Here is a 53621-nt window from a genome sequence, read left to right on the forward strand (position 1 = left end):
TAAATAATCATTAATTAAAAAATAGTAGTGAATTGCCAACACTTGAGATCCCAACCAGAACCAGCCACAGCCACAGCTGCATGATAATTATCAGCAGGGGTAAACTCTACAATACTCCAGTCTGCGGATGTGAGTAATTTAGCCTGTTGTGTAGGTGTGAGAGATATTTCCACTTGTTCTAATTGAGAAATTCCATCACCTGTGGCTTTTAAATAAGCTTCCTTACAAGTCCAATAGCGGAAAAATACTGCTTGTTGTTGATCAGCAGGAAGCGATCGCACCAAATCATATTCTCTCGGTAAAAAGAACCTTTCAGCCAGAGCTTCCAAATCAGATACAGATCTCACATACTCTAAATCAATCCCAATTTTGCGTGTGTAATTCACTGCACACAAAGCCAAATCCTGAGAATGTGACAAGTTAAACAATAAACCACTAGTGGCTAAAGTATCAGCCAACAGCGGTTTACCACGAGGTTCATAATCAAATCGTACTTGTTGCGGCTCGATATTTAAGTAACGGCTTAATATACTTCTCAAGCTACCGCGGCCTGCAATAAAACGTTGACGATGTTCTAGAAAACGGAATCGGTTAGCACGAGCTAGTTCATCACTAGATAAAGTTGCAGCCAGAAAATCTAGCTGTGAGTCGGGTACATCCAAGTCAATTCGCCAGAGATGAACTTCATTTGGCAATAAAGTTACATTGCTTGATGTTGGTAGCCATAGAGAATTCAGACTAGTCATTTGAGTTATACATAGCCACAAGGTTTTTCAACTAAACTCCTTGTTATGACTTGAATTGTTCATCTACCGGAATTTTATAACCATTAGCCAAGCGATTAGTCATATTTGCCGTGCCAATAATTGCCATTAGTTCCCCAAACATCTCATCGTTCATCCCTTTAGCACGGGCGGCAGCAGTATGGGAAGATATACAATAATCACAATTATTTGTCACGCTCACAGCAATATAAATCAACTCCCGTACTAGCGGATCAAGTTCACCAGGGCTAGTCATCACTTCTTTGAGTGTTTGCCAAGTGCGTTGCAAAGTCGGCGGATGATTAGCTAAAGCTTTCCAAAAATTATTAATGTAGTCTGTTTGGCGTGTTGCCCGGATATCATCATAGACTGCTCGTACTTCGTCGCTGGCTTCTGCGTATTCAATTAGCTTGGTCATAATAATTTAACTATTTTCAGTTTTGTCCGTATGCCAATTTTTTGATTTGGCATTTTGGCACACTCATATTAAAACGAATAGGTATTCTATGGAAGTGGGATATTTTTAGGTGAAAAGTACTAAATTAAATTATCCCTCGGCAAGCTACCGAGGGATTTTTATTTAAAGACAGCAATTTTTTCCAAGGTTCTACAAAAAACTATTTCAAATAACTGCTGACCTTAGCAGAGCGCTTTTTATAACTGAGTATGCACAGTAAAGGTGTCAGTAATATTATGGCAGCCAGCGTTGATGGTTCATCCACTCTTACTGGAGGTGTGGTTGGAGGTGTAGTTGGCGTTGGTGTTGGAGTAACTGGAACTGCTGGAACAGGGGGAACTGTGACTGCGGAGGAAGAACCACCATCTCCACCTAGTAGGAATAACAGAAATAAAAGTGCAGGACTGAGATATAAAGGATTAAAAGCACTGCCAGCTAAAGTGCCAACGTCTAGAGCAATGGCAGTATCCGCATCTAAGAGGAATGACTCTGGCTCTAATAAAGCTATGTTGGGGCTGAGTTCTTCGCCAACTATGGGTATACCTTCGATATTATCTAGCTCTTTGGGTGTGTCAAGTGGCACACGTCCATAGTCGCCATCTGCGGTAGATGCTGATGAATATGGAAAGGAAACTATTCTTAAGACGCTCTCTTGCAATTCCTGATCATTTCCTGCCTTCAACGCATTTAACCCACGAGAGAGGTTATTCAAATAAAACTGCGTCATGTCAGGTGGCAAATCTAAAGCACGGATCTGCTGTTCCAGATTCGGAATTTTAGATACCTCAACTAATAGTTCGCGTCCAAAAGAATATTTAAAATCTAATAACCCTTGTCGAGGACTCAGAGAGTTATCGCCTCTAGAGATTGGCGACCAAGCAAAGTTTTTAGTAACTGCTCCTAAACCAGCAACTGGACTACGGCTTACAGACTGACCCAAAACGTATTGATAACCATCCACAACTGATGGAGATTGCTTTTTCCAAAACGAGGCAAAAGGAATTTCTGGAAGTCTTTCATTGTTGCCGTAAAAAGCAGCGAAATTCTGGTAGTTTTGCTGTCCCCCAGCGGCTCGAATTACTAAATCGTAGTAACTAGGGCCACCATTCACTGCTAATAATTGTTGCAGAATTGTTCCAGTTTTATTACAGCCAGTACCACTACCCACAATACATCCGGGAATGACGAGCGCATCACTTAAATTACGGTTTTCCAGCTGATACTGGAGATACTCTCGCTCCAGTCCTCTTTGGATTTTACGCTGCCCTACATTTAGCTGTGCGTTAGCAGACTGGCAAACAGATACTAATACTGCCAAAGACGTTAACGAAATCCCTATGCTTTTGACAGTTAATTTTAACAAGATACATCTCCTGGTCAATAAACGAAATACTACTCACACGCAATTAAACAATCAGCATTATTTTTGATTAGGTTTGATATTCTCCCTCAAAGAGGTTGTTCTACCATTCTTGGTTGAGTTGGAATTGACTTTATCAGGTATTTGAATGTTGAGGGTAATTGCTGTACCTTTGAGTTTTCCGGTACTAGTATCTTCACTTGTACCAAGGGTGTGGTAGAGAACTAAAGCACGGTTGGGTTGGTCAAAGAGAAACCCACGTCGGGAAGCGGCGATTTTTCCTTCTTTGACTAGAGATATAAAGGATTCTAAATATCTACGTATACTTTGGCGATTTTCTTGATCGCCATCTAGATGATGCTCTATGAGCTTCATGAAAAAGTCTAGGGTGCGGTTGTCTTGACCTTCAATCAAGGTACCACCGTCTAAAAAAGAACTACCAATTAGCTTGCCATTTTGCTCTTGAACTTTAAATAAGGTGTAATAACGTCCTTCTTTTTTCGGGTCGTTGACATAACATACCCAGGAACCATCTTTGCTCTGAGTAAACCCTTCTTGGGCAAGGTATGAAAATAAAGAGTTACTCGTTTTGGCTTGTGGTGGTGGTAATAAATCTTCAACAGGATCTAAAGAGCAAATCCGCTGTGTTGTTGCTTGGGGAATAGTAGGAGTCTCTTGTGCATAGGCGGATAGCGAATTATTTTTTAAAGTTGTCGCACTAGATATTGCAGTAAACGCAAGTAATTGCAACGTAAATGACCTAGATAAACATGGAATTATTTTCATTTTTTTACCTTTTATTTTTGCCGTGCTGTAAATAATAGGGATTTTTAATAGATATAGGTTGAGATCTTAAATCATAGAGCTAAAGTAAGTTTTATTTATTTGAAGTTTTAGCGGTTTCTACGGGCTTCACTTGTAGCAATTGATAAGATTTCATGAAGCTGTATAAGGGTGGCATTTTTTCTAGGTGCTGTCTTTGCAGAACTTAACTAATTTTTGATAAATGTATAAATTATCTTCACTTACAATTTACTTTCAATAAGTTCTACTGACAAAAAACGTGTAAAACCTTTACTTACAGAAAAATAAACTGATATCTGAGCAATAATTTTTGAGATTTTACTTTCTTGGGCTTTTTTAATTGGAGAATATGGTTATTGATGTCACTTATGTCTGTGATTTTATTCAACAAAAAGTTTTAATAGTTACAACTTAACGTTTTTTATTGCCAATTAATTGTCATAATAATTACATGTATTCATATGTAATATATCAAACTCATGTTTTTGTTTTCCCTGGTAAGTAAGAATTCTAGATGTTTGAGGTATGCTAACCTTGTGTAATTTTTTAGTCATACTTTTATTTAAGTATTCAAAAATTATGTCCTATTATTTAACAAAAAATTCTACCATTAGGTAGAGGGCATTTATGCCTAATTGTAAGCAACTTTAAAAAATTGAACACTGGAACTGGAAGTTTAGAGGCTTTTTTCTCTAAATATTAGGAAAATATTAAGATCAATAAGTATATACTTATTTTTTTTACAAAAAAATACATAATAATGCTATCGTATGTATCTTTTCTGTTCAGTACATCTAGGCAGCAGAGAACGACTAAACCAACAATAAAATAAGGATGAAGTATCAAAGTACTTCATCCTTGCTGATTGCCTAAGTTGTTAATACTAGATTGAGTAATATACCGGAAAAGACTTGGCATCTTTGGGTTTTACGTAAACCCGTTGTTGTGGTTCTAATTCCAATTCGTTGAAGCGATCGCGTGTGAGATGGGCTGTTACCACTTGTCCATCATCTAACGTTAATTCTACCTGGATTTCCCAACCTAGATGGATCAGGCGGCTGACTTTGGCCGATGCCGTTGCACCATTGGCTTGCTTTTCAATAATCACATCCTGGGGACGCAAAAATACTTCTGGGTGTGGTGCGTCAAATCCGGCGCTTTGGAAAATTCTAGAAGAGCTAGGCAAGACATTCACCGGGCCGATAAAACTCATGACAAATGCTGAGGCGGGATTGTCGTAAATATCTGCTGGTGTGCCGACTTGTTCGACGCGTCCTTTATTCATCACGACAACTTCATCAGAAACTTCCATTGCTTCTTCTTGGTCGTGGGTGACAAAAACAGTGGTAACATGAACTTCATCATGGAGGCGGCGTAACCATGCTCGTAAATCTTTACGGACTTTAGCATCTAATGCCCCAAAAGGTTCATCTAATAATAATACTTCTGGTTCTACAGCCAACGCCCTAGCTAATGCTACTCGTTGCCGTTGACCACCTGACAATTGTGAAGGATAGCGATCGCCTAGTCCCCCCAACTGTACTAATTCTAATAACTGTTCTACCCGGCCTTTAACTTTTTTGTCTGGTGCTTTGCGAATTTCCAAACCAAAAGCGATGTTTTGCCGCACAGTCATGTGCTTAAACAAAGCATAGTGCTGAAATACAAACCCAATATTTCGCTCTTGCACACTTTGATAGGTAGAATCCTTACCTGTAAGCAAGATTCTGCCACTATCTGGCATTTCTAACCCGGCAATTAGCCTGAGTAAAGTAGATTTACCAGATCCTGATGGCCCTAGTAACGCTACTAGTGAACCACTCTTAACAGTTAGATCAACCTGATCAACCGCTTTGAAACTTCCGAAGTTTTTGGATACACTCTCAACTACTATACCCACCGCCGCTATACCTCTGCTATTAAAACTACGGCATATTGCTAGGTTTACCGTGTTATATTTATAGCATATACAGATTTTTTACTCAAATACTTGTGAGCTAAATTTAAATTTCAATGATTAAAATTAATCGGTGTTTTAGACAAATAATTTGAGGCTAATTTCCAGCCAAAATATTTAGTTTATTAGCTACCACAACTACCACAATCAAGAAAGCTACAATCAGCACCACTACAATCTACAACACTGCAATCTAGAGCGTGACAATGGGAGAAATCACAATCGGGTAAGACATTGACCAAATCAGCACAATCGCAACTTAAATCTGCACAATCTATGCAGTTAGTGCCATCACCATTACTACAAATTGTATTTGAAGATTGCTGATTATTGCTTCTATTTTCTGTTTTTGGTGGCTGTATATTTGCTTCATCTTCTGATTCTGTGGGTTCGGAATTATGTGATTGCAAGCGCAAAATCAAGTTAGCTTGTTTGCAAGCTTGAAATCGTGCGCGTGACTTGATGAACGCTATGCTTAAACCTTCTTGAGCAATCACGCGCTTGATGTATTGGGAACATGATTCGCTTCCATATAAAATTCTATGGGCGCAAACAAAGCCTTTATGCGGGGAAATATGCTTTTGGTATCCAGCAATAGCAGTAACGCTAACTTTTCTACTGAGAGAGTCTAGTAAGGAAATCTGCATAAATTGGTCGTAAAGACTAGGAGCGAGGGAAAAGATGAAGTAAGTATTCCCAATCCCTGCACCTAATTTCATACTTCATCACTTCAGACTTTAATTTTGTATCGGAATATTAAGGAATATTGCATTTCTGTCAAAACTCAGGGGTAGAGCGGCAAATCAGCCAAAAGACCGTGGTACGATGCTTTCGGTAAATGTCAAGATTGGGAGAAGACCTTTGACACTACGGGTTGCTGTTGTGGGGTCAGGCCCTGCTGGTTCATCTGCCGCCGAAACACTGGCTGCATCTGGGATTGAAACCTACCTGTTTGAGCGCAAGCTAGACAATGCCAAGCCCTGTGGGGGAGCTATCCCCCTATGTATGGTGGGTGAATTTGACCTACCACCAGAGATTATTGATCGCCGGGTGCGGAAGATGAAAATGATTTCGCCTTCCAATCGTGAGGTTGATATTAATCTGGTAAATGAAGAAGAATATATAGGAATGTGCCGCCGCGAAGTTTTAGATGGCTTTTTGCGGAATCGCGCGGCAAAATTAGGTGCAAATTTAATTAACGCCACTGTTCATAAAGTCGATATACCCACAAACAATACCGACCCTTATACAATTCATTACGTTGACCATGCTGATGGCAGCGTGCAGGGTGTTGGTAAAACCCTAAAAGTAGATTTAATTATTGGGGCGGATGGGGCAAATTCTCGCATTGCCAAAGAAATGGATGCTGGGGATTATAATTATGCGATCGCATTTCAAGAGCGCATTCGCTTACCCGAAGACAAAATGGCGTTCTACAACGACTTAGCCGAAATGTATGTCGGCGATGACGTTTCCACCGACTTTTATGCTTGGGTATTCCCTAAATATGACCACGTAGCCGTCGGTACTGGCACAATGCACGTCAATAAAGCCAGTATCAAACAGTTACAAGCTGGTATTCGCGCCCGTGCTGCCAAGAAACTAGAAGGCGGTAAAATCATCAAAGTTGAAGCGCACCCAATTCCCGAACATCCCCGTCCCCGTCGCGTCGTTGGTCGCATCGCCCTAGTCGGAGATGCTGCTGGCTACGTTACCAAATCTTCTGGTGAAGGGATTTACTTTGCGGCTAAATCTGGGCGGATGTGTGCTGAAACCATTGTGGAAACTTCCAACAACGGTAGCCGCATTCCTACAGAAAATGACCTCAAACTATACATCAAACGTTGGGATAAGAAGTACGGACTCACCTACAAAGTGCTAGACATTTTGCAGACCGTGTTCTATCGTTCTGACGCTACCCGTGAAGCATTCGTTGAAATGTGTGGTGACATGGATGTGCAGAAGCTGACATTCGATAGCTATCTGTACAAAACAGTTGTCCCCGCCAACCCCATTACCCAACTGAAAATTACTGCCAAAACCATTGGTAGTTTAATTCGCGGTAATGCCCTCGCTCCCTAAGAGCAGCAATAATTAATCAATCCAGCAGAGGAGATGGGGAGCAGATAGTTTCATAATTTATTTGCTTCTCTTCTCCTCTGTAATTTTGGCATTAAAAAAAAGACTACAGAATTAGCGGCATTTGCAAACGATTCGTCACTCAAAAAGAAGTCCTTCGCCTCATTCAGAAAGTTCGTATAATACCCCATGTCCGGTCAAAATTGGTTAGGACTTATGCAGACTCTACAATTTCTTACCGTTCTTCTCTACGACACGCTGCGCGAAGGCGACTTGGCGGTTGTATAAATTAAGCTTTTTCGTGATTTTTGCGTAAATCTCGTTGAGCGAGAAGTAGAAGTTTAATTAGTCGCCATTTGCTCTTTTTCTGTACCTAAAGGTCGCACTCATTGGAATCTGAATCTGTAGGTTGATGCTATTAAAGTACAATTTATCCTTACCAAGAGTAGATTCTACCAAAGCTTATTTTTAATAATCTAAACTGCAATTATTTAATAACTTATTTTAGGTATTACAAATCTATTAATTAAGATACAAGAGTATGGACTTCAAAGATTTACTAAAAGATTTACCAACTATCTTTAAAAGTATTAAAGATGTATTCATTAATGATATTTTTAACCAAAACCCACCTAGTTGGTTTGATCCATTATTTACCTTTGTCTCAATTTTTACAATTTTGCTAGTGTTCGTATGGGGAGGACTTTTTGTTATTAGTAAGATTATAGAAATATGGAAAGAGCAATTTATACCTTTATATTACAATCAAGAGCAGAAAAAACGCCGCCTCAAAAGACAAAGGTTTGCTGATTACATAGAGCATGAGATTCGACAGTTAAACAGCCGAGAGGAGTGGAAAGATTATCGCTTTACTGAGTTGGAAGCTGAGGTTGAAGCTGAAGGAAAGCAAGTAGGATTTTTCATACTGCCATTTTTTCCATCAACTAAAAGGGGACTACGCCGCGAAAAGTCTCTTTCTAGAGCCATTGAGTTAAGTAGTGAAAGACTCATCTTAGTAGAAGGTGAACCAGGTTCAGGCAAGAGTGTTGCTCTCCGACACGTTGCTGAGAAATTAGCTCAACGTTCGATGAAAGATAAAAATATAAAAAGTGTTATTCCTTTATATATCAATTTAAAAAAACTTGAACGTTCCTCCAAAGTAGAAATTAACAGAGATTTGATAGAATCTTTTGTAAAACAAGAGTTAAATCGAGTTAATGATCGTGATATTGAGCAATTTTTAGACGAAGAATTTCAAAAAGGTATTCAGGAAGGAACTTGGTTATTTCTATTTGATTCTTTTGATGAATTGCCTGAAGTATTAAGCTCGGTTGATGCAGATATAACGATCAGAAATTATTCTGAAGCGATTGACGACTTTTTGAGTGGATTTAATCAATGTCGAGGAATTATTGCTTCGCGTCAATTTCGTGGCCCTAATAGTCCACCAAGGAAATTTTGCTGGGTAATACCCTCTAATTGATAAACTAGTCAAAAAAGGGGTTGAGCATGGCGAAAAAGTATATTGTAGATTTAAGAGAAGAGGAAGTTTTACAATTGCAAGCAATCCTGAAAAAAGGAAAGCACAAAGCAAGAACTATCACCCGTGCAAACATTCTTTTAATGGCATCTGAGGGAGAAACGGACACGGCGATCGCTGCCGCAGTTCGAGTTCATGTTGCCACGGTGGAAAGGACAAGAGAAAAGTTTGTGATTGGCGGATTGGAGTTTGCTTTAAAGGATGGGGAACATCCACCAAAAACCAAAAAATTAGATGAAAAACAAGAAGCATTTCTGATTGCGACTGCTTGTTCTAATCCACCAGAAGGAAGAGTGCGTTGGACAATGCAATTATTAGCAGATCATTTAGTAAAAGTTGGTATTATAGATTCAATTTCCGACGAAACAATACGCCAAACGCTAAAAAAAATGAAATTAAACCGTGGTTAAAAGAACAGTGGTGTATTCCCGAAGTTAACGCAGAGTATGTGTTCAGAATGGAAGATGTTTTGGATTTGTATAATGAGCCGTATGATCCAAAAAAACCTACACTATGTCTGGATGAACGCCCATATCAATTAGTAGAAGAAGTAAGACTTCCTTTGCCACCAGAACCAGATCAGCCTGAACGTTATGATTATGAGTATAAACGCAACGGTGTTGTGAATCTATTTGCCTTTTTTGAACCTTTAGCTGGGTGGCGACATATTGAAGTCACACAACGTCGTACAAAAGCGGATTTTGCAAAACAGTTAAAAGATTTAGTAGATATTTATTACCCCCAGGCTGATGTGATTCGTTTAGTTGTTGATAACCTAAATATTCATACTCCCAGTGCATTATATGAAGTTTTCTCTCCACAGGAAGCACGCCGTATTATTCAAAAGTTAGAGTTTCACTATACTCCCAAACACGCTTCTTGGCTGAATCAAGTAGAAATTGAATTATCCGTTTTATCTCGCCAATGTTTGGAACGGCGTATTCCCAATGTAGAAATATTATCTTCTGAAATTGCTGCTTGGGAATCACAGCGTAATCAACAAAAAGCCAGTGTTTATTGGGGTTTTAAAACCAAGGATGCACGTAAAAAAATGCAGCGTTTATATCCAAGCATTTAACCCAGCAAAATTGCCTTGGTGGACTACTAAACATTTGGGTTGGCCTCGGTTTCGCATTTTACCGCTAGAAAGTCGCCGTTGGGAACTGATTCGCAAAGCCGAACTTGAACCAAGGATAGAGAAAGAATTAAGCGGACGACTCAGAATTGCGCCTCAAGAAATTCAGGATATGTCAAAGAATCCGATGTTTTTAGGTATCTTATGCGAGGATATGCGAGATGGAAGTCCTTTTCCCGAAAATACCCATAGTGTATTTGAAAATTATTTAGAAAAGAGACTTACCCGCGACACGGATCGTTTGCAAAGGCGTTTTAAGCTTACGCCTACTGAGGTAAGAACAGCAGCAGAAAAAGTTGCTTTTTGTATGTCTATAGATCCTAGTTTAGGACTTAGCCCCAGTCGTGAAGGAATTCGGGGGGCAATGAGTCGGCTTGGTTTTAAGTTAAAGGGAAATTTAGATCAATATCTTAATGCCTTAGAATATCTCAAACTGGCACGTTCTGAAGCTGAAATAGTAGCAGGTGACTCCCAATTTTTTACTTTTGCTCACCGTCGGTTTCAAGAATACTTTGCTACCTGTATCGTTCTGAGCGATCTGAATCGGATTAGTCCTAGACAGTTACTAACTGATGGTCGCTGGCGAGAAACAGCAGTTGTGATTTTTCAGACTCAGCCCCCCCAAGTTCTTGCCCCCATTTTGGCAGAGGCAAGATATTTACTTGATGAAATAAGTAGCAATACACCTGGATTAATTAATGATCCAGTCGGCTATGTCAATCATCAAGCAGTCAATAAAAATCTCTCAGTACCTAAATCTTTTCCTTGGACTCCAGGTCTACTCCCTCTACTAGCACTTTTACAAGATGGATTTATCAGTCGAATTAAGGAGTTACCTGACGATATTCAAGTGCAAGCAGCGCGTTTCCTATTAACAGCCAGTAGTAAAGGAACTCTTGCCGATCAGAAATGGAGTTTGGAAGTAGCAGGAATTACACCCCAACCTGTTTTACTTTGGTTGCTCCGTCATGGCTTTGCTAGTGAAAGCCAATGGTTAAGAGAAGTTGCCTATCGACAAACCGCCAGACTTAGCCAGATTCCTGATGATATTGGGGCAAGTATTCGCGAAGCACTTGTAAGTTTATTTGCTCGTAATCGTTTGCATAAGGAATTTTTTGCTACTCATGCACATCTATCTCGACTCGATCAATCCTCGCAGTACATAAACACGTTAAGGCTTTTGCAGTGGATTTCGCGTATTGATATTATTCTACACATCGGAGTATTTATTTGTCTAATTGCATTATTAATATCTTGGAAATTTGATGACTTTTATTTGAATGCTATTTTTACTGCTTCTATTTTCTTAATATCTCATTTTACATTGCAAGAACTTCCCTCTTCGATTCCTTCTTCATGGGGTAGGACATTATATTTTCAACAAAGTTATACTAAAAGGTATTATAGTGTTGATTCTTCACTTAGTTTTTCACTATGTATTCGTTTGATATTTTTTCCATTGCTTTGGTCTTATTTTGCTATATTAGCAGCTTATACAGGGCAATTTAATGAGCCATTATGGTGGTTTTTCTTAATTTTATTTCCCCTGTTGTATTTGATTACTAATTTTAAAAAACTTCTAGGTTTTATTTCCAATAATATTTGCAAATATGGCTTTTCTTATTTTATATTGTTACTTTTGATTTTATTTATTTATAAAAACAAGGAAATAATATTTATTCCTTTAATATTAATTACTTACTCAATTTTTGTTTTTTGTTTTTCTATTTTTGTTTTGTTTATAGGGATAAAATCTTCTATTTTATGGATGCAAGACTGGATTAAATGGCAGAAGTGGTTAAAAATGCGCCCATCTCCCATGTCAGCACAAGAACTACTAAATTTAATTACGCTATACCACCACACAGAATTTGGTAGAAAGTTAGTTATGATAATCCGTGAAAGAAATTCTCTAATTCCAACAGAAGATTCAGAACAGTTGATCAATGAATTAGCTCTTACTTTAGAAAAATCGCTCTTTCTTTACAAGCGAAAAGAAAAGATAAAACAAAGACAACGGCGGATTTTTCAAAAAAAACCACTTTATGCAGTCAAACTCTTATTGATACAATTCAAATTATTGAGGCAATCCCCACAAAATCGGACTAAGGAAAGACTCAATAATAATTTAGGTTCTCAGTTTTTTAATGTTTGGCTACAGCAATACACTCTTAAAAACAAATTACGACTGGTAAATCTGGGTAGTGAATTCCTTGATGAGATTTATATTCTTTTAGAACAAGTACGCGCTAGACAACAGAAATTTTGATATTTTAGGTAACCTAAACTTCTCACTAATGACCAATTTGGGTTAAATATAAAGTAATTACAGGATGTGTCAGAATTATTTATTCTTACTTATAAAAAGGATATACATGAATCATCGATAATAAGCAAAATTTCAGCCTGTTGCCTGTTCCCGATTCCTTGTTCCCTTTTAAAATTCAGATGATTGACACTCTCTAAAAATTTCTTCAAGAGAATGCCAATATTTTGAATGAGTACAGCGCTGTTTTTACTCGTGGCGGTATAAGCGCTGTACTACTAACAAAATCCTATTTCGTCTACCAAGCACTGCCCTCCACTAAAGGATGCCTACTGGAGGGTAGATTTTTGTAGCGTCATGTAGGCGAAAGTAGAGTTTTCCTTGGTAAAACCACTAAACCTCATTCCCCACAACATGACACACAACATGAAGGATTAAGTAAATTTAGGGTGGAGGTCAAGGAATATAGCGGGTTACTCAACAGCTGATGCAGAAGCCCCCTCAGCTGATGGAGGGACACTGGGTAATTCTAGACAATATCCTGCACCGTATACCGTCTTGATGTAGCGAGGGTGGCGGGGATCTGGTTCGAGTTTAGTTCTTAAATGGCGAATATGGACTCGGATAGTCTCAATGTCATCATCAGGATCGTAACCCCAAACTTCCCGCAGAATTTCGCTAGGAGAAACTGTCTGTCCGTGGCGTTGCAGCAAACAGTGCAGTAACTCAAATTCCAAGTGAGTAAGTTTCACAGTTTCACCGAACCATATTGCCTCAAACCTTTCGGGAACGAGGGTTAATGGCCCATAGTTGAGAATTTCACTGTGCTTGGCGGCTTGGGGAATGCGGTCAGTTCGGCGCAATAAAGCCCGCACCCGCGCCAGCATTTCTTCTACTTCAAAAGGCTTGGTGAGATAGTCGTCTGCGCCAGCGTTGAAGCCTTCCACTTTATCTTGAGTTTGACTTAAGGCAGTCAACATCAAGACGGGAATTTCCGCCGTTCGTTCGTCCCGACGTAGGCGTTGGCAAACTGTAAATCCATCTACTCTCGGCAGCATTAAATCAAGCATGATCAGGTCTGGTTGTAGCTGGAGAGCTAACGCTTGACCTTTGATACCATCTTCAGCTTGACTGACATCATAGCCAGCCATTTCTAAATTGACGGCAACAAGCTCGGAAATTGCTGGGTCATCGTCTATGACTAGAATCCTCGGCATTCTTAAAAAAATTATTGCTACTTATTAAGGAAAAATAAGAATCTTTGGTCGATACAAAGATTTCTGTCTTGATTATAAAAAAGATTTTAAATCTAACATAAATATTAAAACTAAATGATGAAAAATCAAAACTTAAGATACACGAAATTGAAAAAATAATGTGTTATCCGCCCTACAATCCAGCTAAGTTCTTGCAAAATGGTGTAGCTATGACTGTTTACACCGCTTTTTGGGGAAAACGTTACTGGGAAAGCACCTCTTGTGATCCAGAGCCGCCCTATCATAAAACAATATTTCTAGGTGGGCAAGGTGTGCCTATTTTTAGCTGGGTGGCAATTCCCGAAAATGCCCACGGTACGATTATTGCAACTTATGGAATTACAGGCGAGTTAGAGCAGGAATGGTCGTTGAGGTTACTAGGACGCAAAGCTTACGCTCAAGGCTATGCCGTAGTTTTGTTTGATTGGCGCGCCCACGGTAAAACAGCCCAATTGTCACCTACTTTAACCTCTGATGGGTTGTACGAGGGTGAAGATTTTGTGCGTTTAGCGGCGGCGGCGGCGGCGATGGGATGTCCTAGTAAGTTTTGGTTTATGGGGTTTTCTTTAGGGGGACAGTTAGCGCTTTGGGGTTTAAAAGCAGCTGCGGAGTTAACGCAAGACGATGAAAATCTCGGTATCAAATACAGCGACATTGGTGGTGGCGCAGTTATTTGTCCAAGTTTGGATTCGTTGCGATCGCTCACCTATCTCACAAAAGACCGATTTGGTAGACTAATCGAAGCTAGTATTGTCCGTGAACTCAAAAAACTCGCTTGGCGAATTCATGATACTCATCCGGGAACTATTGACCCTCAAGCCATAGAACGGACAAATACCATCTGGGATTTTGACCACGAACTGGTAATAGAGAGACTAGGTTTTCCTAGTGTTGAAGCATACTACAAAGCCAGTAGCGCTCTCCAATTGTTACCAAAACTTACTAAACCAACCTTGATTGTCTACGCTGCGGATGATCCTTTATTTCATCCAGATATCATCCCTGAATTAGAAGCCGCCTGTAACCAAAATTCTGCCATAGATTTGCTACTTACCCGTTATGGAGGTCATGTCGGCTATTTAAGTAGCAAAGATTGTCAGTATCAAGCCCAAGACCCTGACCCTTGGTGGGCTTGGAATCGGATTTTACAATGGCTAGAACAGCAACGTACTGACCTTGTTTAACCGCCTTGCCATTATATTTCTTCTAGTTTAAAGTGCGATCGCCCGGAAAACTCAAATGGTAAAGTTCTGAAGCTCTCTTTAATAGAGAGCTTCAGGCTGTTTAGTTAGGAAATACCTGGGGAATGAAAGGTAAAATATTGGTCAATTACGGTTTTAATCAAGCTTGCATCAACTATTCAGCTTGCTGTTTAGATGGATGCTTGCTTTTTCTTGAAGAATCGGCTCAAAGAACCTGCTACTAACAAGCCTAAAATTGTACTTGGTTCAGGAACTGCTGTTGCTGTTAACTGACCACCAACATCTAACCGACAGTTGGGGAATGTACTACAGACCTCTGCTGACAAATCATCCTTCAAAAATATCGTAGCGTTTGGCAATCCTTGCTCAGGATTAACGTAAGTATAAAAAGATAGCCCTGTAACTTCCGTGGCAAAATCAATTCCTAAGTCAAAGCCGTTGGATGTATCAAAGTTACCTGTTTGTAGAACAGTACGAGAAACGGTATCAAAATTAAAATTAAAACTGCTGTTGGGATTGGGAAAATCGTAGTCAAAACTTTGCAGCAAACTTCCTGTGGGGTCGAAAAAGGCAATAGTGAAATCACTTAGCTCATTTCTGGTGACAACGCCTCCTAAGAAACTGTCGTCAAATGAGAAGTTACCTCTAGCTGAATAACCTTGTCCTCCCAGCCAAGATAAATCATAAGAAGCCGCGTCCGCTTGGGGAATGTTGATTACAGTAGCTAAAGAAGTGACAGCCGCCACAGCTAAGGTAGCTTTAAATTGGGTAAAAAATCTGTTCATTTTACTTAGTTAATGAGTGCAATATTAGGTAGATAAAAGCCAAACGAAACTTTAACTAGACTGGTTTGTATCTAGTTATTGTGTTCATAATTGAGGTTGTTTGCTGCTTAGTAATTACCTAAAACATTCTGGAAAAATTTTATCATTAGATTTAATTTCATCTAGATATTGAATAATTAATTATTTAAAAATAAGCAAAAGATTTTAATGTTTCATAAAAACGATATTTTTTAGATTATTTAAACTAATTTTAACCTTGACTTAACTATATTTTGTACCGCTACAAATAAGTGAATTTATGGCGATCACTATTCTCTAACCCTCTTAAGAGATAAGCATATATATTAACTTAGTGTTTAATCAATTAAATATTTACAACTGTTGTTTTATTTGTATTATCTTCTGCTAAAGCACTATTTGATTTAAAATTTTGCCAATTTCTGCATAGATATTTTGTAAAATTTTTTTGCTGCTATCGATGCTTTTTAAGAGCGCTATTAGCAGCATTTATAAATGTATTATGTCGACTTTTTATAACTCTGTTTTAAATAAAGCATTACCTAAGCTTAATCTATTTCCCATAACTTCTTCCAAGCATTTCCATTTGTAATCAAATGCAATTATCAAGACGTAAATTCTTTACATTAGCTGGGGCAAGTGCCGCTGGTACATTATTAGCCTCGCCTTTAGAAGCTCTTTATGCTAGACAAGCCAATGGTCAACCTATTTTTGGCACAGGTTATGGTGCGTTGGTTCCTGATCCTAATGGCTTGTTAGATTTACCACCTGGATTTCAATATCGAACTTTTTCTCGTACAGGCGAACTCATGACCGATGGTACTTTAGTGCCAGGCGCTCATGATGGGATGGCTGCTTTTCCAGGCCCCAGAAACACAGTTATTTTGGTTCGTAACCACGAACTAAGCCTCACTTCTAGTTCCCGCACCCAAGGCCCAAAACCCTACGATAATAAGGCCGCAGGTGGTACAACAACATTAGTTGTTGGTGCTAATCGCCAACTAATCAAGGACTTTGTTTCTTTGAGTGGCACCATTCGTAACTGTGCAGGTGGCCCAACTCCTTGGGGTTCTTGGATTAGCTGTGAAGAAGATACCACTAGACCTTCTGCTACTGGTGCAATACAGTATCACGGCTATAACTTTGAAGTTCCAGCTAGTGCGACCTCTGCGGTCACTCCAGAGCCTTTAGTTGCAATGGGAAGATTTAACCATGAGGCTGTAGCAGTAGACCCAAGAACTGGCATAGTCTATGAAACTGAAGATAGAGGAGATAGCCTGTTCTATCGTTTTATTCCCAAAGTACGCGGCAATTTAAAAGCAGGTGGTACTCTGCAAGCGTTGAAAATCGTCAATCAACCGAGAGTAAACACCTCTAACAGCGGTTTTATTCGGGGTCAAAAATTGGGTGTGGAATGGGTGACTATTCCCAACCCCAACCCACTAGATGGAGACACTGTACGATTGCAAGGTCGTGATTTAGGCGCAGCTACCTTTGCCCGTGGAGAAGGTATCTGGTATGGTAACGGAGAATTTTATTTTTGTTGTACAAGTGGTGGTGCTGCACAAGCTGGTCAAGTTTGGCGTTACATCCCCACACAAGAGACTATTGAATTGTTTGTCGAGTCTCAATCCAGAGATGTACTCGATATGCCAGATAACATCACGGTGGCACCTTTTGGCGATCTCATTCTCTGCGAAGATGGAGATGGCGACAACTTCTTAAGAGGTGTGACTCCCAACGGAGAAATTTATAATTTTGCCCGTAATGCCTTGAATGATAGTGAATTTGCAGGTGCTTGCTTCTCACCAGATGGTAGAACCTTGTTTGTGAACATTCAAACACCTGGGATTACTTTGGCTATTTGGGGGCCTTGGGCAAGAGCTTAGATGACAGAAACATTCCCGATATGAGATAGTCGGGGAATATTGACTGGAATAGTGTAAAAATGATAAACCGGGTTTTTCATGGCTCATCAGCCGAGATTTGATTACTCAAATCTGGAAAAAACCCGGTTTATATCTATTGTGCTTAAGTACGGGTTAGAGAAAATCTAACCACACAGACGCAGAGGCCACGGAAGAATGAGAAGTGAAGAGGGGTTTTGCGTAAGTCCGAGAAATTTCAGCATTAAATCTTCATAAACTTAAAGACTCTACGTTGGCTACAAGATTTCTTTGATCCTGATTCATTTAACGGCAAAACTTGACAGCCAGACTAATCTTCAGTGACTTCTGGTGTCTCTTGTTGCAGTATTGCATGGCAATATTGAATTAAGGTAGTGAGGCGATCGCTTATGGTTTGAAGTCTTGCTTGTGCTGTTGCAGTTTGCCGAGCGCCTTGCAAAAAGGTGACATCAATTTCTAATAAACGCAATTGTTTACTAATTTCCGTCCGAAAAGACTGCTCTTTTGAGTCTGCTGTTGCTAAAGGTACAATCTCTTGTTGAAATAACTGCTGCAAATCAGCAACACGCTGTCGCAGTTGACTTTTGTCAAGTTGCACAGCCGAGATATCAGAACGTAATTGCACTAATAAATTTGCTAGTGCTTGATATTTCTCACAATTTAAAGACATCTAGTGCCATTTAAGATAGTATTAATGACAAGAAATTTTTCTTCTACAGTATATCTTCTTGAACCATTACTACTATCACAAGCCTCAAATCCCCCTTTGAGGCTTTATTAGCCATCTATGGTTTGTCCAGCTTATGCTTGTTGAAAGCTAAAATGGATGACTACCACAGGCAATTGAGTCATCATCCTCACACTGCATTTACTACCCCCCATGAGGGAAACAGGATCATCACCAGATTGATGCTGTTAATTTCGTCCATCTCTACTATCCTCCGATCACCTCTTGTATGAGCGGCATAGCTATTAGTACTTCAATTGACGTTACACTTCCAGAATGGCTCAACAAATGTTTGCGAGAGTCATCACCAAGAAGTGGCGAAGCAGAAGAAAGAAGGCAGAATGATGCTTCGTTAATTTGTCGAGCATTTACCTTTGCCTACCAACTCCATCATGGACAATTTCGCAAATCTGGAGAACCATATATTTGTCATCCCGTCGCCGTAGCAGGTTTGCTACGTGATTTAGGGGGTAGTCCTGCTATGATAGCAGCTGGATTTCTTCATGATGTAGTTGAAGATACAGATGTCACAATTGAAGAAATCGAAGAGCTATTTGGCTCAGAAGTACGGCAGCTAGTCGAAGGTGTAACTAAGCTTTCTAAGATTAATTTTAAAAGTAAAACCGAAAGCCAAGCCGAAAATTTCCGTCGGATGTTTTTGGCGATGGCTCAAGATATCAGAGTTATTGTCGTTAAGTTAGCAGATCGTTTGCATAATATGCGAACTCTGCAATACATGTCAGAAGACAGTCGTCGTCGCAGCGCCCAAGAAACACGAGATATCTTTGCACCTTTAGCCAACCGTTTAGGTATTTGGCATATTAAGTGGGAATTAGAAGATTTAGCATTTAAATATCTCGAACCGGAAGCTTTTCGCCAAATGCAGCAGCATGTTTCAGAAAAACGCACGGCGCGAGAAGAGAAATTAGCTAAAGCTACAGCAATTTTGCGAGAACGTTTGCCACATGCTGGAATACACTGCTTAGATATTAGCGGTCGTCCCAAGCATTTGTATAGCATTTATCAAAAAATGCAGCGACAGCAAAAGGAATTTCATGAAATTTATGATTTAGCCGCGCTGCGAATTATTGTCCAAACGAATGAAGAATGCTATCGTGCTTTAGCTGTTGTTCATGATGCTTTTCGTCCGATTCCTGGTAGATTTAAGGACTATATAGGATTACCTAAGCCCAACCGTTATCAATCTTTGCATACTGGGGTAATTGGTCTGACTGGTCGTCCTTTAGAAATCCAAATTCGTACCCTGGAAATGCACCATATCGCGGAATATGGGATTGCAGCCCATTGGAAATATAAAGAAACGGGTGGTTCTAATAGTCCGTTCACAGCATCTGATGAAAAGTTTACGTGGTTACGCCAGCTATTAGAATGGCAAAGTGACCTGAAAGATGCTCAAGAATATTTAGATAGCGTCAAAGATAACTTGTTTGAAGACGATGTTTATGTCTTCACTCCCAAGGGCGATGTTGTATCTTTAAATCCTGGTTCTACCAGTATAGATTTTGCCTATCGCATTCATACAGAAGTTGGCAATCATTGTTCCGGCGCAAGGGTGAATGGGCGCATAGTACCTTTATCAACAAGGTTGCAAAATGGCGATATTGTGGAAATTCTTACCCAAAAGAATAGCCATCCCAGTTTAGACTGGTTGAATTTTGTCAGGACTTCTACGGCAAAATATCGGATTAAACAATGGTATAAGCGATCGCGCCGCGAAGAAAATGTCACCCGTGGACGAGACTTGTTAGAAAAAGAACTCGGTAAAACTGGGTTTGAGAGTTTGCTAAAATCAGACTCTATGCAGACTGTTGCGGAAAAGTGCAACTATCACAGCGTAGAAGATTTACTCGCAGGTTTGGGTTATGGCGAAATTACCTTGAATTTGGTACTCAACCGCTGGCGAGAAGTTGTCAAGGCACAGCAACCTGCCACAATGGTGATACCGCCATTTGTCCCTAAAGAATCATCAGCAACAGCCAAAGCTTTGCGAGAATTACCTCACAGTAGCTCCCGTGCCAGTGATTCGCCAATCGTAGGGGTGGAAGGTTTAGTGTATCATCTGGCTGGGTGTTGTACACCGATTCCTGGTGAATCAATTATTGGCGTAGTAACACGAGGACGAGGAATTTCTATCCATCGCCAAGGGTGTCATAATCTGGATAATGTGGAGTGCGATCGCCTAATACCAGTAAAATGGAACTCCGCTGTAGAAACTAGGGCGCGTCCCCACACTTACCCTGTTAATATCCAAATTGAAGCTCTTGACCGTGTTGGCGTTTTAAAAGATGTTTTATCGCGGTTAAGCGACCAAGGAATTAACGTCCGCCATGCACAAGTCAAAACAGCTATTGGACAACCAGCTTTAATGGATTTAGGTATAGATATACGCGATCGCTCCCAACTAGAACAAGTGTTTGTCCAAATTAAAAAAATGAGCGATATTGTCAATATTCGCCGTGTTGGTCAAAATGAGGAGTAGGGAGTTATTTTAGGTGACAGGTGACAGGGTATAAAATATTTACTCAGCACTCAGTACTTTCCTGTAAAAACTTTCTAGCCCAGTAACACAAGCCTGGTCATCAAATAGTAGATGATGATTCTGACTCATTTTTTCGGCTATGTTGTTTCGCCAAGTAGAGTCTAGACCTAGTTTGACGGCGATATCAATATATTCTGCGGCATTTTGCGCGATGGTGCCGGTTACTCCCAGCATTTTAAGAAAGCTATCGGAGTGACGACCACGCATAAATTCTCCTGGACAAGTGACAACCGGAAGATTACAAGCGATCGCTTCTAAGGTAGTATTACCACCAGACCATGTAAAAGTATCCAGATAAACATCTGCAAGTAAGTTAATCATCAAATAGTCTAAACGTTCTGGGATACTCAAAAATACACAGTAATCTTCACTATTCAAATTAATCGCAGTAAAGGCGCGTTGTAGTCGTGGCTGGAGTAAAGTTCCCCGCAAAAATACAAATTTCGCTTGCGGAACACGACGCGCAATTTCCGCCAAAATAAAATCATATTGTGGTAAATATTTAAACGGTGCTTGGCAACATAAATAAATTACCGCATCATCTGGAAGTTGAAAATCTGAGCGAGTTTTGATAATTGGAGGAATATAAGGTTTGGGGTAAGATACACCAATATTTGGTAAGCGAATTAGTTTCTCAGAATAATGTGCTTGTGCATTTTCTGTTTCCATTAACTCGCTAGATAAAAAATAATCAATTGTTGGTAAACCAGTTGTAACAGGATGTCCCCAAGCGACACATTGTACAGGTGCAAGCCGCAGTCCAGCAATTTGCATAGTTTGCGGATTCATGCCAATTTCAGGAAACACTAAAATATGTAAATTATCAGCAATTATTTGTTCACAAACACCTGACAAATTATGAGGAATATGGTGAAAAACATCGCTATATTCTTGAAATTGTTCTGTTACTGGATCTGGTTCATTTCCTGTATAGTAACAGTAAATTTCAAAGAGTTGATGATTACAGTAGCGCAGCCAACCAGTTAACCATAATGTACCGCTATAAGAATGTAAGAAATGGGAAACATAGCCAATGCGAATTTTTTGCTGTGGCTGGAGATTTGGTATGGATAAAGGCGCAACCCACTGGGGATAATTTGCAGCCATAATTTTATGGACTAATTGTCCATATTGACTTTGCAAATCTCGATCATTTTGTGCTTGATAAGATAGATAAAAGTTTGTCAGCCGACCTATACCAGCTAAGGCATTATTTTTTGATTCTGGAGTATTTAGGCTGGTTTGTGCAATTAAATCTTGTAATCCTTGGATATAGCGCTGGCGATAAAAATTTATTTCATTTTCATGATCATAAATACTGGGAACTGTTAAATATTTCAAGAGTTTAAAAGTATAGTCATCAGGGATCCATTTACAAGCATTCTCAGCACTAGCAATTGCTTCTTTGGTTCGACCATTACGACGCAGATCAATAATTAGCGAAAAATGTAAGCTACCTTCAGTAGGGTATAATGCGATCGCCTGATTCAGGGTTGCATAATACGCCTCTGTTTGCTGGGAACTTCTATAGCAATGAATCAAATTACCATAAATTTCTAAACTATAGATTTGAAATTCTAGCAGTTTTTGATATTGTGCGATCGCAGCTTGCCATTGTCCTTCTTGGCATAACTTATTAGCCAAATTATAAATAAGTTGAACTATCGATATATTACAGAATTCATCTATTGTATATTTTGGAATATTATCGGCTGGCGAATAACTTAAATCTTCCCTATTACCATCATTTAAAATAATTTGGGCAGATATCATCTCCCAACATTCAGCATCTAAACTGTCAATTATAGAAATTTCACATCCTGTACTACTTGTATCAGAATCATCTGACATCAAAAGATTCATCAATACGCCAGATAATACTAAATTAGCGATATCTTCAGTAACATTACTACTATCTATAATTAAATTTATCCTGTTACTGTCAGGATGATGATTCACCGTTTGAATCACCTTTTCTAAATTTAGACAAAGAGACTCTTCTGGCTGTGACCAATCAGGAAAGATAATTATATTTATATTACTTGTATTCAGGTTATCTAAATCATTGATGGATTCTTTTTCTGTACTAATCAATATAAATCCTCCGATTTTTAAATATTATACAAACAGATTTTGAGAATAAACATGAAACTTAAGTATGTATTAAAGCAATGGGTAACGCACCACTAAATAAGATGCGTTACGGCCAATTATCATTTTTTAAAACTGCCAAATTTTTGCATATCCGAAACACATTTTACTTAACTCTGTAAAACACAGAGTTGATTAATCAAGCTTTCTAGTTCGCAAGGTGGTAGTGATTCTATAGATAATTCTGCTAAAACCGCTTTATCTTCATGTTCCAAAATAATTCGGCTGTTGAGACGGGGTAATAAAGCTTGCCACTGAATATATGCTAAACTACCAACCAAAGAAATTTCTAGTCCCTCACTGATGTCCAAATCTTCTTCCATCAGCAGATTCATTGTAATTCCAGAGAGTAACAGTTCTGCATCCTCAGCAGAGATGTTACTTGTGTTGATTAGTAGAGTGGTTTTTTGGCTATCAGGATAAGTTGCGATCGCTTTAATTACAGATTCTAACTCTAAACCAACCACATCTTCTGATTGCGACCAATCAGGAAAAACAACTAGATTAATTTCCTTAAGATTTAAAGATAGCAGACTAGCATTAATCAAAGCAGTACTGACTATATTTGCCATCTTTGACCAAGAAAAGTTTTGTGCTTGTACTAAACCAGCCTCAATTAATGCTTGACGAATACTAGGTTTCTGCACATCACATAAAGCATTTGCTAGTCCATTTATATCATCATCATTCACATATATTACCGCCTCGCCTCCAACTTCAGGAATGGAAGCCTTTGGACAAGTAATCACGGGACACCCACAAGCCATTGCTTCAACAATTGGCATTCCAAAACCTTCATATTTAGAAGGATAAACCAAAGCCAATGCACCAGAATAAGCCGTTGCTAACTCTTCATCACTCAGCTGCAACATATAAACATTACTACCTGAAGTACAATCTCTAAACTCAGGTGCTAATATCCCACCACTACCTGTACAAATAATATCAAATCCATAACTACTAGCGAGTTGCGAAAATGCTTGAAAGAATAACATACTATTCTTATAACCATTTCCTGTACCAATTAAAATAAAGTAAGGTTTTGTAATGCCATATTTAGCTTTAAATACATTAACTTTCTCAAGTTTACTTGGCGAAAAAGTACTACTTACTCCACAATGAGCCACAGCAATAGACTCTACAGGTATCTCAGGGAAACAGTTTGATAAATCATGCGCTGTATGCTCTGAAATTGCTATGTAAGCCGATGCGTGCTGGATACCTTGATGTTTTACCTGCCACATAGGATTATCCATATTCCATCCCATCACTTCTGGAATCATGTCATAAGCCATGAATACAGAAGGTGTGGTTAATGGAGTGGTGTAGTAAGAAGAAATAAATAAATCTGCGCCTTCATCATCACAGATTTGTTGAAGCATCTGTTTATCAGCTTCAGTGTTGTTATAGTCATAATTGACAATATCTAAATACCTAACTCCAAAAATTTTAGGTGCAGTACCGCCACGATCAAGGACAACAATATGATTAGCAAATCCATTGGTTGCCCATTCTTCTAATAATGACTTCCAGACACGCGCAATCCCAGTTTGGTAGAGTTGAAAAAATATGCCATCAACAACAATTTTCGGAACCCTTTGTTTAAAGGTATCTAACTTTTCAAACCATACACCTGTGTAATCAATTGTGTGTAAATTAAATATCGCCTTTTTTTGATGTTCAAACTCATGTATTGCTTTCTTACAACCTTCCCAATGGCCATAGTCATCTATCTGAATTCTGCCATGAGGAACAATACTCTCATAGAGATTATTAAAAATGTCCATTGTTGATTCATACCAATCTCCATCAGCATGTAGAAAAGCAATACTGCCTATCTTGGACTTATACTGAGGTAATGTTTCTGCAAATAAACCTTTTACGGGTACAACAATATCCTGGACATTTAAACGTTGACAGATAGATTCTAAGTATTCTGCTATTGGAGCTTTTAAAGTACCAACACCATAGCCTGTCAGGTTTGCAGGTGTTCCATTACAGGAGTCAAATTCAGTCGGTTCTGGCATTCCTTCAAAAGTGTCGCAAGCATATAGCAATCTTGAGGATAAACTGTAGCGTTGGATAATAACTGCTAAAAGTGCTGCTGCTCCTCCTTTATAACTTCCGCACTCCACAAAATTGCCAGGGATATTTTCTAAACAAACTTGCTTTGCTAGAGAGTAAAGTGAATATAGCCGAGCTTCGCTCAGGAGAGTATATGGTCTGATAACATCTAAAATCTCCTGAAACTCGTTTATTGATGGAGTCTCAGATGTTCCACTGACAGAATAATGTTGTAAATGCTTTGGTAAATTCCAATTAACTTTTGGATCAGGCTGATGTTGCACTGGTTCAACGTTTCCACGCCAAGCTACCCCCATAATTTGCATAGTTTGGTAGACCATTGTGTTCCACCCTTTCTGCTTGAAGTAGTCTAAGCCTTGGGCTACATCAGGAGAGTTTAAATCATGAAATAGAATCAATGCGTCAGGTTCTGCTAATTGTTCGCAGGCGATCGCATCATTGAGTGGCCCTGGTGCTTCATGATCACCGTCAATGAATATCAAAGACCACTTACGTTGTAATTGCTGGGCTAACTCATCTACTTTTTGTGGGCTGTAACCAGCCACAAGATTTACTGAATCAAAAATACCAGCAGCTTGTAAAGAATTTCTTACACTGTCATGAATATCTTGTCTTTCTAATAGAGGATCTACTACATCTAATTCAACGCCTGCTAAAGCTAAATGACAAGCAGACCAACCAAGCCAACAGCCAATTTCTAAAGCTCTTTTACCCTTAAACTGAAGTGCTGTATTGTAGACAATATGTGCCTCATCTCGACTGAGAAATCCAATACTTGGTTGTCTCTGATCTACATACCAATTATGGGGAATCTCATTACGTAAATAAGGCCATTTACAAGTGCTTGGATCACCCACAATCATATTAGGGAAAAATTGGCTCGGTTGGATAATTTTTAAACCTGGTGAAACATAATCTCCATCAGGTAATAATGCTCTTTCAACTACTGCCATCGTTTGTTCTAGCATCCGTTCTTCTCTAAACATCTCTTCTGCTCTTGCCTTGCACGCTTGACCAATTGAGTAGCGTAACTGGTAATTAACTACCCAGTCTTCAAGAATGCTGACTAATTCACTAACTGTGGCTTGTGGATCAACTTTAGGGTCAGTCAGCAGTTTACCCGTCTCACCCAATTCTTCAGGAATACCACTCACGGCTGAAGCAATGACTGGTAATCCTTTAGCCATCGCTTCCATAACACATAAAGGCATTCCTTCTAATACAGAAGGGAAAACAAAAATATCAGCAGTGTTCAGCCAATCTGAAACGTCAGATCGCTGTCCTAAAAAAATAACTTTATTGCTTATTCCTAGTTGCTCAACTTCTTCTTTCAAGCTGATTTCAAGTTGTGGTTCAAAAATTCCAGCACCTATCCAAATAAAGTAAAGATTATTCCATATTGTGCTGTTGATTAGACGTTTAATTACCTCTAATTGAAACTGATAACCTTTTCGTGTTTCTATGCGAGCAGCAGTGAAGCAAACTACTGCATCTGAAGGAATATTTAGTGATTGTCGTAAAGTTTTACGTAAATCTAAATCACAATCAGTGAAATATTGTGGAGGTCGTCCGTAATAAATAACTTCACCTAATTTTTTAGGTAGCTTAAACAGTTGGTGTAATAAATTTAAATTCTCAAATGAAACTGCAATTACTGACTTAGCTTTATTATAGTGATGAGATAAGTGTTCTAAATAAATTGAGAACTGCTCTGCTAAGTGAGGTTCAACAAGACCTTCAATAATAATGAAAGGTATACCAAGTTGAATAGCAATGTGTTTAATATTTAAATTAGCAAAAGGATTGGTATTACTACAAATAATTAAATCAGGCTGATTACCTGATGTTGCTAAAATTTGAGATAAATTTTGAATAACTTCTTGAGTTAAGCAAATATGCTCAATCCCTAGATGTTTTTGCTGGCTGATTACACTATCATTTACTGTAAAAGGTTGTAGACAAGTAACTCGATAACCTAATTTGGCTAATTTACATAAAAGTGCGTGATTGTATTGTGCAACTCCACCAACTCCCGGATCTTCTGTAGATAATAATATATGTTGATTCATATTTGTTAATTTACTGTTATGGGTTACGTTCAACCAATATTTTTTTTTTTGATAGTAGTCAAATAAGCCTTAGCGATCGCTCTTAATTTGCTGCTTTTTGACATCTTCTAGAACAACTTTATAGTCTTGTCTGTCAGGATGCAGTTGCACTAACTTTTCCATCAGCGCGATCGCACCTTTGGTATCCTTTAAATGCAGTCGAGCTATAGCTAGTTTTTCTAAAGCAACTTGGTTGTTTGGTTCCCTTTCCAAAACTAGTTCATAACCCCGTGCTTGTTGCTGTAAAGAAGACTCAAGAGATACATTCTTTGTTGGAGGTTGCTGATGTGTTTGTTGTACCCCAGTAATCACCCCAAATACCGTAGAACCCACGAAAGATACTAAGCCTACTATCGTTAAAATCCTTTTCTTCTGCTCAATTTTCTTTTGTCGGGAAATAATATAATCATCCCCAGAATTAGACATGTATTAATAGTTGCTGTCAGAAATACTGAGGTGCCAGCAAGCCTCCAGTTATGAGAGTACCCAGCACCTTCAAGAAACTATCATCTAGATTGTAAAGTTTTTATAATTCTTCAGTGGCATACTCAAGCAATGAAATATCTAGCTAGGCTGCTGTTTAATCTCTATGAGAAAATTAATTATTTATAAATTTTTGTAATAAACATATCTACTGTTAGATGTTTGCGATATCTTTGATTACGTATAAAGATACGCGGTAAACTCTCCTTCGCCGTGTCTTCAAAACCTCAAACCAGCCGAAATCCTTGTTTTTCAAACAATTACTCACATACTGATGGCTGAGGTAGATAAAATTCTGTAACTTTAACTTGTGTTATCAGTGCAACTGTCAAGATGGCTCATTTTTTCGTTACGCATACACGATGACGTGTAAGGAAACTTCTCAGTTTTGTGGTGGTAATTACCGTACAAAACCGAATTTTCCCAAAAATAAGCAGTGTTTGTTATGGTATAGTTAGAAAGTTAAGACTAGCTTTACCAATTCCAACGCTCTACGCATCGATAACAATTGCCAAGCGGAAAGCAGTTTTGATTAAGCATTTACCCAAACGAAATCTGAATTCAATCTAGGTTATGACTCAGCAAGTAATTCACCCAATGGTGAAATTGCAGCGTAACGTGCAATCACTCGTAGAATCCAATATCATCAAACCAACTGATAGCATTTGGAAAATTGCCTTTCTCTATGGCAATGACTGGCAGCACTGGAAACAGGAACTGTTAGACTTTGGCTTCAGTATGCAAGACCCAATCAGTGAACTGCTATCAGTAGAAGCATGGGATGAAGAATAGGGAGTAAGCAAGGGAGACAAGGGGGAAATAATTATTTATTCCTCCCAACTCCCCAATTCCAACTCCCCAACCTATACCTTGCAAGCGGCTAATGCAGTAGTTAATTCCCTGGCAGTTTGATAGCGATCGCGTGGCAATGGCTCTGTAACACATTCAATCACCTCTCTGATTTGGGGTGTAATCGTGGGAGAGTTTGCCACATCAAACCGGAAATTTCGTCCTTTTTGGCGGAAAAATTTAAAAGGATTTTCCCCAGTCAGCAGAAAAATTAGTGTTGGCCCAATGGCATATAAATCTGATTGAATCAGAGGTTGTCCCCGTTCTTGTTCGGGAGCGCAATAGCCTTCTGCACCAATTCGAGTGCCTGGTGTCGTGCCAATTTCTTTAACAGCACCAAAATCTAGCACCACTATATGATTATTGGCATTTCGCACCATCAGGTTAGCGGGTTTGATGTCACGATGAATTAGTGGTGGTTCTTGGCTATGCAAATAGTCTAAAATTTCGCAGGTTTGAATCATCCAGGCGATCGCTTGGCCGGGTGTTACAGGCCCAGTCATCTGAACACGTTTTTCCAAATCTTGCCCATGAACTAATTCCATAGCCAAGTATTTTTTCCCACCTTCCACAAAAAAGTCGTAATACTTGGGGATACCTGGATGATTTAGTGATTTCAGCGTATGAGCTTCCCGCTCAAATAATTCTTGAGCTTTAGCAATTTTCGCCATATCAGCGTTCATTTGCTTTAAGACCAAAAGTTGCGGATTTCCAGTCATCCAACCTTTTGTATCCCAAGCTAAATAAGTGGTACCCATACCACCTTGTCCTAATGTTCGCAACACCTGATACTGACGAATCGTCTGTTGCACGACTAGTGGTTGACCACAATGGATGCAAAACAAATTTTGTGAAGAATTACCTTCATGGGTACAAGTGTAAGCGGCTCTGGCAGGGTCATGACTTAAAGACACTGATGCAGCTAATTGTTCTTCTGCTGTACTACTTTCGGGTAATATTTCTTGAATTTGAAATTGCAGTATTGGCCCTCCCTGTGCCAGTTGCAGAACTGCATTATTAGGTAGTGGACTTTGAATTACTAAAATGCCATTGAGGAAAGTACCATTTGTACCTTGGCTATATATCTGCCAAGATTCATCATTGTTATCAGCACTGATTTGCCTGAGTTCTAGATGATGTCGGGAAACCAAACTATCGGATAAAACCACATGATTATCCGCCGCTCGACCAATGCGAATCACGGCGGAGTTATCAAAGCACCACTGTTTCAGAGGTGTTTTGTTTTGTGGTTCTAACAGTGTCACAATAACCACAATAAAACCTGCATAAAAAATAGAGAGTAGCAATTAATAAGTTAAAAATTAAAAGGAAAAAGACTTTTAACTTTTACCTTTTTACTTTTGACTTTCCATGTTTGGGCGAACTTTTGCCCGTACAAGTATTGCAGTAATGTTGTCATGACCATTTTTTTGGTTTGCCAAATCAATTAATTCATTAACACCCCGTTCTAGGTTAGCGCCAGAACTTAGCAAAGGAAGTAAATGAGTATTCCAATGGGTTTCTAGTAAATCATTATCTGATAAACCGTCAGAAGCGAGAATTAGCAAACTATCTTCATTAATGTCAAAAAATTCAACATCGGGGTAGATAGCGCTTTCGTCACGCGGCCCCAGAGCTTGCGTTAATTGATAAGCATCTGGACGTGCATAAGCTATGCTGGGTTCTACTCCCCGTGCAATTTCTCGCTGTCCAACTTCATGGTCTACGGTGATTTGTTCTAGCCCTCGTTTGCGAGTTAAGCGGTAGAGTCGGCTATCTCCCACATGAGCAACTACTACTTCGGTATCCTGAATCAAGAGGATGACTAAAGTAGTACCCATACGCCCAACTCCCGAACGGGCATCTTGTTGATTTAACTGATAAATTGCTTCATTCGCCAAATAAACTGCCTCGCGCATATTTTCTTCAGTTGGGCGCTGATCAGTTGTCCAAAGTTCTTGGAAGTATTGCCTCACTGTGTTAACAGCCAATTCACTAGCTATTTCACCACCAGCATGGCCACCCATTCCATCGCAGAGGATATACAAACCACGGGCTTGGAAGACTCGGTTCTTGGGAAATTCTAGCTTTTCAACTTTCGTGTCAATCCCAAAGTAGTCTTCGTTGTGCTGACGCTGACGACCTACGTCTGTGCGTCCAACATCTTCTAGACTGCTTAATTGCATTGATAGCACAATGGTGGGTAAATCATCGCTTTTGCCAGCACTGTCTTCATCTCGTTCATTTTCTAACTGGATGATGGTGGGTGCCGTTGGATGTTGGTTGGCGGTTGGCGAAAAACTGGGAATTGGCGATGCTTCTAGTTCTGTGGCGATCGCTTCTAGACGCGATCGCAACTGGGCAATCATTTGAATTTTCCCTAATTTTAAATCCTCAAAAATCTGCAATACAGCACCAAATTGCGTACGTTGAGACTGCCTAAATAGCTCCTGCCAAATCTCACCCAACACTTTTACACTAAAAGGCTGTTCTGTCAGCGATAATGTCTCATCTTCAGTTTCGGCATTTACTTGTGCCTCAACCTCCCCATACAATCTTGCTAACGCTAGTGTTTGGTCTTCATCCAATCGCAGATTCGACAATTCCAGCAGACTTTGACGACATTTCATTGGTTCTAATAATGCCCAAAGCTGGGTCATTTGATAAAACCAATGTAAAATTTGTAACGAACTCGTGGTCTCTTCTTTCCAGAGTTCAATTAACCTTGGCCAATCAGAACGGTCTTCAATTAGCAAAATCTGGGTGTTACCTTCTTGCCAAGCATCGTGAATTACTGGTATTTCTGCTTGCCCTTTTGATTGTAATTGTACATAAGCTTTAGCTAACCGAGGAATTTTAATTTCTCTACCTGCGGATGTTAACAATCCTGTGTCTTGATTTTCTAATATTGCTTCAATAGGTGATATTTGATACGGTTGACAATCCAAAACTCGCACACAAAATTCTGTCTGGGTTGTATTCTCTTCTGAGATGGGTAGAGGTTTTAACAGTTGATAACGTTGTTCTTTATCTATGTAAGAACCTGCTTTTAAAACAGGTCTCGCAGCAAGCGGTACAGTATATTCCGTGGAAAGAGGTAAAGTTGGTAAATCATCCTGATCATCTTGCCAACTGCCTAATTCCCAGTCCCCGCTTCCTTCCTTTGTAATAATGGCCAACCAAATTTGCCCACATTCTGCACCGCAGTTATCACAACTTTGGGCATTCAATGGTACTTCTGTACCACATTCATGGCAAACCAGATGAGTTAGGGAGGTGCCACAGTTTTGACAAAATTTATTAGCTTTGGGGTTTTCAAATTTACACTGAGGGCAAATCAGCATAGTGGAAGTTCCTTATATTCCCGTTCCAAGGTGCTTCTAGCCACTAATATCCAAAGTGCCACAATTTAGTTGCCCCTGCCTACAGTAGACCTACAAGAGATTGTGGTTGCACCAGTGAATGTTGGTGGCAGTATTAATTGTGACGCATATTAGCTAAATATTTGAGATAACTGCAAATAAATTTTTGCTGATCAAATATTGTAAGCAATATTGACTTTGCTCATAAATTTTCTTTTTACTTTTACCTTTCTACTTTTTACTTACTTGGGTATGCAATGGTAATTGGATAGTAAAACAGGTACGATTTGACCCGCTTTCTACCTCTATTGTTCCTGCTAATTGCTTAATTAATTTCTGCACTAATGCCAGCCCTAATCCTGTGCCACCTTGTTTCCACGGATCATTACTAGGAATACGGTAGAATTTTTCAAAAATATGTGTTAATTCCGAACTGGAAATTTCTACACCCGAATTAATCACATGAAATTGGATATTTTGTAAGTTTAATTGGGTAGAAATAGTGATTTCGCCCTCTGAGGGGCTAAATTTACAGGCGTTAGTTAGCAGTTCTATGAAGATCCGCTCTAGGCTAAAAGGGTCGCAAGCCAGTGGCGGGAGATTAGGTGTGATACTTAAAATCACCCTTTGCTTACATATAGCGCGATTACGTGCTTGAAATAACTCTACAACCCGCCAAAGCCATTGTTGGACGTGAATAGTTTCTAATACCCAAGGTGTCGCGCTGGTATCTAACCGTTGTAAATCGAGAAAGTTATTAATCAGGTTGATTTCGCGATCGCACTCGTTATCTAAAATTTCAAAATAGCGAGATGCTTTTGAGCGTTCTGCTGCTGGCTTGGCCATTTCCAGCAAAAAATTTTGTTCTTGGTGTAGGGCAATTCCTAGCATTTGAATCGCCATTTTCATATTTGTCAATGGTGTACGAAGTTCGTGGGAGACTGTACTGAGAAATTCTTCTTTGAGGCGACTGAGGCTTTCCATTTCTGCCAACTGAGCCTGCATTGTAGTTTGGCTAGTTTGTTGGCTAACTTCTTTCTGCTTGTAAGTGGTGATGTCTTGACACACCATCAAAATCACGGAACTGTTCTCAGGACAGTCTTGTTCAGGCGATATTTGAACTGTAGTTTTTACCCATCTAATCTTACTATCAAGGCAGTTTAGGCGATATTCTCCATTAATAGAGTCATAGGGTTGAGCAGCACTGCAAAGCTCAATGAATACCTCAGATAGTTTTTCTTTGTCTGTTGGCTCAAACAGATTAAACACCGAGGTTTTGATTAATTGTTCAGGTGTGTAACCCAGACAGTTAGCTCCGAACTGGTTTACAGATAGAATTATTCCTGCTGCATTCAAACTCAGGTAAATCGTCGGTGTATTTTCATAGAGATGGCGATACCACTGGAGTTCTGCTTGTGTACGCCGTAGCATTTCTGCTGTGTACAGTTCTAAATCCGAGGTTCTTTCAGGCACAAGTTCCAAGCGAGCCGGAGGTGCTGACAAGGTATCTTGTTGTTGGTGGGTTTGATGCCAGAGCGATCGCTGATTAAAGCTCATAAGACGTAAACTTGTACCCAAGGGCTAAAGTTCATTAATAGGGAATAAAAAGAATTTATTATATATAATTTTTTGGTTAGATTTAGCCAATTAAAGCCAGAAAAATCTGTTTGTAGTGTTTAATGCTTTCTATTGATAGCTCAGACCTACAGATGATTAATTACTTTTATTTACATCAATTTATTGATTTACCCGAACAATATATGTACTAAGAAAATTTAGACTTCTTAGTTCTAGAGTCAGAATATTTGTGAGGTAAGTTATGCAGCAATTTGAGTTCTGATGCACTCAAGTCGCGCCACTGGCCTAGTTGTAGTCCATCCAAGTTGAGATGGGCTATGCTCACCCTGATGAGTCGCAAAGTGGGAAACCCTACAGCCGCAGTCATCCGCCGCACCTGACGATTTTTGCCTTCTGTCAAAGTCATTTCTAACCAGGCTGTCGGCACATTTTTACGAAATCTAATGGGTGGATGGCGATCGCCCACTGGTGGATCTTCGGGTAACAGTCTCACTTTTGCAGGTCGAGTGCGGTAATCTTGGATTTCTACACCCGTTTGCAATTTGGTTATAGCATCTGCATCGGGAATCCGCTCTACTTGTACCCAGTAAGTTCGCGGATGGGCAAAACGCGGATCAGAAAGTCGATGTTGCAATTTTCCATCGTTTGTCAACAGTAATAATCCTTCACTATCCCAGTCCAAACGCCCCACAGGATAAACATCAGGCACATCAATATAATCTTTGAGAGTACTATGGTTCGGTGTTTCCTGCGTAAATTGACTGAGGACACCGTAGGGTTTGTGAAAAATCAGATACCGAAAGCTACTAGTCATTAGATATTATCTATTTTTTCTCTACTCCTTAACTTTCCAATAGATAGTTAACAGAGGTTCGTGAGTGAAATTATGCAAAAAATTGGGAATTTTAATAAAAACCACATAAGTGTGAGTTGATTATGCTGAACTCTAAGATTTGCAGACGTTCTTTCTTGTTCCTGGGAGGTGCTTCCCTAGTAAACGGACTGTCATTAGCACTCCCCGCAACTGCTCAAACTGTCCAAGTTAAAAAAGCCAAGGTGAATGGGATTTCTTTCTACCAGACAATTATTGATCTTACTGACCCGCAAACCTTGATAACTATTGGTTTAGCCAAGAATGCAGCTTTTGCGAATACACAGCAGAAAAGTAGCGGTGATGAAGAATTTAGCAAAATGGTATCTCGTTATCGTGCCGCTGTGATTGCCAATGGGACTTTTTTCGCCAAAAATGCCCAGAAGACAGTCATGGGTAACATGGTAGCAGCAGGTAGATTTGTCAAATACAGCCAATGGGAAAATTTTGGCACTACCTTGGGTTTGCGAGTTGGCAACCAGCCAGAGATGATTACAGCACGGGTTGATGGTAAACCTGAATGGCATCAACATTGGTTTTCTCTCACCTGTGGCCCCCGATTGTTAAGACAGGGAAAAATTTGGCTCAACCCAGGACTAGAAGGATTTAAAGATCCTCATGTTTTAGGACAAGGCGCACGCACAGCTATAGGTTTCCCCGCTGATGGTAAAAAATTATTTTTGGTGAGTTTCGATGGTAGCCTAACTTTGCAACAAACAGCACAAGCTATGAAAGCAATCGGCTGTTATGAAGCCATGAACTTAGATGGTGGTGCGTCGAAAGCTTTAGCCGCCAATAATAAAATTTTAGTTCCAGCAGGTAGACCCCTAACAAATGTAATTGTTGTCTATGATGCTAGAAATCCGGCTCCAGCAGCTTTAAAACAAGATTGGATGAGATTTCAAAAAGGTGACCGCCCAAAAATTTCTGGTGTTTAGAAAGGTGAGGTGCGATCGCTTTAACCCACACCTCATAAATTGTTAACCCTCTTGCCCCCAACCCTAAACAAGATGGTACAATCTACATCCATGCTAGGGGTGCCTGAGATTTCAGGCTGAGATCACACCCTTAACACCTGAGTCTGGGTAATACCAGCGGAGGGAAGCTGTTTATTGAGGAATTTCAATCATGCGGAAAGAATGGGTTGCCAAGCGGCGTGGGCAGAGCAATGTAACTCAAATGCACTACGCACGTCAGGGTGTTATCACCGAGGAAATGCACTACGTTGCCCAGCGGGAAAATCTTCCTGCTGACCTGATTCGTGAGGAAGTAGCACGGGGAAGAATGATTATCCCGGCGAACATTAATCACACCAACCTAGAGCCAATGGCTATTGGTATCGCCTCCAAGTGCAAAGTAAATGCCAATATTGGTGCTTCACCCAACTCTTCCAATCTTCAAGAAGAAGTAGACAAATTGAAGCTGGCGGTGAAATATGGTGCTGATACCGTGATGGACTTGTCCACAGGTGGCGGTAACTTAGATGAAATCCGCACAGCTATTATCAACGCCTCACCCGTACCTATTGGTACAGTGCCAGTTTACCAAGCATTAGAAAGCGTCCACGGCACAATTGAAAACCTCACCGCCGATGACTTCCTCCACATCATCGAAAAACACGCCCAGCAAGGGGTTGACTATCAAACCATCCACGCTGGCATTTTGATGGAACATTTACCCCTAGTCAGAAGCCGCATCACTGGGATTGTGTCTCGTGGTGGTGGCATTTTGGCACGGTGGATGCTGCATCACCATAAACAAAACCCGCTTTACACCCACTTCCAAGACATCATTGAAATTTTCAAGAAATATGATGTTTCTTTCAGCTTAGGTGATTCCCTGCGTCCTGGCTGTACCCATGATGCTTCTGATGCTGCACAATTAGCTGAATTGAAAACCCTCGGACAGTTAACTCGCAAAGCCTGGGAACACGATGTCCAGGTAATGGTAGAAGGGCCTGGACACGTCCCAATGGATCAAATTGAATTCAACGTCCGCAAGCAAATGGAAGAGTGTTCTGAAGCACCTTTCTATGTGTTGGGGCCATTGGTAACAGATATTGCTCCTGGCTATGACCACATTACTTCCGCTATTGGCGCAGCAATGGCTGGCTGGTATGGTACAGCAATGTTGTGCTACGTTACCCCTAAGGAACACTTAGGACTACCCAACGCTGAAGATGTTCGCAATGGGTTGATTGCCTACAAAATAGCAGCCCACGCCGCCGACATTGCCAGACATCGACCAGGCGCAAGAGACAGAGACGACGAACTCTCCCGCGCCCGTTACAACTTCGACTGGAACCGTCAGTTTGAATTATCCCTCGATCCAGAAAGAGCGAAGGAATATCACGACGAGACTTTACCCGCAGACATCTACAAAACGGCTGAATTTTGTTCGATGTGTGGGCCTAAATTCTGTCCGATGCAAACTAAGGTTGATGCTGATGCGCTGACAGAACTAGAGAAGTTCTTGGAGAGAGAAAAGGTAACTCAAGGTTAATTACTAGTTAATAGCCCCAGATGTGCAATCTGGGGCTATACCAACAAGCCTGCGATCGCAGGCTAATTTTTTCACATCAAAATGACTACATTCCTGACAGACTCCACCGATATTAACCGGATTCATTTCTCCTCAAAACTGAATTTAAAGCAGCGCAGTGAATTGGGACAGTTTTTTACTCCCGCTTTAGTTGCGCGGTTGATGGCGAGACAATTCAGCAATCTATCTGGTCATATTAATCTTTTAGATCCGGGGGCTGGAGTTGGTGCGTTAACTGCTGCATTTGTCGAACAACTATTAGCAAATCCTCGCAATGTCAAAAGTTGTTTGCTTACAGCTTATGAAATTGAATCAGCTTTTATACCAGCTTTGAGACAATGCCTGACAGAGTGTTGTATCGCTTTAGAAAAAATAGGAATTACAGCAAACTATTGCTTATATCAAGAAAGTTTTATTCAGAATATTAGTGAAATAGATTTAGCAATTTTCAATCATTCATCTAATAGCTTTACCCATGCAATTCTTAACCCACCTTATAAAAAAATTAATCGCCAATCAATAGAAAGAAAAATCCTGTCACAATTAGGAATAGAAACTGTAAATTTATATAGCGCATTTGTTTGGCTAACTGTTTTAAATTTGTCTGACAACGGAGAAATAGTTGCTATTACGCCTAGAAGTTTTTGCAATGGTTTTTATTTTAGGCCTTTCAGGCAAGCTTTTCTGCAAAATATGGTAATTTCAAACATTCATATTTTTGAAAGTCGTTCAGCAGCTTTTATAGAAGATAATGTATTACAAGAAAATATTATTTTTCATGCAATTAGAACTAAAACTATACCAGATTACGTTGAAATTGCTAAAAATATTGAAAACAAGTTAGATGAATTTTCAGAATTAAGATATGTTCCTTATAGCCAAGTTGTTGATCCTCATGATTATGAAAGTTTTATTCATATTGTGACCAACTCTCTTGAGGATTATTTGAGAGCGCAAATGAATCAATTCTCATCTACTTTAGATGACCTTGGCTTAGAAGTTTCAACAGGGCCAGTTGTGGATTTTCGTCTCAAATCAGCGTTGAAAACTTCCTGGGATAATAAAAGTGTGCCATTGATTTATCCAGAAGCGATCAAGGCAGGGAAAGTATGTTTTCCCCCTAGTAATCCCCGTAAAGCGATCGCTATTACACAAAACCCAGAAACAGCAAAATGGTTAGTCCCATCAGGTTGGTATGTTTTAACAAAGCGATTTTCAGCTAAAGAAGAAAAGCGTCGTGTTGTAGCTGCTGTGTGTCCTCCTAGCGATTTTCCGGTATTTGGTATAGAAAATCACCTAAATTATTACCATGCTCACGGTCAGGGAATGAACCCTGATTTAGCACGAGGTTTAACAGCATTTCTCAATTCAACTTTATTAGATATTTACTTCCGCCAATTTAGTGGACACACACAAGTCAACGCCACAGACTTACGGAAACTTAAATACCCTAGCAAAGATGATTTAATTCGATTAGGAAGCCAAATTGGTGATTCTCACTTAGATCAGGAACAACTTGATCAAGTTGTACATCAAACTTTGTCGATTATGAGCGAAGCCACAAATGCAATTCAGGCGAGTAAACGAATTGAGGAGGCGTTAGCAATTCTCAAAGCTATTTCTGCTCCTAAAGCTCAACAGAACGAACGCTCTGCATTGTGTTTACTGGCTTTAGCAGACATTCGGCCTGAAACATCTTGGTATCAAGCAACAGCACCAAGACGCAGAATCACAGAAATGATGGATTGGTTTCGTGATCACTACGGTAAACAATATGCACCAAATACACGCGAAACAGTGCGACGACAGACAATGCACCAGTTTGTGCAGATGGGGATAGTTGTAGAGAATCCGGATCAACCAGAGCGACCGATTAACAGCCCAAAATGGTGTTATCAACTTCATCAACAAGCATTATCACTGATTAAATTGTACGCTTCGGAACAATGGGAAGAAGCTCGTCACAATTATGCTGTTTCAGTGACAAATTTATTGCAGGACAGAAAGCGAAATAGACCAATAATTCCTGTAACACTACCTAATGGTCAAGCTATTCAACTTTCATCGGGTGGACAGAATTTATTAATCAAAGACATTTTAGAAAGTTTCTGTCCCAAATTTACACCTAGAGGTTTTGTGATTTATGTAGGTGATGCTGGAGATAAGTTTATTATCAATGAAACTCAGAAATTCCGAGAACTGGGAATTGAGCTAGACACTCACGGTAAAATGCCAGATATTGTAGTTTACTATGAGCAACAAGACTGGCTGATATTAATAGAGGCTGTGACAAGTCATGGCCCGGTAAACTTGAAACGTCGCAATGAATTAAAGCAACTGTTTCAGTCTAGTCGTAAAGGATTGGTGTTTGTAACTGCCTTTCCCAGTCGTCAGGAAATGACTCGGTATCTAGCTGAGATTTCTTGGGAAACAGAGGTGTGGATAGCAGATCAACCTGATCACATGATTCATTTTAATGGGGAAAGATTTCTTGGCCCGTATGAAAGCTAAGGTGTTTAACTAGCTATTTAAATATCACTACTGTTATCGTTTTCAGTATTCCCAGTCTTCTCAAGATTCTGGCTGAAATACAGCTTCACGATCGCCTTTACTCTCACCCTCAACACCCATACAGCCCGACTTTGCTGGAAATATTTTAATATAGCATCAGGATAAGTTTAGTTTTGGCTATTCTCACCAGACTAATATGATGCTGAATTTAGTTAGGTATTTTGCTACGATCGCTGTTTGATAGACCTAACTGTGATAGTGGTAAATTTATAATAAGTATGTTAGTAAAACGCAAAAGCCGCAGTATCGCTGCTGTTCTCGCTTTTTCTGGTACGCTCACCATTTCAGGACTGCATAAGTTTTATTTAGGACAGCCGTTGTGGGGTATTTTATATGTTCTGCTTTCTTGGACACCAATCCCCAAGGTGGCTAGTGCTATTGAAGGTGTCTGGTATTTAGCCCAAGATGAAGAAGCTTTTGACCGGAATTTTAATCAGGGTAAGTCACCTGTCAAATTTTCTCAACACACAAGTAATCAGGTGGAAACCATTGCAAAAGCTTTGCGTGAGTTAGATACACTCCGCCAAGATGGTTTGATTTCTGAATATGAATTTGAGCAAAAGCGCCGCCAGCTGCTCGACCAAATTTCTTGATACAAGTAAAGATGATGCACAACTGGCTACCTTTAAACTTCAAGTTACAAAAACTTCGCGCCAAACTGCTCAATGATCCTTACTATCGGTTGCAATCTGGCGAAGAAATTCAAATAGCGGCACAATTGGGTATCCGGATTGATGTGAATCAAGCAACGGTAGATGATTGGTTACGCTTACCAGGCTTGTCGATTCACCAGGCGCGATCGCTTGTAGAACTTTCCCGTTCTGGGGTCAAATTTTACTGTATCGAAGATATTGCAGCCGCTTTGAGTTTACCTGTGCAAAGACTCAAGCCATTAGAGCCACTGCTGCATTTTGTTTACTATGACAACGAATCTCTGGTTCATTCCACTAATTTAGTCAACCCAAATACCGCTACAGTCGAGATTTTGGCGCAAACACCATTTTTTGATTTATCTTTGGCTCAAGCGGTTGTAGAAAATCGCCAAGTCAATGGACTATACCGGAATTTAGCTGATTTTCAGCAAAGATTGCAGTTGTCTGCCGAGGCGATCGCTCAGTTAATGTATTTTCTGCGATTTTAATTAATAGCTGGTTGCCATTTGTCATCTTAATATTTCTCTACTAAATTTAGTAAATATACACAGATTTATTAAATTATTTATTAATTAAAAGATCCCTTACCTTAAATCATTGATCCCTGACTTATTCAATAAGTCGATGGTGTCAGCTTTATAGCAATCTTCAGTTAGATTTAAATAAAAATTAATCATCAAACACTTACAAGCAGGGACTTTCAGGCAAATTTCTGCTGCTGGACTGTATAACTTTTTTATGTCTTTGTTATGTCTAGCAATTAATATCAGCTTTCTCTATTTTGCTGAAAATTGGTCATAAATTTTTTTGAATTTATATAATCTCTAAGCAATTGTCAAAAAATGATGACATTTGTCTAGAGGTATTCATAAAAACTTATTTCCCAAAATATTTTATATATATATTCCCTTGGTTACAAAGTGTTAAGAAATTCTTATTAAAAAATATTGCTACTACTTGATTTTGTTGTTAACGTGTGTTTAGCGCGCTGCTGATCAATGCTCTGAATCTAAAAGAGGTAATAACTATGAGCCATATCTATGTCAGCCAATAGCGTAAAGTATTGATTTGCCATTTGGAAGGTAGAGAGAGGATTTCCGCAACGCAGATTGACACATAAATATCTGATTTGCTAACAGCTGAGTTCTCCTCTGAAATTCAACAATAATCGATGATTTGTCTTACCCGCGGGAAACGAGTAGCTGTAATTGCGTCTATCTGCAAGCCAAAAACGCGGACTAAGACTTAAATTCTGGAGATGAAACTGATGAAAATTCAAGGTAATGTTGCTCTAATAACAGGGGCTTCTCGTGGTATTGGTAAAGCGATCGCCCTAGCGCTGGCGCAACAAGGAATGAAAAAGCTAATTTTAATAGCACGCGATCGCCAAAAGTTAACTGAAGTCGCCCAAGAAATCGAAGCACTGGGAACAGAAGCCGTCATCATGACACTAGATTTAACTCGCGCCACTGAAGTAAATATTGCTGTAGCGCAACTATGGCGCAATCATGGCCCGATTCATCTACTGGTAAACTGTGCAGGAGTTGCATATCAAACTTCATTCTTGCGTTCTAAACTTTTCCAAGTGCAAGAAGAACTTTCGGTGAATTTGTTGGGAATGTATACCCTAACTAGTTTGATAGCGCGACGGATGGCGAGCCAAAGACAAGGGACAATTGTCAATGTCTCTAGTTTAATGGGGAAAGTCGCTGCACCGACGATGGCAACATATTCCGCCACCAAGTTTGCCATCTTAGGATTTACCCAAGCCTTGCGTCAGGAACTAGCCGAGTACAATATTCAAGTCAAAGCCTTATTACCTTCCCTCACCGACACAGATATGGTGCGCGACTTGCAACTATTCCGTTGGGTGATCCCGATGACACCGCAACAAGTAGCGCAAGCATTGATAGTTGGATTGCACAATGATGCACCAGAAATTTTAGTAGGATGGCAAAGTCATTTAGCTGTGTGGTGTCAACGCCTCGCCCCTTGGTTGCTGGAGTTGATTTTAAAAATCGCCGCACCACCAAAAAAGCAGCAGTTTGAAGAAAGACCAAGCTTATTGAGCAGAATTAATCGTTTCTGTGATGTTTTGCTATCGAGAAACGTGACTCCTTTAGCATCTGCACGTAAGTCTTAAGAGATTCTGGCACGCGATCGCCTACTGCAACAATAAAGATACAGTATGAGGGATGAAAAGTTTTATTCCTCATACTTTATGCTTTCCTTCCCTACAACTGTCCCACCAGAAATTATTGATGGTTTACCAAATATTTCTGGCTGGGAAAACGAGGTGCTTGCTGTAGTCAATCACAACGAACCCGTTTTTTTGCCCTCAACCAATATCAAGTTAGAGGATGTTAATGCAGTATTTGCGATCGCCTTACACATGCACCAGCCAACTATCCCCGCAGGATACAACGGCGAACTGATCAGCAATCTGCAATATATGTTTGAGCATCCTAATGAAGGCGATAACCACAACGCTGCGCCTTTTGCTTATTGCTATAGCCGGATGGGTGATTTTATCCCCGAACTCGTCAGCCAAGGTTGCAATCCCCGCATCATGTTAGATTACTCTGGCAATTTGTTGTGGGGATTGCGTCAGATGGGACGCAACGATATCCTTGACAACCTCAAACGAATTACTTGCGATCAAAAATATCAACCTTACGTCGAATGGTTGGGAACAATGTGGAGTCATGCTGTTGTTCCTTCCACACCAATACCTGATATTAAATTACATATTATTGCTTGGCAACAACATTTTGCAGCTATTTTTGGTTGGGAAGCATTGGCGCGAGTCAAAGGCTTTTCGCCACCAGAAATGCACCTACCAAATCACCCTGATACTCTATTTGAATTTATTAAATCACTCAAAGAATGTGGCTATCGCTGGCTACTTGTGCAAGAACATTCTGTAGAAACAATCAATGGCGAATCGCTGCGGTACAAACATTTACCACACCGTTTAATAGCCCGTAATTCCCAAGGCGAAACAATTAGCATCACCGCCTTGATTAAAACTCAAGGTTCCGATACAAAATTAGTTGCTCAAATGCAGCCATATTACGAAGCGAAAACTCTTTCAAAACAACAAATAGGCGATGTATTAGTACCACCAATCGTTAGTCAAATTGGTGATGGTGAAAATGGCGGGGTGATGATGAATGAATTTCCCAGTGCTTTCAAACAAGCTTGGTGGGATATGGTTAATCATGGTGGTGGGAAATCTGGTGTGATTGGGGTGTGCGGTACAGAATATTTAGAATTAATTGAAGCAGCAGGTTGCAACCCACAAGATTATCCGGCTTGTCAACCAGTAGGACAACATCAAATTTGGCAGAGAGTTGCACCCGATAATTGTCACCCTGAAGCTGTAGAAAATGCCATTCAAGAATTAAAACAAATTAATCCTAACTTCCATGTAGATGGGGCTTCATGGACAAATCATATTAGTTGGGTCAAAGGATATGAAAATGTGTTATCCCCGATGAACCAACTTAGCAGTTTATTTCATGAAAAAGTAGATAAGCTACTGCTAAATAGTGAACCTGAAACGATGACAAAACAATCTCAATACCGCCAGACATTACTATATAATTTCTTGCTACAAACAAGCTGTTTTCGTTATTGGGGACAAGGAACTTGGACAGACTATGCCAGAGAAATTTATCAACGTGGGGGGACTTTATTGCAAGCAAATTTATAAACTACAACAGTAGGGTGGACATGATAATACTCACCCTACAAGCTTTCTTGTAAATTTATTTTCTTCTCTAACATCCTACTCTACCCTTCGGAAACACCTGACGGCGACCGGGAAGCTACTTCTTGTTTATACATTCTTTACGTTTTATTTAAAAATATTTATGTAATCTCACGGTGGGTTAGGAGTAAAATCAATTTAAATTTAGTTTAGATAATCAAATTTAAATTTTTATATAAAAACTCAGCGAGAGTAACAAAATGTTGTGGCAAAAATGGCAACTATTGTTAGGAATTGCGGCACTAGTGTTGCCATTAACGTTTAGTTTAGCTCACGCCAGGATCAGGATAGATGCAGCGATCGCAGCCAAAGCTATTGCCCAAAATTCTATCCCTAATCAACGTCAACACCGTACTGCACTAATTATTGGCAATTCCAATTATAAATTAGCAGACACATTAGCTAATCCTGTCAACGATGCTACAGATATTGCTAACTCCTTACAGCAATTGGGATTTGATGTCATACTCCTCAAAGATGCAGATTTGCGACAAATGGAAGAAGCACTTGAAAGCTTTAATCGCCGTTTGCGTCAGGGAGGAGTGGGACTCTTTTACTATGCAGGCCACGGACTACAAGTAGACGGAGAAAATTATTTAATACCTGTAAATGCGCGGCTGGAAAGAGAACAAGATGTACGTTACGAAGCGATGGCGATGGGTAAAGTACTAAACGTTATGGAAGATGCGGCTAACGATGCTAACTTTATTATTTTAGATGCCTGTCGAAATAATCCCTTCTCTCGTCAATGGCGTTCTCTACAACGTGGTTTAGCAGCACCAACACAATCTGTTAAAGGTACACTCATTGCTTATTCTACCGCACCTGGAAAAGTCGCCTTGGATGGAGATGGCCGCAATAGCCCCTACACTACAGCCTTGTTACGCAATATAAATACTCCCAGCCTAGATGTCGAGCAAATGTTTAAGCAAGTGCGGGCTGAAGTACTTCAAACAACTATTGGAAAACAAACACCTTGGGAATCTTCTTCTCTGGTTGGTTCCTTTGCCTTCAATCTGACAAATGATATTAAAAGAGATAATTTGAAACCTTCTACACCTCAACCATCTCCTCTAACTCCACCAAATTCACAAGGAAAAATAGCTTTTATCCAACCGCCGAGTTTAGTTGAGGTAACGATTAGTTATAGTCGAATTAAAACCTTGGGAGCCACCTATTATTTTACAGTTCACTTACCAGAAAATGCTGGAAGAACATTGCAACAAATTACAATTAACCAGCCTGAGAGTGCAGAATACATTCGCTTTAATCTCAACGAGAGTGTCGCTTTTAAAGGAACGCGTTCTCAGAAAGGAGAAAAACTAGAGTTAAAAGATATTAGCAGCGACGAAAAAACCCAAACTGTATCGTTTACTTTTGATCCTCCTGTGTCTCCTGGTAGTGAAGTTACTATTGGTTTAAAAGCTCTGCAAAATCCTCAAAGAAATGGTGTTTATGTCTTCGGTGTTACAGCATTTCCAATGGGTGAAACATCCAGTGGGCAATTTCTAGGTTTTGGTAAATTTCATTTTATCAGCACATCTAATACTAATTTGTAATTAATAATCTTCTATGTTTTTTTCTCAGTATTACTAACAGCTATACTTTATACTAAAGGCAAAAGTATTTTAAATTCTGACCCGACACCTACCTGAGAACGGAAATCTAATTTACCACCATGTCTAGCTGTAATAATTCGGTAACTAACACCTAAACTAGTTTCTATATCCGCCCGTTTCTCAGTAGAAAAAGAATCCAAAATTTGTTTTTGAGATTCTTCCGACATCCCTGGACTATTGTCAACAATGCTAATGCAGACCCAACGAGAATCTGGCGCATTTGGTTGGTTTGCTGTTTGTGAAATAACGGCTGTAGTAATGATAATTTGAGGTTGGTTGCTGTTATGACAACTCTTTTGTTGAAATTGCTGTCTCACTGCTTCATCTAATAAACCATCCACAGTTTGACTAAAAATATTCATTAATACTTGGTGTAATTGCCCCATAAAACAAGAAACAGGGGGAATCTTACCATATTTTTTCACAATCTCAATCTCTCCTTTTAAACGACTCTTCAGGAGAAGGATAATCCCATCTATACAAGCATTAATATCTACTGGTTTGGGATAAATTTCATCAATATGACAGAAATTTTGTAAACTGGTGACGAGTTTTTTTAATCTTTCTGCACCAGTGTGGGCGCTTGTCAAAGCTTTGCCTAAATCTTCTTCTAAAAAATCAAATTCAATTTCGTCTTTAAGATAATTAATAGCGGCGGAACTCTGGGGGAAATCTTCAGCGTAAGCTGCTATTAACTTGAGTAAGTCTTGACTATATTTAGAGATGTACGTTAAATTTCCCCAAATAAATCCTACAGGGTCTAAAATTTCATGAGCTACGCCATCAACTAACCGCCCTAAGCGTGCCATTTTATCATTTTGAATCATTTGTGCTTGGCTACGTTCGTAGCGTACCTGAGTTTCAATTCCTCGAATTTGCCAAGCAGCTAGATTCAAATCATGAATATCTAATAATTTGTAAGTATTTGTCTCTGTTTGCACAACAACAGGTTCAGAAAAAAGTTCAGGCGATCGCTTGAGTGTATGCTGCATTGCTGTTAAGATTGTTGTCGTCTCTGGCAACAGTAAAATTTCTGCGCGTGCATAGCTGTAAAGCTCGCGTAAATTAGCTTTAGCAAATAACTCTTGTCCGAATGGGCGAATGAAAAATTCTAGTATTCTGCGGCGAGAAATCATTCCCAGGAATTTTCCTCTTTCTATCAACACTACTCCTGGTAATTGTGGGTATTTTTCCAAATAACCGACTAGTTCAATACATGTACAACTAATATCTACACCAAAGTTGTACATCGGTAGTTCTTGGAGATTTGACTCTAAACTGAGGTAGTGATTACTGGCAATAGATAAAACTGGTGGTGAGATTAAAGAAGTGAATTCTGGTGACACTGGCAACCCTGATATATATAAGTTTTAAAGAGTAATTAATAAATAAAATGCTGATATTTTAAAGTTAACTGAGTAACTCTTTAGCACTAAATATTACTATATGGTGCAAGTTAAACAGACAAAAACGGTTGATAAATGGCAAATTGACAACCTCACACGTTATTTTTATGTGTATATTTCGACTCGAATCTTTATTTTATTAACAGATGAATAATTTAAACAACTTAATTCATCAAAATATTAACTAATAATAACAAAAATGATAATTTGCCAGATTTTAGGCAGTAGTAGCCGTGAAAATACTTGGAGTCTTTTTGAGAATTAGCGCCATACATAATGTTTACTAAAAATATTCCAAATTGGTATTGCCGTTTGCTAGTTTCTGTAGTAGAAATCAACCACGACTGATCTTTAATTTACAAAAAGTAAGTTAAAACACGGATATCAGTAACTAAGCGTGATCCCCAAATGTTTAAACTCTGTAAATCCTTGATGAAAATGCGTGGAAGATAACACAAAAATCAGCTAATTTACAGTAAGTATAAACATTAGGTAATTAAACGTCACCTAGTCCTATACCCATCAACCGATAATTCGGAACTATTTCGGAAATCAGACAATCTTCAAAATCGCAATCATCAGTAAATGCACTCATGTAAAATGACTATACTAAAACTAATGGACGCTAGTTAGCGCTTAAGCAAGACTACGAATTAAACATGTTCTGGTTGTGTCAATGATGTTTAATCACCCGTACATGATTTTGATCACCATTTCGATAGAATGACTAGACATAACTTCAAAACTTTAAACCGCTTTTGACTGCGACACCCATGAATCAACTGAGCAATGGTTTCACGATATTTCTGAGTCTGCTAGTCGAAGCGATGCCGTTTTTGCTCCTAGGGGTTTTATTCTCTAGTTTGCTGCTATTTTTTGTTGATGAGCGCAAATTAGTCGAAAAAATGCCCAAAAATCCGCTGTTGGGAGCTTTAGTTGGCAGTATGGTTGGTTTTTTATTTCCGGTGTGTGAGTGTGGCAATGTGCCGGTAGCGCGGCGTTTGCTGATTCAGGGCGTACCCACACCTGTAGCAATTGGTTTTTTACTAGCTGCGCCAACCATTAATCCCATTGTCATTTGGGCAACTTGGACGGCGTTTCGCGATCAGCCAGAAATAGTAGTTTTACGGGTAGTATTTTCTCTATTAATTGCCACAATTGTTGGCTTTGTCTTCAGTTTTCAAAAGGACTTGCATCCCATACTCCAGCCTGCGATCGCCCGTTATATGAAGTTTAATCCCCCAGCCAAAGTGGAACCGCAACGGCGGGGGAAACGTTACCAAATTCCCCAAGAACCAACCACACCAAATTTGTTGCAATCTGGCACATATATTTTGGGTGGGAAAGCAGGTACACCCACACGCATGGATGGGAGCATATCACCAGCAGATGACCCCCTCGCCAGCCCAAATAAACCACTGGCGGCGAAACTACGCTTGTTGATGGATAACAGTATTCAAGAATTACGGGAACTGGGAGGAGTGATGGTGATTGGTAGTGCGATCGCAGCTGCCATTCAAGTCTTTGCACCCCGTGATTTAATCCTTAGTCTCGGTGCTGGCCCTGTCAGTTCGATCATTGTGATGTTAATTCTGGCAGCAGTTGTTTCTATTTGTTCAACAGTTGACTCCTTTTTTGCCCTATCTTTTGCCTCAGCATTTAGTAGCGGTTCCTTGCTGGCATTTCTGGTCTTTGGGCCAATGATTGACATTAAAAGTATTGGTTTAATGTTATCTATTTTCAAGCCTAGGGCAATTTTTTACCTCTTTGCCTTAGCCGGACAATTGACATTCTTATTTACCATTTTTCTTAACCTCCATGTTCTTTAAACAGTGCTGAGTTAAAAGACAGAGATGTCTAATAACTAATGACAAAGGACAAATGACAAATGACATCTAAATCTCAACGCTTTAATTTATTACTACCTTGGCTGGATGTTTTAGCCGTCACAGCTTGGGGAATTTTGATGTTGAAATACTGGCTGACTGGCAAGCTGAACTTGTTGATTCATCCGAATTACTTTGGTTTAGTGGTAGTGGCTGGTATTGGCTTAATAATTGTCGGTTTATTCAAAATGCAAGAACTTTGGCAACGTCGCCGCCGCGATATTGTGCCAAATGTCCAGCACATGACTTTGTTTCCGCCCGGTTGGGGTGGTGCTTTATTGTTAACGGCGGCAATTTTAGGTTTCATCTTTACACCGCAAGTTTTTGCCAGCGACAAAGCACTGAATCGTGGTGTAAGTGATTTACTCGGCACTTCACGTATCAAACCCCAAGCCTTTCGGGCTTCAATTCGCCCCGAAGAGCGATCGCTAGTAGACTGGGTACGGACACTCAATGTTTATCCTGAACCAGACGCATATACAGGGCAAAAAGCTAAAGTCCAAGGCTTTGTCATCCATCCCCCAGATTTAAGTAAAGAATATGTGTTTTTAGCCAAATTTGTTCTTTCATGCTGTGCTGCGGATGCTTACCCTGTAGGATTACCTGTAAAATTGCCCGCCAGTCAAGAACAGTACGCCCCTGATACCTGGTTAGAAGTTGAAGGACAAATGGCGACAGACAATCTCAGCGGAAAACGCCAACTCACCATTGTGGCTAACTCCGTCAAAAAGATTCCCCAACCTCAAAATCCCTATAGTTATTAGTGATTTGTTATTTGTCATTTGCTAATGACCATTGACCATTGACTAATGACCATTGACTATTGACTAATTACCAATGACTAGTAAAACCCTTATCCAACCATTAGACCGTGTAGCGATCGCCTTGATGCTGCTGCTGAGTTTGTTGATTGGTTTTATCATCCTACAAGGTGATGTTGTTTCCCCCCGTGTCCGCAACTTTACTTGGCAAAATCAGCAAATTGGTTCAGAAGATATTGCTTTTAGCCTCACCTTTAGCCGTCCAATGGATACAAAAAGCGTTGAGGATAACTTAAAAATTGAGCCGCCCTTAGCAGGAAAATTTAGTTGGGCAGGTAGACGGGTGGTCTATACATTATTAACACCAGCCCCTTACGGTACGAACTATAAAGTACAGTTACAACAAGCAAAAGATAAATTTGCCCAGAAAGAAAGTAAATCTAAAGTTATACAGCCTTTTGTTGGTAGTTTTCGTACCCGCGATCGCGTCATTATTTATATAGGAGCTAACCCCGAAGAACAAGGGCAGTTAATTCTTTACAACTTAACTCAAGAGCAAAAAAAGGTACTTACCCCCAAAGACATCACAGTGATGGACTTTAAAGCATTTCCAGATGGGGAAAAAATCTTATTTTCGGCTCGTACTACCAACAACGAAGATTTACTCTCCGCCCAGTTGTACACAGTCACCACAGGAATTGCCGACAAGTCTGACCAAAAACCAGAAGCAGCCGCTAAAGTTGACTTAATTTTAGATAATAAAGATTATCAAAACCTAAAATTTGACTTATCACCAGACGGACAAACTATCGTCGTCCAACGTGGTAATAAAAATAATCCTGGTGACTTTGGGTTGTGGTATATGCCCACCACCTGGGATAAATCAGGCAAAAAACCTACTCCCCAACGCTTACAAAGCCAACCAGGGGGAGATTTTATGATTACTCCTGATAGTAAAGCCGTTGCCGTTGCCCAAGGTCAAGGCGCGGCGATATTGCCACTACAAGCCGATGCGAGTAAACCCCTAGACTTTTTACCACAATTTGGTCTAGTACAAGCTTTCTCTAAAGATGGCTCTCAAGCGGCAATGGTCAAATTTAACACCGATTACACACGAGATTTATTTTTAGTCACTAACCAAGGTATCCAAAAACCTTTGTTAAAAACTACAGGCTCAATTATCAATTGCCAATTTGATCCGGCTTCACCCACCCTCTATTGTTTGCTGACACAGTTAATCACCCAAGCAGAATATGTAGAGCAACCTTATTTAGTCGCCATCAATCTGACAACTGGACAACAAAAACCGCTGCTAGTTTTACCAGTTGATCAGCGGAACGTGGAAATGAGTTTATCACCAGATGGGCTAGGTTTGTTATTTGACCAAGTAGTAGCCCAACCAGAGAACGCGCAAACATCTGCCAATAGTTTAAAAACAGATGACGGTGAAGCAATCACCACTAGCAGTCTGTGGTTAATGCCACTGTTACCGATCGCTGATGCAGCCGTGACCACCATCAAACCAGAAAAGCTACCGTTAATTGGCTTCCATCCTCGGTGGTTGCCTTAATTTAGTGCTGAGTGCTGAGTTAAAAAGACGTTGCATTGCAACGTCTTTAAATTTTAATTACTGTATTAAAATTTGACGGCTTAAAATGCTCATTACCTCATCGGGATTACCTGTTGGTTGCAGTGGACTCCAATCTCCCACACTGGCGTAGCCGATAACTTGCAAATAGTGAATTGTACTAGTGACAGCTTTGGGTGAACCAATCAGCAAATGTTTAATTGGTTCCCGGTAAGGAAATATTTGTTGAGAAATTTGCTGGCGATCAAGAGAGGGTAAATTTTGTCTTAAGAACTGGGCTATTTGAGATTGGGCGAAGTTGAGTAATTGTGCCATCATAATGTTGAAACTCCTGTATTTGGGTTTTGATAAAAGCGATCGCTCTCTTCTTGCCAGAACCAGACGATCGCTTTTATTTGTTTTGGGGTTTAGATCAGGGCGATCGTTTTGTTCTTTGGGGAACTGGGCGATCGCCTTTATCATGTCTTTTAATATAATGTATAATTTTATACTTGTCAATTGTTAATACAAAGATTTTTGTTAACAATTTGCTAGTTTTTACAGAGACAAATTATGTTGCATCAGAGTAATCTTAGTAAGACTACCTAACAGAATTACTGCAATTGTGAACAGTTATTTAATTTAGATAAAGTTGATAATTTGGCTAAGTGCAATTACTAAATGAATATAGGATTTTGTATTGATTACTAACGACAAGGTTTCATGTAGTGACGACAAGGTTCTGATTACTAACAACAAGGTTCTGTGTCGTGACGACAAGGTTCTGATTACTAACGACAGAGTTCTGTGTCGTGACGACAAGGTTGTGATTACTAACGACAGGGTTTCGTGTCGTGACGACAAGGTTCTGATTACTAACGACAGGGTTCTGTGTTCTGGAAAAATTTAGCTCTGCGACTTATCTAATAATTTAAGTAGCTTTTTGTGTAAGAGCGATCGCAATTATGTAAAAACCAACATTATCAAAATTACTTGTACAAAGCGTAAATCTAAATTTTTGCTTGAAATTGCGTAATTTCAAGCTGAATTGCTGTGTTATTAAATAAATAGGATGCACCTAAATTAAAGTAGCACATGGAACCTTTAACTACTGTGGCGATCGCTCTTGGCTCTGTAGTCGCCACTAAGGCGTTAGAAAAAACAGGCGAAATGGTTGGCGAAACTCTGTGGAATAAAACTGGTGAGTTGCTTGTCAAGCTAAGAAAACACTCACCTAATGTTGTAGCGGCGGTTGAAAAAGCACCAGAACAACCACTTGATTATGGCAAAGCTGTATTAGAAATAGAAGCTGCGGCTAAGTCTAATCCTGAAATCGCGCAAGCTGTACAAGAAGTGGCGACAGCAGCACAAGCAGAAACAAATCAGAACTTTATTCAATTAATACAGGAAATCGCCGACACGCTCAAATCTCAGTCACAACAGCCGATTTTTAACAACAATCAAAAGTTCGCAGATGAAATCAAGAACTTTTTTCAAGGTAATACATTTAACGCCCCAGTCACTTTTAATTGACTAAACTCGTCCGATGGGAAACGGACAAAGTTAACTCCCACAAAACATATACCACGCGGTTCTGTTCACTTTGTCGGGCGAGAAACAGAACTGACACAAGCACATGAAGACTTACAGCGTGGTAACTATGTCGCAATATCAGGGATGGGAGGCGTAGGTAAAACAGAATTTGCCACCCAATACGCTAAACAATATCAAAATAATTATGGCGGAATAACTTGGTTTAATGACCGAGCCAGTAATCTCGCGGCGGAAGTTTTGAGTTTTTTTGTGCAACTTGGTTTGGAGATTCCCCAAGAACAAGGCGGAAGACTGTTAACTTTACAAGAACAAGTCGCTTGGTGTTGGTTGCAATATCCCCAGGCTGAGTTACCTATATTAATTGTCTTTGATGATGTCACTAGCTTAGACAACCTGGGCGAAGTTGTTCCCAGCGATAACCGTTTTCGTGTTTTAGTGACAACTCGCCTGCGAAATTTAGATCCAAACTTTATTCAAGAAATTCCCTTAGATGTTCTCTCGCCAGAAAAAGCATTAGAACTGTTAAAAAAATTGCTGGGGAAAGACAAGCGAGTAGACAACCAACCAGAAGCCGCAGACGCAATATGTGAATGTCTAGAATATTTGCCTTTGGGGATAGAGTTAGTTGGTGCTTATTTAGCAGAAGACCCAAATTTACATCTATATATAATGTTGGAGCGACTGCAACAACGCAAGTTAGACGAGGAAGCTTTACAAAATAGGAAAACTCTTAACAAAGAAGAACTGGGAGTGAAAGCCGCCTTTTCTTTAACTTGGGAAGAACTCAACCGTTACCCTTTGACGCAACAACTAGGCAAATTTTTAAGTTTATTTGCGCCCCAGTCAATTTTATGGGATTTGGTGGTGTGGGTAGCGACTGGTGGAGATGATGAAGATGATCCTGCTATAAGCGACGATGTAAACACTAGTCAAATTACCCCCCTTAATCCCCCCTTGGAAAGGCAGGGCTGTTTCATTCCACAAGAC

The 53621-nt window shown here is 39.7% G+C and carries 40 protein-coding genes and 1 riboswitch (1 of these 41 cut by a window edge); of the genes, 22 read left to right on the top strand and 18 right to left on the bottom strand.

What is annotated here, in order from left to right:
• Positions 1-7, top strand: the end of a protein-coding gene (locus tag NCWK1_RS06240) for an SDR family NAD(P)-dependent oxidoreductase (protein WP_096581234.1). It extends 797 nt beyond the left edge of the window; only the last 7 of its 804 coding nucleotides appear in the window; its start codon lies off the left edge, out of view; it ends in the stop codon at positions 5-7.
• 7 nt (positions 8-14) lie between these two features.
• On the opposite strand, the gene hetI is transcribed toward NCWK1_RS06240, so the two are convergent.
• The 6 genes from hetI to yidD all read right to left on the bottom strand — a co-directional run bounded on the left by hetI (position 15) and on the right by yidD (position 5989).
• Entirely contained in the window at positions 15-746 is a 732-nt protein-coding gene (gene hetI / locus NCWK1_RS06245) for a 4'-phosphopantetheinyl transferase HetI (RefSeq protein ID WP_103124108.1), read from the bottom strand.
• Positions 747-789: 43 nt separating this feature from the next.
• Positions 790-1182 carry a carboxymuconolactone decarboxylase family protein gene (locus tag NCWK1_RS06250; RefSeq protein ID WP_103124109.1) on the bottom strand — a complete coding sequence of 131 codons (393 nt, stop codon included), beginning with the start codon at positions 1180-1182 and terminating at the stop codon, positions 790-792.
• 199 nt (positions 1183-1381) lie between these two features.
• Positions 1382-2584 (bottom strand): hypothetical protein, encoded by a 1203-nt coding sequence (locus tag NCWK1_RS06255; RefSeq protein ID WP_146033952.1) that lies wholly within the window; start codon positions 2582-2584, stop codon positions 1382-1384.
• A gap of 57 nt (positions 2585-2641) precedes the next feature.
• Entirely contained in the window at positions 2642-3367 is a 726-nt protein-coding gene (locus NCWK1_RS06260) for a hypothetical protein (RefSeq protein WP_096581240.1), read from the bottom strand.
• A 901-nt stretch (positions 3368-4268) separates the two neighbouring features.
• Positions 4269-5285 carry a sulfate/molybdate ABC transporter ATP-binding protein gene (locus NCWK1_RS06265; protein WP_096581242.1) on the bottom strand — a complete coding sequence of 339 codons (1017 nt, stop codon included), beginning with the start codon at positions 5283-5285 and terminating at the stop codon, positions 4269-4271.
• A gap of 182 nt (positions 5286-5467) precedes the next feature.
• Entirely contained in the window at positions 5468-5989 is a 522-nt protein-coding gene (yidD, locus tag NCWK1_RS06270) for a membrane protein insertion efficiency factor YidD (protein ID WP_096585394.1), read from the bottom strand.
• 178 nt (positions 5990-6167) lie between these two features.
• Here yidD and chlP point away from each other — a divergent pair, with 178 nt between their 5' ends.
• The 4 genes from chlP (at position 6168) to NCWK1_RS06290 (ending at position 12365) form a co-directional block, all read left to right on the top strand.
• A complete protein-coding gene (chlP, locus tag NCWK1_RS06275; RefSeq protein WP_096581244.1) occupies positions 6168-7424 on the top strand; it encodes a geranylgeranyl reductase in 1257 nt (418 codons plus the stop codon).
• A 538-nt stretch (positions 7425-7962) separates the two neighbouring features.
• Positions 7963-8904, top strand: coding sequence for an NACHT domain-containing protein (locus NCWK1_RS06280; protein WP_222838775.1), 942 nt, complete (start codon positions 7963-7965; stop codon positions 8902-8904).
• A gap of 26 nt (positions 8905-8930) precedes the next feature.
• A protein-coding gene (locus NCWK1_RS06285) for an IS630 family transposase (protein WP_103123660.1) occupies positions 8931-10039 on the top strand; the annotation gives its coding sequence in 2 pieces (ribosomal slippage) (positions 8931-9342 and positions 9342-10039; 1110 coding nt in all).
• Positions 9972-12365, top strand: coding sequence for an NACHT domain-containing protein (locus NCWK1_RS06290; protein WP_187308068.1), 2394 nt, complete (start codon positions 9972-9974; stop codon positions 12363-12365). Before NCWK1_RS06285 ends, NCWK1_RS06290 begins: the two co-directional genes overlap by 68 nt.
• Positions 12366-12835: 470 nt before the next feature.
• Here NCWK1_RS06290 and NCWK1_RS06295 read toward each other — a convergent pair whose 3' ends face one another.
• Positions 12836-13579, bottom strand: coding sequence for a response regulator transcription factor (locus tag NCWK1_RS06295; RefSeq protein WP_096581246.1), 744 nt, complete (start codon positions 13577-13579; stop codon positions 12836-12838).
• A gap of 155 nt (positions 13580-13734) precedes the next feature.
• Here NCWK1_RS06295 and NCWK1_RS06300 point away from each other — a divergent pair, with 155 nt between their 5' ends.
• Entirely contained in the window at positions 13735-14802 is a 1068-nt protein-coding gene (locus NCWK1_RS06300) for a YheT family hydrolase (RefSeq protein ID WP_187308071.1), read from the top strand.
• A gap of 188 nt (positions 14803-14990) precedes the next feature.
• Here the strand turns inward: NCWK1_RS06300 and NCWK1_RS06305 are convergent, their stop codons facing one another.
• On the bottom strand, positions 14991-15605 hold the full coding sequence (locus NCWK1_RS06305) for a PEP-CTERM sorting domain-containing protein (protein ID WP_103124110.1): 615 nt from the start codon (positions 15603-15605) through the stop codon (positions 14991-14993).
• Positions 15606-16219: 614 nt separating this feature from the next.
• On the opposite strand from NCWK1_RS06305, the gene NCWK1_RS06310 reads away from it, so the two are divergent.
• On the top strand, positions 16220-17512 hold the full coding sequence (locus tag NCWK1_RS06310; RefSeq protein WP_103124111.1) for an alkaline phosphatase PhoX: 1293 nt from the start codon (positions 16220-16222) through the stop codon (positions 17510-17512).
• 328 nt (positions 17513-17840) lie between these two features.
• Here the strand turns inward: NCWK1_RS06310 and patD are convergent, their stop codons facing one another.
• Positions 17841-18200, bottom strand: a complete 360-nt coding sequence (gene patD, locus NCWK1_RS06315; RefSeq protein WP_096581254.1) for a heterocyst frequency control protein PatD — start codon at positions 18198-18200, stop codon at positions 17841-17843.
• A 286-nt stretch (positions 18201-18486) separates the two neighbouring features.
• Here patD and NCWK1_RS06320 point away from each other — a divergent pair, with 286 nt between their 5' ends.
• The gene (locus NCWK1_RS06320) at positions 18487-20757 is read left to right on the top strand and encodes a RelA/SpoT family protein (protein ID WP_103124112.1); all 2271 of its coding nucleotides are present in this window, start codon (positions 18487-18489) and stop codon (positions 20755-20757) included.
• 39 nt (positions 20758-20796) lie between these two features.
• On the opposite strand, the gene NCWK1_RS06325 is transcribed toward NCWK1_RS06320, so the two are convergent.
• The 3 genes from NCWK1_RS06325 to NCWK1_RS06335 form a co-directional block, all read right to left on the bottom strand.
• Positions 20797-22461: an O-linked N-acetylglucosamine transferase, SPINDLY family protein gene (locus NCWK1_RS06325; protein WP_103124143.1), complete on the bottom strand. Its 1665-nt coding sequence runs from the start codon at positions 22459-22461 to the stop codon at positions 20797-20799.
• A 617-nt stretch (positions 22462-23078) separates the two neighbouring features.
• Positions 23079-27122, bottom strand: coding sequence for a glycosyltransferase (locus NCWK1_RS30050; RefSeq protein ID WP_103124113.1), 4044 nt, complete (start codon positions 27120-27122; stop codon positions 23079-23081).
• 69 nt (positions 27123-27191) lie between these two features.
• Positions 27192-27587 carry a tetratricopeptide repeat protein gene (locus NCWK1_RS06335; protein WP_096581260.1) on the bottom strand — a complete coding sequence of 132 codons (396 nt, stop codon included), beginning with the start codon at positions 27585-27587 and terminating at the stop codon, positions 27192-27194.
• Positions 27588-28217: 630 nt separating this feature from the next.
• On the opposite strand from NCWK1_RS06335, the gene NCWK1_RS06345 reads away from it, so the two are divergent.
• A complete protein-coding gene (locus NCWK1_RS06345) occupies positions 28218-28436 on the top strand; it encodes a DUF4327 family protein (RefSeq protein WP_096581264.1) in 219 nt (72 codons plus the stop codon).
• 71 nt (positions 28437-28507) lie between these two features.
• Here NCWK1_RS06345 and NCWK1_RS06350 read toward each other — a convergent pair whose 3' ends face one another.
• The 4 genes from NCWK1_RS06350 to NCWK1_RS06365 all read right to left on the bottom strand — a co-directional run bounded on the left by NCWK1_RS06350 (position 28508) and on the right by NCWK1_RS06365 (position 34247).
• The gene (locus NCWK1_RS06350) at positions 28508-29767 is read right to left on the bottom strand and encodes an FHA domain-containing serine/threonine-protein kinase (RefSeq protein WP_096585400.1); all 1260 of its coding nucleotides are present in this window, start codon (positions 29765-29767) and stop codon (positions 28508-28510) included.
• An 81-nt stretch (positions 29768-29848) separates the two neighbouring features.
• Positions 29849-31837 (bottom strand): serine/threonine phosphatase, encoded by a 1989-nt coding sequence (locus NCWK1_RS06355; RefSeq protein ID WP_103124114.1) that lies wholly within the window; start codon positions 31835-31837, stop codon positions 29849-29851.
• Positions 31838-32086: 249 nt separating this feature from the next.
• A complete protein-coding gene (locus NCWK1_RS06360; RefSeq protein ID WP_103124115.1) occupies positions 32087-33412 on the bottom strand; it encodes a PAS domain-containing sensor histidine kinase in 1326 nt (441 codons plus the stop codon).
• A 208-nt stretch (positions 33413-33620) separates the two neighbouring features.
• Positions 33621-34247: an rRNA large subunit pseudouridine synthase E gene (locus tag NCWK1_RS06365; RefSeq protein ID WP_103124116.1), complete on the bottom strand. Its 627-nt coding sequence runs from the start codon at positions 34245-34247 to the stop codon at positions 33621-33623.
• 122 nt (positions 34248-34369) lie between these two features.
• On the opposite strand from NCWK1_RS06365, the gene NCWK1_RS06370 reads away from it, so the two are divergent.
• The 8 genes from NCWK1_RS06370 (at position 34370) to NCWK1_RS30055 (ending at position 45400) form a co-directional block, all read left to right on the top strand.
• Positions 34370-35242, top strand: a complete 873-nt coding sequence (locus NCWK1_RS06370; RefSeq protein ID WP_096581272.1) for a phosphodiester glycosidase family protein — start codon at positions 34370-34372, stop codon at positions 35240-35242.
• An 85-nt stretch (positions 35243-35327) separates the two neighbouring features.
• A riboswitch (TPP riboswitch) is annotated at positions 35328-35424 on the top strand.
• 8 nt (positions 35425-35432) lie between these two features.
• On the top strand, positions 35433-36806 hold the full coding sequence (gene thiC / locus NCWK1_RS06375; RefSeq protein ID WP_103124117.1) for a phosphomethylpyrimidine synthase: 1374 nt from the start codon (positions 35433-35435) through the stop codon (positions 36804-36806).
• An 81-nt stretch (positions 36807-36887) separates the two neighbouring features.
• Positions 36888-39356 carry a BsuBI/PstI family type II restriction endonuclease gene (locus NCWK1_RS06380; RefSeq protein WP_103124118.1) on the top strand — a complete coding sequence of 823 codons (2469 nt, stop codon included), beginning with the start codon at positions 36888-36890 and terminating at the stop codon, positions 39354-39356.
• 278 nt (positions 39357-39634) lie between these two features.
• Positions 39635-40009 (top strand): NINE protein, encoded by a 375-nt coding sequence (locus NCWK1_RS06385; RefSeq protein WP_103124119.1) that lies wholly within the window; start codon positions 39635-39637, stop codon positions 40007-40009.
• Positions 40010-40023: 14 nt separating this feature from the next.
• Positions 40024-40557: a ComEA family DNA-binding protein gene (locus NCWK1_RS06390; protein WP_103124120.1), complete on the top strand. Its 534-nt coding sequence runs from the start codon at positions 40024-40026 to the stop codon at positions 40555-40557.
• A gap of 779 nt (positions 40558-41336) precedes the next feature.
• Entirely contained in the window at positions 41337-42212 is an 876-nt protein-coding gene (locus NCWK1_RS06395; RefSeq protein ID WP_103124144.1) for an SDR family NAD(P)-dependent oxidoreductase, read from the top strand.
• Between the two features lie 78 nt (positions 42213-42290).
• On the top strand, positions 42291-43784 hold the full coding sequence (locus NCWK1_RS06400) for a glycosyl hydrolase family 57 (RefSeq protein ID WP_096581284.1): 1494 nt from the start codon (positions 42291-42293) through the stop codon (positions 43782-43784).
• Positions 43785-44041: 257 nt separating this feature from the next.
• A complete protein-coding gene (locus tag NCWK1_RS30055) occupies positions 44042-45400 on the top strand; it encodes a DUF2808 domain-containing protein (RefSeq protein WP_245894841.1) in 1359 nt (452 codons plus the stop codon).
• Positions 45401-45447: 47 nt separating this feature from the next.
• Here NCWK1_RS30055 and NCWK1_RS06410 read toward each other — a convergent pair whose 3' ends face one another.
• Complete coding sequence (locus NCWK1_RS06410) at positions 45448-46806, bottom strand: sensor histidine kinase (RefSeq protein WP_103124121.1); 1359 nt, start codon at positions 46804-46806, stop codon at positions 45448-45450.
• 833 nt (positions 46807-47639) lie between these two features.
• On the opposite strand from NCWK1_RS06410, the gene NCWK1_RS06415 reads away from it, so the two are divergent.
• The 3 genes from NCWK1_RS06415 to NCWK1_RS06425 all read left to right on the top strand — a co-directional run bounded on the left by NCWK1_RS06415 (position 47640) and on the right by NCWK1_RS06425 (position 51083).
• Complete coding sequence (locus NCWK1_RS06415; protein ID WP_103124122.1) at positions 47640-48695, top strand: permease; 1056 nt, start codon at positions 47640-47642, stop codon at positions 48693-48695.
• A 59-nt stretch (positions 48696-48754) separates the two neighbouring features.
• Positions 48755-49516 carry a TIGR03943 family putative permease subunit gene (locus NCWK1_RS06420; RefSeq protein ID WP_103124123.1) on the top strand — a complete coding sequence of 254 codons (762 nt, stop codon included), beginning with the start codon at positions 48755-48757 and terminating at the stop codon, positions 49514-49516.
• A 73-nt stretch (positions 49517-49589) separates the two neighbouring features.
• Positions 49590-51083 carry a TolB-like translocation protein gene (locus NCWK1_RS06425; RefSeq protein WP_103124124.1) on the top strand — a complete coding sequence of 498 codons (1494 nt, stop codon included), beginning with the start codon at positions 49590-49592 and terminating at the stop codon, positions 51081-51083.
• Positions 51084-51140: 57 nt separating this feature from the next.
• Here NCWK1_RS06425 and NCWK1_RS06430 read toward each other — a convergent pair whose 3' ends face one another.
• Positions 51141-51419, bottom strand: a complete 279-nt coding sequence (locus NCWK1_RS06430; RefSeq protein ID WP_103124145.1) for a hypothetical protein — start codon at positions 51417-51419, stop codon at positions 51141-51143.
• Between the two features lie 756 nt (positions 51420-52175).
• Between NCWK1_RS06430 and NCWK1_RS06435 the strand changes: the two genes are divergently transcribed.
• Together NCWK1_RS06435 and NCWK1_RS06440 are read left to right on the top strand one after the other, a co-directional pair.
• Positions 52176-52613 carry a hypothetical protein gene (locus tag NCWK1_RS06435; RefSeq protein WP_103124125.1) on the top strand — a complete coding sequence of 146 codons (438 nt, stop codon included), beginning with the start codon at positions 52176-52178 and terminating at the stop codon, positions 52611-52613.
• A gap of 90 nt (positions 52614-52703) precedes the next feature.
• Positions 52704-53621, top strand: a 918-nt coding sequence (locus NCWK1_RS06440; protein WP_281259091.1) for an NB-ARC domain-containing protein, incomplete at its 3' end; no start/stop codon positions are given.

This window comes from Nostoc cycadae WK-1 (assembly GCF_002897135.1).
Classification (GTDB): domain Bacteria; phylum Cyanobacteriota; class Cyanobacteriia; order Cyanobacteriales; family Nostocaceae; genus Nostoc_B.

What these genes read in the sequence shown, in the direction of transcription:
- NCWK1_RS06355 (WP_103124114.1), bottom strand. Translation starts at nt 31,837, where the DNA reads ATGCTGATTTGCCCTCAGTGTAAATTTGAAAACCCCAAAGCTAATAAA.
- NCWK1_RS06335 (WP_096581260.1), bottom strand. Translation starts at nt 27,587, where the DNA reads ATGTCTAATTCTGGGGATGATTATATTATTTCCCGACAAAAGAAAATT.
- NCWK1_RS06415 (WP_103124122.1), top strand. Translation starts at nt 47,640, where the DNA reads ATGAATCAACTGAGCAATGGTTTCACGATATTTCTGAGTCTGCTAGTC.
- chlP (WP_096581244.1), top strand. Translation starts at nt 6,168, where the DNA reads ATGCTTTCGGTAAATGTCAAGATTGGGAGAAGACCTTTGACACTACGG.
- NCWK1_RS06420 (WP_103124123.1), top strand. Translation starts at nt 48,755, where the DNA reads ATGACATCTAAATCTCAACGCTTTAATTTATTACTACCTTGGCTGGAT.
- NCWK1_RS06295 (WP_096581246.1), bottom strand. Translation starts at nt 13,579, where the DNA reads ATGCCGAGGATTCTAGTCATAGACGATGACCCAGCAATTTCCGAGCTT.
- NCWK1_RS06365 (WP_103124116.1), bottom strand. Translation starts at nt 34,247, where the DNA reads ATGACTAGTAGCTTTCGGTATCTGATTTTTCACAAACCCTACGGTGTC.
- NCWK1_RS06360 (WP_103124115.1), bottom strand. Translation starts at nt 33,412, where the DNA reads ATGAGCTTTAATCAGCGATCGCTCTGGCATCAAACCCACCAACAACAA.
- thiC (WP_103124117.1), top strand. Translation starts at nt 35,433, where the DNA reads ATGCGGAAAGAATGGGTTGCCAAGCGGCGTGGGCAGAGCAATGTAACT.
- NCWK1_RS06345 (WP_096581264.1), top strand. Translation starts at nt 28,218, where the DNA reads ATGACTCAGCAAGTAATTCACCCAATGGTGAAATTGCAGCGTAACGTG.
- NCWK1_RS06260 (WP_096581240.1), bottom strand. Translation starts at nt 3,367, where the DNA reads ATGAAAATAATTCCATGTTTATCTAGGTCATTTACGTTGCAATTACTT.
- NCWK1_RS06310 (WP_103124111.1), top strand. Translation starts at nt 16,220, where the DNA reads ATGCAATTATCAAGACGTAAATTCTTTACATTAGCTGGGGCAAGTGCC.
- NCWK1_RS30050 (WP_103124113.1), bottom strand. Translation starts at nt 27,122, where the DNA reads ATGAATCAACATATATTATTATCTACAGAAGATCCGGGAGTTGGTGGA.
- NCWK1_RS06320 (WP_103124112.1), top strand. Translation starts at nt 18,487, where the DNA reads ATGAGCGGCATAGCTATTAGTACTTCAATTGACGTTACACTTCCAGAA.
- NCWK1_RS06380 (WP_103124118.1), top strand. Translation starts at nt 36,888, where the DNA reads ATGACTACATTCCTGACAGACTCCACCGATATTAACCGGATTCATTTC.
- patD (WP_096581254.1), bottom strand. Translation starts at nt 18,200, where the DNA reads ATGTCTTTAAATTGTGAGAAATATCAAGCACTAGCAAATTTATTAGTG.
- NCWK1_RS06250 (WP_103124109.1), bottom strand. Translation starts at nt 1,182, where the DNA reads ATGACCAAGCTAATTGAATACGCAGAAGCCAGCGACGAAGTACGAGCA.
- NCWK1_RS30055 (WP_245894841.1), top strand. Translation starts at nt 44,042, where the DNA reads ATGTTGTGGCAAAAATGGCAACTATTGTTAGGAATTGCGGCACTAGTG.
- NCWK1_RS06305 (WP_103124110.1), bottom strand. Translation starts at nt 15,605, where the DNA reads ATGAACAGATTTTTTACCCAATTTAAAGCTACCTTAGCTGTGGCGGCT.
- NCWK1_RS06280 (WP_222838775.1), top strand. Translation starts at nt 7,963, where the DNA reads ATGGACTTCAAAGATTTACTAAAAGATTTACCAACTATCTTTAAAAGT.
- NCWK1_RS06395 (WP_103124144.1), top strand. Translation starts at nt 41,337, where the DNA reads ATGAAAATTCAAGGTAATGTTGCTCTAATAACAGGGGCTTCTCGTGGT.
- hetI (WP_103124108.1), bottom strand. Translation starts at nt 746, where the DNA reads ATGACTAGTCTGAATTCTCTATGGCTACCAACATCAAGCAATGTAACT.
- yidD (WP_096585394.1), bottom strand. Translation starts at nt 5,989, where the DNA reads ATGCAGATTTCCTTACTAGACTCTCTCAGTAGAAAAGTTAGCGTTACT.
- NCWK1_RS06370 (WP_096581272.1), top strand. Translation starts at nt 34,370, where the DNA reads ATGCTGAACTCTAAGATTTGCAGACGTTCTTTCTTGTTCCTGGGAGGT.
- NCWK1_RS06390 (WP_103124120.1), top strand. Translation starts at nt 40,024, where the DNA reads ATGCACAACTGGCTACCTTTAAACTTCAAGTTACAAAAACTTCGCGCC.
- NCWK1_RS06400 (WP_096581284.1), top strand. Translation starts at nt 42,291, where the DNA reads ATGCTTTCCTTCCCTACAACTGTCCCACCAGAAATTATTGATGGTTTA.
- NCWK1_RS06430 (WP_103124145.1), bottom strand. Translation starts at nt 51,419, where the DNA reads ATGATGGCACAATTACTCAACTTCGCCCAATCTCAAATAGCCCAGTTC.
- NCWK1_RS06435 (WP_103124125.1), top strand. Translation starts at nt 52,176, where the DNA reads ATGGAACCTTTAACTACTGTGGCGATCGCTCTTGGCTCTGTAGTCGCC.
- NCWK1_RS06385 (WP_103124119.1), top strand. Translation starts at nt 39,635, where the DNA reads ATGTTAGTAAAACGCAAAAGCCGCAGTATCGCTGCTGTTCTCGCTTTT.
- NCWK1_RS06425 (WP_103124124.1), top strand. Translation starts at nt 49,590, where the DNA reads ATGACTAGTAAAACCCTTATCCAACCATTAGACCGTGTAGCGATCGCC.